Origin of the sequence: Anaerostipes sp. AF04-45 (assembly GCF_003461725.1) — a bacterium.
Taxonomy (GTDB): Bacteria; Bacillota; Clostridia; order Lachnospirales; family Lachnospiraceae; genus Anaerostipes; species Anaerostipes caccae.
The window spans coordinates 170,816-228,486 of sequence record NZ_QTXQ01000003.1 but is presented as its reverse complement, the minus strand read 5'-3'; the positions used below and the strand labels follow the sequence as shown (position 1 = coordinate 228,486).

At 41.5% G+C, this 57,671-nt stretch carries 49 protein-coding genes and 5 pseudogenes (2 of these 54 running past the window's edge); 38 read left to right on the top strand and 16 right to left on the bottom strand.

Annotation, left to right across the window (positions count from 1 at the left end):
• A protein-coding gene (gene fusA, locus DWV34_RS06225; protein ID WP_022261110.1) for an elongation factor G crosses the window boundary here: on the top strand, positions 1-1,448 show its 3' portion. The gene continues 670 nt to the left of window position 1, outside the view; the window shows 1,448 of its 2,118 coding nt (coding positions 671-2,118); its start codon lies beyond the left edge, outside the window; its stop codon occupies positions 1,446-1,448.
• A 153-nt stretch (positions 1,449-1,601) separates the two neighbouring features.
• Positions 1,602-2,795, top strand: coding sequence for an elongation factor Tu (tuf, locus tag DWV34_RS06220; RefSeq protein WP_006568224.1), 1,194 nt, complete (start codon positions 1,602-1,604; stop codon positions 2,793-2,795).
• Between the two features lie 190 nt (positions 2,796-2,985).
• Here the strand turns inward: tuf and DWV34_RS06210 are convergent.
• Positions 2,986-3,322: pseudogene (locus DWV34_RS06210) on the bottom strand (site-specific integrase); the annotation flags it as partial.
• Between the two features lie 86 nt (positions 3,323-3,408).
• A pseudogene (locus tag DWV34_RS06205) lies at positions 3,409-3,976 on the bottom strand (hypothetical protein).
• Positions 3,977-4,462: 486 nt separating this feature from the next.
• On the opposite strand from DWV34_RS06205, the gene DWV34_RS06200 reads away from it, so the two are divergent.
• The 19 genes from DWV34_RS06200 (at position 4,463) to DWV34_RS06105 (ending at position 29,050) form a co-directional block, all read left to right on the top strand.
• On the top strand, positions 4,463-4,993 hold the full coding sequence (locus tag DWV34_RS06200) for a helix-turn-helix domain-containing protein (protein WP_199485881.1): 531 nt from the start codon (positions 4,463-4,465) through the stop codon (positions 4,991-4,993).
• 286 nt (positions 4,994-5,279) lie between these two features.
• Positions 5,280-6,164 carry a hypothetical protein gene (locus DWV34_RS06195; RefSeq protein ID WP_118475723.1) on the top strand — a complete coding sequence of 295 codons (885 nt, stop codon included), beginning with the start codon at positions 5,280-5,282 and terminating at the stop codon, positions 6,162-6,164.
• Between the two features lies 1 nt (position 6,165).
• Positions 6,166-11,913, top strand: coding sequence for an InlB B-repeat-containing protein (locus DWV34_RS06190; protein ID WP_118475720.1), 5,748 nt, complete (start codon positions 6,166-6,168; stop codon positions 11,911-11,913).
• Between the two features lie 896 nt (positions 11,914-12,809).
• Complete coding sequence (locus DWV34_RS06185) at positions 12,810-14,777, top strand: BglG family transcription antiterminator (RefSeq protein ID WP_118475718.1); 1,968 nt, start codon at positions 12,810-12,812, stop codon at positions 14,775-14,777.
• 15 nt (positions 14,778-14,792) lie between these two features.
• A complete protein-coding gene (locus DWV34_RS06180) occupies positions 14,793-15,239 on the top strand; it encodes a PTS sugar transporter subunit IIA (RefSeq protein WP_118475716.1) in 447 nt (148 codons plus the stop codon).
• 256 nt (positions 15,240-15,495) lie between these two features.
• Entirely contained in the window at positions 15,496-15,807 is a 312-nt protein-coding gene (locus DWV34_RS06175) for a PTS fructose transporter subunit IIB (protein ID WP_024729158.1), read from the top strand.
• 18 nt (positions 15,808-15,825) lie between these two features.
• Positions 15,826-16,914 carry a PTS fructose transporter subunit IIC gene (locus tag DWV34_RS06170; protein ID WP_118475714.1) on the top strand — a complete coding sequence of 363 codons (1,089 nt, stop codon included), beginning with the start codon at positions 15,826-15,828 and terminating at the stop codon, positions 16,912-16,914.
• 28 nt (positions 16,915-16,942) lie between these two features.
• Positions 16,943-17,797, top strand: a complete 855-nt coding sequence (locus DWV34_RS06165) for a class II fructose-bisphosphate aldolase (protein ID WP_118475712.1) — start codon at positions 16,943-16,945, stop codon at positions 17,795-17,797.
• Positions 17,798-17,819: 22 nt separating this feature from the next.
• Positions 17,820-18,689, top strand: coding sequence for a ketose-bisphosphate aldolase (locus tag DWV34_RS06160; RefSeq protein ID WP_024729161.1), 870 nt, complete (start codon positions 17,820-17,822; stop codon positions 18,687-18,689).
• Positions 18,690-18,698: 9 nt separating this feature from the next.
• The gene (locus DWV34_RS06155; RefSeq protein WP_118475710.1) at positions 18,699-19,592 is read left to right on the top strand and encodes an ROK family protein; all 894 of its coding nucleotides are present in this window, start codon (positions 18,699-18,701) and stop codon (positions 19,590-19,592) included.
• 440 nt (positions 19,593-20,032) lie between these two features.
• The gene (locus DWV34_RS06150) at positions 20,033-20,620 is read left to right on the top strand and encodes a Pr6Pr family membrane protein (RefSeq protein WP_118475708.1); all 588 of its coding nucleotides are present in this window, start codon (positions 20,033-20,035) and stop codon (positions 20,618-20,620) included.
• 506 nt (positions 20,621-21,126) lie between these two features.
• Positions 21,127-21,579, top strand: a complete 453-nt coding sequence (locus tag DWV34_RS06140; protein ID WP_006568264.1) for a DUF1097 domain-containing protein — start codon at positions 21,127-21,129, stop codon at positions 21,577-21,579.
• 72 nt (positions 21,580-21,651) lie between these two features.
• Positions 21,652-22,860, top strand: a complete 1,209-nt coding sequence (locus DWV34_RS06135) for an FAD-dependent oxidoreductase (protein ID WP_006568265.1) — start codon at positions 21,652-21,654, stop codon at positions 22,858-22,860.
• 16 nt (positions 22,861-22,876) lie between these two features.
• Positions 22,877-24,133: an NAD-dependent dihydropyrimidine dehydrogenase subunit PreA gene (preA, locus tag DWV34_RS06130; protein ID WP_009290125.1), complete on the top strand. Its 1,257-nt coding sequence runs from the start codon at positions 22,877-22,879 to the stop codon at positions 24,131-24,133.
• Positions 24,134-24,161: 28 nt separating this feature from the next.
• Positions 24,162-25,544: a dihydropyrimidinase gene (gene hydA, locus DWV34_RS06125; RefSeq protein WP_006568267.1), complete on the top strand. Its 1,383-nt coding sequence runs from the start codon at positions 24,162-24,164 to the stop codon at positions 25,542-25,544.
• Between the two features lie 15 nt (positions 25,545-25,559).
• Positions 25,560-26,324 carry a threonine/serine ThrE exporter family protein gene (locus tag DWV34_RS06120; protein WP_009290122.1) on the top strand — a complete coding sequence of 255 codons (765 nt, stop codon included), beginning with the start codon at positions 25,560-25,562 and terminating at the stop codon, positions 26,322-26,324.
• 18 nt (positions 26,325-26,342) lie between these two features.
• Positions 26,343-26,783 (top strand): threonine/serine exporter family protein, encoded by a 441-nt coding sequence (locus DWV34_RS06115; RefSeq protein WP_006568269.1) that lies wholly within the window; start codon positions 26,343-26,345, stop codon positions 26,781-26,783.
• A 12-nt stretch (positions 26,784-26,795) separates the two neighbouring features.
• Complete coding sequence (locus tag DWV34_RS06110; protein WP_009290121.1) at positions 26,796-28,055, top strand: Zn-dependent hydrolase; 1,260 nt, start codon at positions 26,796-26,798, stop codon at positions 28,053-28,055.
• A 116-nt stretch (positions 28,056-28,171) separates the two neighbouring features.
• Positions 28,172-29,050, top strand: coding sequence for a MerR family transcriptional regulator (locus DWV34_RS06105; protein WP_009290120.1), 879 nt, complete (start codon positions 28,172-28,174; stop codon positions 29,048-29,050).
• Between the two features lie 3 nt (positions 29,051-29,053).
• On the opposite strand, the gene DWV34_RS06100 is transcribed toward DWV34_RS06105, so the two are convergent.
• The gene (locus DWV34_RS06100) at positions 29,054-29,923 is read right to left on the bottom strand and encodes a MerR family transcriptional regulator (RefSeq protein ID WP_009290119.1); all 870 of its coding nucleotides are present in this window, start codon (positions 29,921-29,923) and stop codon (positions 29,054-29,056) included.
• Positions 29,924-30,233: 310 nt separating this feature from the next.
• On the opposite strand from DWV34_RS06100, the gene DWV34_RS06095 reads away from it, so the two are divergent.
• A complete protein-coding gene (locus DWV34_RS06095) occupies positions 30,234-30,749 on the top strand; it encodes a GNAT family N-acetyltransferase (RefSeq protein WP_118475704.1) in 516 nt (171 codons plus the stop codon).
• Between the two features lie 84 nt (positions 30,750-30,833).
• On the opposite strand, the gene DWV34_RS06090 is transcribed toward DWV34_RS06095, so the two are convergent.
• From DWV34_RS06090 to DWV34_RS06060, 7 genes are read right to left on the bottom strand one after another with little or no spacing between them, the layout of a single operon-like run.
• Positions 30,834-31,973, bottom strand: a complete 1,140-nt coding sequence (locus DWV34_RS06090) for an acyl-CoA dehydrogenase family protein (protein ID WP_006568276.1) — start codon at positions 31,971-31,973, stop codon at positions 30,834-30,836.
• Entirely contained in the window at positions 31,970-33,007 is a 1,038-nt protein-coding gene (locus DWV34_RS06085) for an electron transfer flavoprotein subunit alpha/FixB family protein (protein WP_009290117.1), read from the bottom strand. The genes DWV34_RS06090 and DWV34_RS06085 overlap by 4 nt, the downstream gene beginning before the upstream one ends.
• A gap of 12 nt (positions 33,008-33,019) precedes the next feature.
• Positions 33,020-33,811, bottom strand: a complete 792-nt coding sequence (locus DWV34_RS06080) for an electron transfer flavoprotein subunit beta/FixA family protein (RefSeq protein WP_009290116.1) — start codon at positions 33,809-33,811, stop codon at positions 33,020-33,022.
• A 13-nt stretch (positions 33,812-33,824) separates the two neighbouring features.
• Positions 33,825-34,979, bottom strand: coding sequence for an acryloyl-CoA reductase (gene acrC / locus DWV34_RS06075; protein WP_009290115.1), 1,155 nt, complete (start codon positions 34,977-34,979; stop codon positions 33,825-33,827).
• A 21-nt stretch (positions 34,980-35,000) separates the two neighbouring features.
• The gene (locus tag DWV34_RS06070; protein WP_006568280.1) at positions 35,001-36,179 is read right to left on the bottom strand and encodes a CaiB/BaiF CoA transferase family protein; all 1,179 of its coding nucleotides are present in this window, start codon (positions 36,177-36,179) and stop codon (positions 35,001-35,003) included.
• A 16-nt stretch (positions 36,180-36,195) separates the two neighbouring features.
• Positions 36,196-36,588 (bottom strand): hotdog fold domain-containing protein, encoded by a 393-nt coding sequence (locus DWV34_RS06065; protein ID WP_006568281.1) that lies wholly within the window; start codon positions 36,586-36,588, stop codon positions 36,196-36,198.
• A gap of 45 nt (positions 36,589-36,633) precedes the next feature.
• Positions 36,634-37,080 carry a hypothetical protein gene (locus DWV34_RS06060; protein ID WP_009290114.1) on the bottom strand — a complete coding sequence of 149 codons (447 nt, stop codon included), beginning with the start codon at positions 37,078-37,080 and terminating at the stop codon, positions 36,634-36,636.
• Between the two features lie 94 nt (positions 37,081-37,174).
• Between DWV34_RS06060 and DWV34_RS06055 the strand changes: the two genes are divergently transcribed.
• From DWV34_RS06055 to DWV34_RS05995, 15 genes and pseudogenes are all read left to right on the top strand, one after another.
• Positions 37,175-37,423 (top strand): hypothetical protein, encoded by a 249-nt coding sequence (locus tag DWV34_RS06055; RefSeq protein WP_118475702.1) that lies wholly within the window; start codon positions 37,175-37,177, stop codon positions 37,421-37,423.
• Between the two features lie 16 nt (positions 37,424-37,439).
• The gene (locus tag DWV34_RS06050) at positions 37,440-39,353 is read left to right on the top strand and encodes a DUF2207 family protein (protein ID WP_118475700.1); all 1,914 of its coding nucleotides are present in this window, start codon (positions 37,440-37,442) and stop codon (positions 39,351-39,353) included.
• 264 nt (positions 39,354-39,617) lie between these two features.
• Positions 39,618-40,949, top strand: coding sequence for a hemolysin family protein (locus DWV34_RS06045; RefSeq protein ID WP_022260942.1), 1,332 nt, complete (start codon positions 39,618-39,620; stop codon positions 40,947-40,949).
• Positions 40,950-41,159: 210 nt separating this feature from the next.
• A complete protein-coding gene (locus DWV34_RS06040; RefSeq protein WP_233444287.1) occupies positions 41,160-43,118 on the top strand; it encodes a DUF2207 family protein in 1,959 nt (652 codons plus the stop codon).
• A gap of 94 nt (positions 43,119-43,212) precedes the next feature.
• Positions 43,213-43,815 (top strand): ECF transporter S component, encoded by a 603-nt coding sequence (locus DWV34_RS06035; protein WP_009290109.1) that lies wholly within the window; start codon positions 43,213-43,215, stop codon positions 43,813-43,815.
• Between the two features lie 692 nt (positions 43,816-44,507).
• Entirely contained in the window at positions 44,508-44,648 is a 141-nt protein-coding gene (locus DWV34_RS17175) for a hypothetical protein (RefSeq protein WP_158565674.1), read from the top strand.
• A 78-nt stretch (positions 44,649-44,726) separates the two neighbouring features.
• Positions 44,727-45,269, top strand: a complete 543-nt coding sequence (locus DWV34_RS06030; protein ID WP_006568293.1) for an NADH peroxidase — start codon at positions 44,727-44,729, stop codon at positions 45,267-45,269.
• Positions 45,270-45,549: 280 nt separating this feature from the next.
• A complete protein-coding gene (locus tag DWV34_RS06025; protein ID WP_022260681.1) occupies positions 45,550-45,888 on the top strand; it encodes a hypothetical protein in 339 nt (112 codons plus the stop codon).
• A gap of 78 nt (positions 45,889-45,966) precedes the next feature.
• Positions 45,967-46,521, top strand: coding sequence for a LemA family protein (locus tag DWV34_RS06020; protein ID WP_006568295.1), 555 nt, complete (start codon positions 45,967-45,969; stop codon positions 46,519-46,521).
• 23 nt (positions 46,522-46,544) lie between these two features.
• Positions 46,545-48,512 (top strand): DUF2207 domain-containing protein, encoded by a 1,968-nt coding sequence (locus tag DWV34_RS06015; protein ID WP_118475698.1) that lies wholly within the window; start codon positions 46,545-46,547, stop codon positions 48,510-48,512.
• Between the two features lie 25 nt (positions 48,513-48,537).
• On the top strand, positions 48,538-49,851 hold the full coding sequence (locus tag DWV34_RS06010) for an ATP-binding protein (protein WP_118475696.1): 1,314 nt from the start codon (positions 48,538-48,540) through the stop codon (positions 49,849-49,851).
• A 115-nt stretch (positions 49,852-49,966) separates the two neighbouring features.
• On the top strand, positions 49,967-50,206 hold the full coding sequence (locus tag DWV34_RS06005) for an HTH domain-containing protein (RefSeq protein ID WP_320055078.1): 240 nt from the start codon (positions 49,967-49,969) through the stop codon (positions 50,204-50,206).
• 181 nt (positions 50,207-50,387) lie between these two features.
• A complete protein-coding gene (locus DWV34_RS06000) occupies positions 50,388-50,828 on the top strand; it encodes a hypothetical protein (protein ID WP_118475692.1) in 441 nt (146 codons plus the stop codon).
• A 39-nt stretch (positions 50,829-50,867) separates the two neighbouring features.
• Positions 50,868-51,152: pseudogene (locus DWV34_RS17850) on the top strand (LamG-like jellyroll fold domain-containing protein); the annotation flags it as partial.
• Positions 51,153-51,335: 183 nt separating this feature from the next.
• Complete coding sequence (locus tag DWV34_RS05995; protein WP_255419861.1) at positions 51,336-52,391, top strand: InlB B-repeat-containing protein; 1,056 nt, start codon at positions 51,336-51,338, stop codon at positions 52,389-52,391.
• 382 nt (positions 52,392-52,773) lie between these two features.
• Here the strand turns inward: DWV34_RS05995 and DWV34_RS05990 are convergent, their stop codons facing one another.
• From DWV34_RS05990 to DWV34_RS05965, 6 genes and pseudogenes are all read right to left on the bottom strand, one after another.
• Positions 52,774-53,490: a LytR/AlgR family response regulator transcription factor gene (locus tag DWV34_RS05990; RefSeq protein WP_009290101.1), complete on the bottom strand. Its 717-nt coding sequence runs from the start codon at positions 53,488-53,490 to the stop codon at positions 52,774-52,776.
• Entirely contained in the window at positions 53,471-53,830 is a 360-nt protein-coding gene (locus DWV34_RS05985; protein WP_225103788.1) for an HD-GYP domain-containing protein, read from the bottom strand. The genes DWV34_RS05990 and DWV34_RS05985 overlap by 20 nt, the downstream gene beginning before the upstream one ends.
• A pseudogene (locus DWV34_RS17610) lies at positions 53,825-54,154 on the bottom strand (response regulator); the annotation flags it as partial. The gene DWV34_RS05985 and the pseudogene DWV34_RS17610, both read right to left, overlap by 6 nt.
• 118 nt (positions 54,155-54,272) lie before the next feature.
• On the bottom strand, positions 54,273-56,063 hold the full coding sequence (locus tag DWV34_RS05975; protein WP_118475688.1) for a hybrid sensor histidine kinase/response regulator: 1,791 nt from the start codon (positions 56,061-56,063) through the stop codon (positions 54,273-54,275).
• Positions 56,042-56,833 (bottom strand): sensor histidine kinase, encoded by a 792-nt coding sequence (locus DWV34_RS05970; protein ID WP_009290097.1) that lies wholly within the window; start codon positions 56,831-56,833, stop codon positions 56,042-56,044. Before DWV34_RS05970 ends, DWV34_RS05975 begins: the two co-directional genes overlap by 22 nt.
• A 141-nt stretch (positions 56,834-56,974) precedes the next feature.
• Positions 56,975-57,271, bottom strand: a complete 297-nt coding sequence (locus tag DWV34_RS05965) for a PAS domain-containing protein (RefSeq protein WP_118475685.1) — start codon at positions 57,269-57,271, stop codon at positions 56,975-56,977.
• Positions 57,272-57,445: 174 nt separating this feature from the next.
• Between DWV34_RS05965 and DWV34_RS05960 the strand changes: the two are divergent.
• Positions 57,446-57,671 (top strand): annotated as a pseudogene (locus DWV34_RS05960) (polysaccharide deacetylase family protein) (it continues 899 nt past the right edge of the window).

Genomic DNA, 57,671 nt, shown 5'->3' with positions numbered 1-57,671 from the left:
ACACTCAGTTAGTAGAGCAGATCTGTGAGTTAGACGACGATCTGATGATGGAATACCTGGAAGGGGAAGAGCCATCCGTGGAAGCATTAAAAGCAGCACTGAGAAAAGGAACATGCGAATGTACAGCAGTTCCGATCTGCTGCGGTACTGCTTACCGCAACAAAGGTGTTCAGAAATTACTGGACGCTGTTCTTGAGTTCATGCCGGCACCGACGGACATCGCTGCCATCAAGGGTGTGGATGAAGACGGAAATGAAATCGAAAGACATTCATCTGATGATGAACCTTTCGCAGCACTTGCATTTAAGATCATGACAGACCCATTCGTTGGAAAGCTTGCTTTCTTCCGTGTGTACTCCGGAACAATGAATTCAGGTTCCTATGTATTAAATGCTACAAAACAGAAAAAAGAGCGTGTTGGACGTATCCTTCAGATGCATGCCAACAAGCGTGAAGAGTTAGACAAAGTTTACGCAGGTGATATTGCAGCTGCCGTAGGTTTCAAGATCACAACAACAGGTGATACGATCTGTGACGAGAAGAGTCCGGTAATCCTGGAATCCATGGAATTCCCAGAGCCGGTTATCGACGTAGCGATCGAGCCTAAGACAAAAGCAGGCCAGGGCAAGATGTCAGAAGCACTTGCAAAACTTGCAGAAGAAGATCCGACCTTCAAAGCTCATACTGATGAAGAGACAGGACAGACAATCATTTCCGGAATGGGTGAGCTTCACCTGGAAATCATCGTAGACCGTCTGCTCCGTGAGTTCAAAGTAGAAGCAAACGTAGGTGCTCCTCAGGTTGCTTACAAAGAGTCCTTCACAAAAGAAGTGGATGTGGACAGCAAGTATGCAAAACAGTCTGGTGGACGCGGTCAGTACGGACACTGTAAAGTACACTTTGAGCCAATGGATGCCAATGGTGAAGAACTGTTCAAGTTTGAATCCACTGTTGTCGGCGGTAACATTCCGAAGGAATATATCCCGGCAGTCGGAGCTGGTATCGAAGAAGCTGCTCAGTGCGGTATCCTTGGAGGATTCCCGGTACTTGGTGTAAAAGCTACTGTATACGACGGATCTTACCATGATGTCGATTCCTCAGAGATGGCCTTTAAGATCGCCGGTTCTATGGCATTCAAAGAAGCGATGCAGAAAGCCGGAGCTATCATCTTAGAGCCGATCATGAGAGTCGAAGTTACAACTCCTGAAGATTACATGGGAGATGTTATCGGTGATATCAACTCACGCCGCGGACGTATCGAGGGTATGGACGATGTCGGAGGCGGAAAGATCATCAGAGCTTTCGTTCCTCTTGCAGAAATGTTCGGATACTCAACCGACTTACGTTCCAGAACACAGGGTCGTGGAAACTACTCTATGTTCTTCAACAGCTACGAGCCGGTACCGAAGAGTGTACAGGAAAAAATCATCGCTGATAAAACAAAATAAGCAGGTTTTTTTGATAAAAAAATATGCTTGAATTCTTCAAAGAAATGAAATATAATCAAGGGTAGGACGGCCTTTGGTAAGGTGATTCGTCGACCCGGTAGTAAATAATAATTTATCTATTTGCCCAAAGGGCTAATAAGGAGGACATTTAAAATGGCTAAAGAAAAGTTTGAGAGAACCAAACCTCATTGCAACATTGGTACCATTGGTCACGTCGATCATGGTAAAACTACTTTAACAGCTGCTATCACAAAGACATTAAGTGCCAGAGTAGATGGAAACGCAGCCGTTGATTTCGAAAACATCGATAAAGCTCCGGAAGAAAGAGAACGTGGTATCACTATCTCCACAGCTCACGTAGAATATGAAACAGATAACCGTCACTACGCACACGTTGACTGCCCAGGCCATGCCGATTATGTAAAGAACATGATCACTGGTGCTGCTCAGATGGACGGAGCTATCCTTGTAGTAGCTGCAACTGACGGTGTTATGGCTCAGACAAAAGAGCACATCCTTCTTTCCCGTCAGGTAGGCGTACCTTACATCGTAGTATTCATGAACAAATGTGACATGGTAGACGATGAAGAGTTATTAGAATTAGTAGAAATGGAAATCCGTGAGTTATTAAGCGAGTACGAATTCCCAGGTGATGACACTCCAGTTATCCAGGGATCTGCTTTAAAAGCTCTTGAAGATCCTAACAGCGAGTGGGGAGATAAGATCATGGAACTTATGGCTGCAGTTGACAGCTGGATTCCAGACCCACAGCGCGATACAGACAAACCATTCCTTATGCCTGTAGAGGATGTATTCTCTATCACAGGACGTGGTACTGTTGCAACAGGTAGAGTTGAAAGCGGTGTGCTTCACGTATCTGAAGAAGTTGAAATCGTTGGTATCAAAGAAGAGACAAGAAAAGTTGTCGTAACTGGTATCGAAATGTTCCGTAAACTTCTTGATGAAGCTCAGGCTGGTGACAACATCGGTGCTCTTCTCCGTGGTGTTCAGAGAGAAGAAATCGAAAGAGGACAGGTTCTTTGTAAACCAGGTTCTATCACATGCCACACAAAGTTTACAGCTCAGGTATATGTTTTAACAAAAGATGAAGGTGGACGTCATACTCCTTTCTTCAACAAATACCGTCCTCAGTTCTACTTCAGAACAACTGACGTAACAGGTGTTGTTGAATTACCAGAAGGTGTTGAAATGTGCATGCCTGGTGACAACGTAGAAATGACAATCGAACTGATTCACCCAATCGCTATGGCTCAGGGATTATCTTTCGCTATCCGTGAAGGCGGACGTACAGTTGGATCAGGACGTGTTGCTACAATCATCGAGTAATCTTTGATTGTTGCCATAACTGAAATAACAATTTCCCCAGGGACTTTAGTTTCTGGGGATTTTTTGCTGTCTAAAAATTTATATGTCTTTTTAACTATCTTTTTATATCTTCGCAAATGTCCGCAAAGCATTATTTTATCGGCTCTACGGGCATTTTGCTTTTGTGGTAAACCTTACATATCTAGGTCTATTTTGGGTTCATGTTCCTGCCTGCCAGCCTTGTGCAGAACGTATGGCGCAGCGTATGCGGTGTAATATGTGGAAAAGGATTGTCCTTGAGGCACTTGTCTTGTTCCGCTCTTTGTCTTAGGCGTTTCAGTGTAATAGCCCTGTTCCTTGCTCTTTAATAATTGGTGGTCCATAATCACGACCTCATGGATAAAATCAAGGTCCATGATTGTTAGTCCGCACAGTTCCGAGATACGAAGTCCTGTCTTTAACAGCATCAGCACATCATCATAATACTTGTGATACACGTTGTCCGTCTTGATGGATGACAGTAAGGCTTGTTCCTGTTCCTCTGTCAAGCGTTTTAGTTTGTTTTTCAAATGCGAAATATTTTGACGCTTCTTCAATAGTAAGAGTATATTTTTCCCATACAGGAATATCCTTATTATTCAACAGATACTCCCCCTTTTTTTCCATGTTTCGTGTCATACTGAATATAGGGGATAAGGTCGGGCTTTCTATCCTTTGTAAATGTGTGGTCAGTTTGCTGAAAAGAGAAGTGTTGTATTTTGCATTATCCAGCATTTCCCATCCGTTCCAGTCCGCCTAATGCGTCATGTTCTTCCAAGAAGTAAAAACTCCTTTATTACTTTCATTTTTGTTTGGCACGAAAAAGCGTAGATTGTTTGCCAGCAGTCCGAAAGCCAGTTCCCCAAGTTCCAGAGGTCTGTCCTTGAACGTCATGGCAAAGGCATGAGTCATATCATCACGCAGTTGCATTTCTGTCCGTGTCTTCTCTCACAGCACCCAAATATATCGCCAAAGGTATAATTTCTGCTGTCGAGGATACGGAAAATATCATCATACCCTCTGCCAGTCATAACGAGATAACAGCCTGGCCCTTGTGGGTTATCTTCTGTCTTTCTTGCGTCGCCCGATACATAAATATTTGCAATCTCCCAGCGTGTCTGATAGGTCTTGAATTTTACTATTGCCGGATAGACATTGAAAATATCAGGTGGTAATTCTAAATGTGTGTGATGACATCTTCGGAGGTTGCGGTTTCAAATACAATGCTGATGTAATCAATCTTAAGGGATAAATTTTCGTGTGTTGCGATAATACATTACTCCTTTCGTACTTCCCGATATTTTGCGGTGTATAAATTGAGTTTTGTCCTTTATTTATCAAAGTTTCTAGGTACTATGACATGTATGCACAGTGCGGTGTTGCATATACACCCTCTGCGAACGCCGAAAGGCGTTCTCTTTCCAAACTGATAGTCTATGCGTATTCATGCTGTCAAAGTGAAAAATATATCTTTTATATGCTTGTTTAAGTGTGTGATTAACCATAGAGTGCTTAATCATTCTATCTGATACAATAATAACGATATTAGAATTATTTGTCAAGGAATTTTTATTGACTTTTTAATAGATATTAAGTATGATATGCTTATAAATAACAAAAAGCAGAGAAATAAGAGGTTATAATAAGCTATGGAGCATTATGGAAAGAAAATCAATTTCTTAGGAGAGAATATACAGACCATAAGAAAATACAGGGGAATGACACAACAGGAACTTGCAGACAAAATCGGTATCAATATGCAGAGCCTTTCCAAGATTGAAAGAGGGTTGAATTATCCTGCCTTTGATACGTTGGAAAAGATAATGGAAGTGCTGGACGTAACCCCCAATGAATTGTTGTCGGGAGAATGGAAATATGTCAATCAAGCAGAAAAGGAAGTCTGCCAGTTTTTGAGAGCAGAGGAACGCCTAAATGCAGAATTGAAACATGGACATTATGATAACTTATTTGACAGCGAGAAAGGATGGCTGGAATATGAGTTAGAACAGTTGCGAAAATATATTACCGACTATATTAACAGAAGGGACATAGAAGCATCCGACCTTTACCCAATCAAAGAATTTATCCAGCATTTGAAATTTCAAAAAGTGTTAGAGCGTTATGATGATTTATACAGTATGGATATGTTTGGTGAAAGTACAGAGGGACACAAGTATTAAGGAATAATTATTTTGATGATGAGGACGAGTAATCTTTTTTCTCTTGATATTTTTGATGATAACAAGATACCAAAAGTTCTCATACAGTATAATAATGTTATACAACTTCTTAAAAATATGATAAAATAAAGACGTTTATAGAAAAGAAATTTATTTAATTAATCGCACAAAAAGGAGCTGACAGTCATGTTTAGAAACGTGTACACTCACGACAGACAATAAGTCTTCTCTTTTTTGCGTTCTTATATATATTTTCTTATAGAAATGAGCAGAAGGGGGTAATAATATGCAAGTAAAATTAAAAAGACTGTCAGCCTTTGTCTTGGCGGTTATAATAAGTATTTCATATATGAATTATTCCGTTCATGCGGAAGAAAGACCGTTGAATGAGCAAACAGGCGAAAACAAAACGCAAGAGTTAGATAAATTGACTTTACCTGCGGAAGACAGTACAGAAACAGAAAATACGGAAAAGGGCGAAGCATCGGAAAGTGTAGAATCAATACCGGAGGATGTGGGAGTGTCCATGGAGACATCAGAAGAAGAGGATCTGGATGCATTATCCGAAACATTACCAGTGGCAGATGAAGCCGGAATGATAATTGACAAAGCTGTAATCAGAGATGATGCAGGTGATGAACAGAATTTATTAGAACAAGGAGATGCTCCTTTTACAGTTGATTACGCGAAGCAGGTGACTTTACACATAAAAGTAAAGAGCCAGCTTAACCTGAAGAATAAAAAGATTGAAATCAAAGTTCCGGATGGCCTGGCGGTGGTAGAGTATCCAAAGCCAAATTCAATGACAGGTTTGGTAGAAAGTGTAGCTCCGGAAGACATTAAAGATTTGAAGAGTGATAAAAATTATGGCGGGTACCAACCGAAATCTGGAACGATTACATATTCTCTTCGTGATACGGCAGAGAACAGCAGTTTCAATATTATTTTGACGCCGGATACTACGCTTTGGAATAAGAAGCTTAATAGTGAGATTAAAGAACCGTTGAAGGTCAGACTTTATTCCAAAAGCGAGGATGGGAATCCAGAAAAAGAGTATCAAACGGTTTCCAAAAAGGCTAAAATCATAGGAGAAAATCTAAAATCAGGACCTGTTTTTACTTCGTGGGATTCCAAACGAGTTGTGCCGACAAAAGCACATACCGCCTTTTAAAATGCAGCAGATTCGTTTTCGTTCAGATAGAAATCGCTATGGTATGGGGATGTTCTTTAAGAAACTGGAGATTACTATTGCCCTGCCATATAACAAGAATAAGCAAGAATATGCAACGTATGTCCGCACCGATTTTGATAAAGAGGAATATGGTAATAACTGGATGGATCCTGCAGGACATGAAGCCGAAGAAGGTTTCAGTTTTACGGAAACAACAAATAATGACAGGCATACCGTTACTCTTACTTGGAAAAACCTATATATCCCTCGGGACGACTATTTCACCCCATATTTCAAGTGGCAACAAGAGTGTAATGAAAATGATATAATCGAATGGAGAAACGAAAATATTGAACTATGCGCTGAAAACGGTCAAAACCCAACTACAGCGAATAAAGTAGCTGTCGGAGGCGAGATTCTTTATGCAGATGATTCCTCTGAAAAAATTAAAAATAATAATTTTGCTAATAGTAACTTGGATACTTTCAAGGCTATCAGTAAAAGCGATATGACGATAAAAGGCGCACAGGTAGGAAGCGGCATCTCGGGCGCCCAAGGGCTTCTAAGTCTTTTTGAATCTAATCCTGATATGGTTTATTTTCTTGGGCAGTTCCAAGTTGCAAATAAAGGAACCGATGAAAGCGTTCCGCAGACGGTAACATTTAGCTATCAGGGGGATGGGAAAATAGGTGTGACCGCTCAGCGTATTCCTGCAAGTAGTGGGAATAAAGTCGAGATTTGGTATACTACAACAAATAATAATATAGAGGAAAAATATCAAGGGGACCTTACGAGCAGAAACGGCTTTGTGCAGTTTACGGCGAAGATGGCAGGCCTTGATAAAGACGAGTATTTTACAAATATACGTGCAGAAGTCGGTTCCTATAATGCCAACTATATGGGCTATGTGGAATCTAGAACGGCAGACCCGTCTTCCAGTTGTGCAGCGACTTTTGGTAAGGTACTCAAAAGAATTGAGCCAGAAACGAAGATTAGTAATCTGGCAGAGATGACGATGAAAAACAAGACCGGGACAGAAGAAGACATATCTGGAGCTTTTGATCTTAATATTGCTGATCCTGTGAAAGGCAACAAGTCTGCCTTGGCATTGCTGAATAAGTTGGATGATGACGGAAAGAAGATTCCGATACTGGATATTTATTCTACTATCGCGGGAAATGAAGTGAAATTTAATGGTGTTATCGCAACTTCAGCATATCCTTATACGCTTCATAAGATGGTGGATGATACGGAAGTTTATATTCGACTGCCTCAGTCTGTTGCTGTAGAAGACCTTAAATTGTCCAAAATTGAGGGCAGTACAGCGGACAGAATTTTGCTTGGTGATACTGCGCTGGAAAACGGAACGACAGAAGAGACTTCTCTGACTGAAGGAGAAGATTACACAATAGTGAAATCCAAAGATAATGAGGACGGTTCGTATGTACTGCACAAAATTACTTTTAAAAATAACAGTGGTATGATAGGCTGGTATAACGAGGACTTAGGACAGCTTCAGATTGGCTTATCCTTCACTATGAAGATTGATAATTCTGCAGATGCGATGACGTTGGATATGAGAGATTGCGTACGCGTGAAAAGTGCAAGTCTAACGGCTTATGATTCAGCTACTCTGGGTGAATATTGTAAGGAAGATACTTATGACATGAATGGTAACGGTAATGTGCAAGAAAAATTCACTACATTCAATGTCAATGCTCCGGATACGAAGCTGTCCGTAGTGGCGTCGCGTCTTGGTCTGACTTTTGGATTCGGTGCGAAGCTGTCAGATAACAAAGGGGCAGCCGGCGATGGAGAATACATCAATTATGATACAGATAAGAGAGTTGTTTTTCTGAAGAAAGAAGACCATGGCATCGATTTGCGCTTTACCGCAAAGAATGAAACGGGAAGGGAGTTTGATGAAGAAGATGCCAAAGCATTTTACTATTATATTCCGGTCCCTAAGAAAGGTGATAACTGGGATACCCATATTCAAGATAAGGCGTTTGAATTCAATATGAAGATGACCGGACCTGCAACGATAGGAAAGGGAAATGGAAGCGACCTTCAGGTAACATACAGCACCACAGTCGATTCCAGTAAGAAAGTTGGTGAAGAGGGTCATTACAACAATCCAAATGTGTATAAATCTGCAGAAGAGATAACGAAAGAAGGAGCATGGAGCCAGGTAAAAATGCTTCGCATTAGCGCAAAGGATTCGGTGAATTGTATTTCGATGGATGCCAGCGAAACTATCGACATTCATTACGAAGTAGATCGGGAGGATGAAACTCAGGAAGTGGGAGCGCTTGTAGGCAGTATTATAAACTTTGGTCCTTGTGGCTATTCCCCATACGCGGTAGGTAATGAACTAAACGGTGGTCATATGCCTCTGCCGCATATTCAGGCAGAATTTCAGACAGGTGTGATTGCCGGAAAGATATTCATTGATAAAAATTATAACGGTATATATGATCAGGATACAGATGAACTCTATACCGATAAGGTGACGATAAAAGCGCCTCATCAGAATGCGGTAGGGAGCGATGACCATGAAACTCATGAAACAACTGCTGAAAACGGAACATTCCAATTTACCGGCAGACGAGCAGACACTTATCAAGTAACTGTTATAAATCCGGGAAGTTCTGATGCAAACGGAAAAAAACCATTGAAATTTTCTCTTCAAGAACAGGGAAAATTCCAAGAAGCGGAAGGCGAAAATGCTGTTAGGGCCGAGATTACGGTTTCTAAAGGGAATGCTGAAAATAATAAGAACCTTACAATCGGATTTCAGAAGCCTCATACGGTTAAGTTTGAAGCAATAAATGCGACCGTTAATAAGGAAGCAACAAATGTATGGCATAAAGAGACACTTACTGATATTCCGAAAGTAACAGAGAATGCAGGATATCGTTTTGACGGTAACTGGATAAAGAAGAATAGTGCCAATATGGTATATACTTCCGAGCAGCTTAAAGATTTAAAGATTACAGACAATTGTACATTTATTGCACAGGTAAATGAGTTATATGATGTGACTTATGACGGCAACAGTAATACAGACGGTGATGTGCCTCAAGGAATAAAGAAGATAAAAGGTGATAAGTTCAAGTTGACCTATACCGGTACAGGAAAGTTGAAGAGAAATGGTGAAACTTTCGCCGGCTGGAGTTTGAAAAAGCGAGAAGAGGCATTGCCGGCGGATGCATCTAAGCAGGATATTGATGAGGCCGCAATTATTTCAGGCGATTCTGAATTTACGATGCCGGAACAAAATGTTACATTCTACGCTGTATGGGCGGTTGATAAAAATCAGAATGGAATTCCTGACTGTTCAGAAGATGCTGTTCATGTTCGCTATCACGATAATGCAGAAGATACAGTGGATGTAATTTGTCCAGACCATCATGTGGTTGGCGCAGAGGTTGAGCTTTCTACAATAGAAACGGCAAAGAATGGCATTAGCGGTAGAGTGGTTCAACATGGGAAAGACCCGGAACCAAATTTAGCGATAACATCTCACAAATTCGAAAATGGCGGCAATATTTTAATTGGTTGGAGTGAACAAACTTTTCCGACAATTGTAAAGACCAAAAAGGATTTTGACAGCATTCAGAAAGATATGCGCACCAAAGTGACGATGGGCAATAAGGGCGCAGATGTCTATGCCGTATGGGCTGCTGACAGAAATAATAATGGAACAGCAGATTATCTTGAAGAGCATACATTAACTTACAATGAAAATGCTCAGGAGAATGGCAGCGTGAGCCAAATGCCATCTGAAAGCAACGTATATTTACGGGGCGATAAGGTTACCCTTAGCCAAGATATACCACAGCACACGAAGGTAAATAATAAAGAAGTAGTCTTCCTTGGTTGGACAGAAGAACAGACAACATTTATTTACGAACGTGATAACGAAGAACCAAAAACGATTACGGAAGTCACCTTTGCAGCGAATAATATAGATGTCTATGCTGCATGGGGATACGATGAAGATGGAGATGGAACTGCCGATGTATTGGAAACATATTCTTTGAAATATGATTTGAACGGTGGCAGCGGGAATGCGCCGAAAGAGGAATCCGGTATAGAGAAAGGCACAACGAAATCGCTGACAACAGAAAAGAACTTCACTCGAAAAGACAATGAAGTTTTTGTTGGTTGGAGCAGGACACAACATCAAGAAGCTTTCACAGCAGAGCAGAAGGATGAAGTGAATAAGGTTCTGATTACAGGAAAGCAAATCATCATGAAAGCAGAGGATATAACACTTTATGCTGTTTGGGCTGTGGACCGAAACGGAAATGATAAGCCGGATTATGAGGAAGTACGTTCAAAGTTGATATATGACTCAAATGCACAGCAAGGCGGAACGGTTCAAAATATGCCGTCAGATGATAAGAAATATTTGCCGAAAGAGAAAGTGAATTTGAAAGATGCCTCAGAGCCGATATATAAAGATGCAGATGGTAAGAGAGTTGTGTTCCTCGGCTGGACGACAACGAAAAATGATAAAATCTATCGATGGAATGATGACGAACCAAAAACAACGACAGAGATTACATTTGAAGAAGAAAATATAACTGTCTATGCGGCATGGGGCTATGATGAAGATGGTGATAATCTGGCTGACGTGTGGGAGGAATGGGGCGTTGTTTCCTATGACCTGAACGGCGGAACAACTTCTGACGCGAACGAAAAGTATGATGAAGAAATCATTAAAATCGGCGAAAGATTTACGGTAAAGGCATCCCCGATAAAGAAAGGGTATACATTTATCGGCTGGAAGTATAAAGGTAAGATATATCAGCCGGGAGAACAACTAGTGATGAAAGCTGATTTGACGAAGGCTCAGGCAGCATCCCTAAAGTTGACTGCCCAGTGGGGAGGCGGCGACTTAACGGTATCCAATAAGGTAGAAGGAGACGAGGCAGATGAGAAGAAAGATTTCCATTTCCGAGTGAAACTTAAAGGCGCGAAGATTGACGGTACTTTGGGCGATATGAACTTCAAGAATGGCGTGTCTGATGAATTTACTCTGAAGCACGGTGAAAGTAAGACGGCCGTAAATCTTCCGCTAGAAACAGAGTATGAAGTCGTGGAAACGGATGAAAATCAGGATGGTTACGTCACTACGTCTACAGGTGAAAAAGGTAAAATTACAGCGAATGGAAAAACGGCAGAGTTTGTCAATACGAGAAACAATATGCCGACTGTTCCTGTCGGAGATCTGTCTATCTCTACAGCAGTAACCGGAAATCAGGGGGATAAGAGCAAAGGTTTTACATTTACTGTGACTCTTAATGATAAAACTATTACGGGAACTTTTGGGGATATGAAGTTCAGAAAGGGCGTGGCAAATATTACTTTGAAACACGGAGAAAGCGTTACTGGGAAAGGACTTCTTGCCGGAATTAGTTATGCGGTGGAGGAAACCGGTAACGAAGGTTATCTGGTGACAAAATCCGGGGAAACCGGAGTCATCGAGGATGGGAAAACAGCTTTTGTAAAATTTCTCAACTACAGAAATAGTGGTACTTCCGACGAAGATAAAAGGATGATGAGTCGAAACCTTTATCGGATAAAGCAGGGAGAGGGAAAACCATCCGGTTCAACAGGAGAAATACCGAAAAGCGGAGACGAATCTAATGTATTGCTGTGGCTGCTGCTTGCAGGGGTTTCCAACGTCGGAGCGGGCTTTGCGTTAGCAGTTTCCAGAAGGAAAAAATATAATGGATAAGTTATCAGATTGATTATTACAATAGGCTCTAAAATTGAATGAGGAGGTGGCTAAAATGTTCATTTCAGTCTATAAATCAGTAACTATGCCAATGGACGGAACAAATAAAGTTATCCTGGTATTTAAGATTTAAGGCATTTATAAATTCTAATTTAATCCATACACACAAAGCAGTTAGTCTTAGGATTGACTGCTTTTTTAACAAAAGGGGCTGTAAAAAAACTCCCCTAAAAGAAAAATCGCTGAGGTCGTGAGACTTCAGCGATTTTTTGGTATCATTAGGTATGCAAAAAAAATAAAAATACCAATAATAAATAAAAAATTGAAAATATAAAGAAGTAAAACAGAGTGAAATTTATGGAGAGTCTAAAGGAAGAAAAGTGCTATATTTAGGGCAAGCAACAAAAGAGAGTAGCTGAACGTCCAGTTTTGGATGGGTTTGAGTTCGTCAACCAATATCGATAGGCATCCGTATCAAATGAGACAGCAAGACCTTTATTGTGACAAACGTCATAATAGGGGTCTTTTACTTTTATAAAAGAATCACAAAAAGGCAGAGATGACGGAAGTCATTGCGGGCTGCACAACTGGTATTGATACCGTTTGGGTCAGAAGTTTATTAAAAAAGAAATTACCATATTTGCTGGAAAGTAATGATAGAAAGTTTGACAGGATTTTTTATATACACGGAATTTCTCAAATTTCTTTTATTTAAAAATTACCACATTTTATCTATTGATTTTTGGAGGATTTACTGGAAAAATAAAAAAATGTACCATATTAAAACGCCCGTAATTGATAATCTAAGTAAAAGGAACCGTGCTATAATTTAAACCATCATAAGGGAGGAGGTGCAGACAGAACTTACATAATGACTGAGAGGAGACGAAGGAAGAATGAAACGTTCGAAAGAGAAGTTTTATATGAAACAGATTTTAGGTTGTATCATGGACGGCGAAATCATGGCGACCGGGAAAATTGCAAAAGAAGTCGGACTCTCTGAAAAATCCGTAAGAAATAAACTTGATGAACTGGATGATTTTTTAACTCAAAATAATCTTGGAATTATTCAGAGAAAACCAAGAGTAGGTATTTGGCTGGAGATATCAGAAGAAAAAAAAGAAAAATTGGAAGCCTATCTGGATCGGCCGGGAGAACTTCAGTTAGAATCTTATAATCCGAAAGAACGAGTTACGGAAGCTTTAAAGGTTTTATTTAATTTACGACCGTGGCAGACAATTACTACACAGAAGTTATCAGAGAAACTATATTTAAGTGTTCCAACAATGCTGAAAGTAATGAAAGAATGTGAAGAATGGCTTAGTTACTATAACATCAAACTGGTAAACGAAAGAAGCCGCGGATATCGATTGTTAAGCAGAGAAAATGAATATCGGATTGCATTGAGGAATCTGATGATGGAACGAAGTACCTCGGCTACAATTAATCAGAATCTGGATTATTTTTTTCCGAACATTGATGTATCAACAGTGCGAAAATGTATCATACAGGCAGAAAACGAATGGGATTATCGATTTACAGATGAATCATTTTATGAAATTCTTATTTACTGTTGTATAGCATATCAGAGAAAAGAGTTCGACAATCCATTGATGATGGAGAATCATATGGAAGAACTGGAAATTCTTCAAAAATATAATGAGTATGCGTTTACTGTAGCTATCTTTGAAAAATTGGAAGAAGTATTCCATGTACGCTTTTCCCAGGAAGATATTCTTTTTCTTTCCATACAGATTCTATGTTCAAAATTTATAGGAATTTCAGAGATTGAAATTACACTGGAACAAGTAAAAAAATATGACAATCAGCTGGTGAAATTTGTGGATCGACTGCTGACGGTCATTGGAAACATTATGAATGTAGATTTAGTATCGGACCAGAAAGTAAAAGAAAGCCTTATTGTACATTTGAGACCGACCATTTTCCGACTGCGATACGGAACCCCACAAAGCAATGATTTAATCGATTTTATAAAAAAAGAGTATAAAAACGTATTTCGGGCAAGCTGGGCAATTAGTATTCTGTTTGAAGAGTGTTACAATGTACAGATTACCGAAGATGAAATCGGATACATCGTTTTGTATATTCAGGCGGCAATTGAGCGGAAGATACATCAGTACAAGGCAATCTTACTGACGAATTTCAATATGGGACATGCGCAGTTGATGAAAGAAAGAATTAAAAAGGTTGTTCCGGAAATTAGAAGTCTGGAAATTGTCAGTACCCATGATTTTAAATTGGATGATTATTATGATATTGATATTATCATCTCATCAAAAGAAACAAAAGTGAAAGACAAACGAATTGTAGTAATTCCTAATGTTTTAAGTGAAAATGGTATTCTTGCTTTAAGAAATTATCTGGACACTATTAACTCTAATGTAAGTGAGAATCCTTTTTCTCCAGAATGTTGTCTGCTGTTTTCTCCAGAACTGATTTTCACACACATGAAGGTTCAGTCAAAGGAAGAAATCTTAAAAGTTATGTCAGATGCCATGAAAGAAAAGGGCGTTGTGACAGAAGAATTTTTTGATACGGTAATGGAGAGGGAAAATAAGACAACAACAACGATAGGCAACGGTGTCAGTCTTCCCCATGGTTCACCTGCTGCAGTTAATGAATCCAAGGTTGCAATAGCAATTCTGGATGAGCCGGTGATGTGGGACGATGAGCCAGTGGAAGTAGTATTTTTACTTGGATTCAAGCTAATTACCAAAGATGAAATTAACAGAATTCAGTTATTTTACAAAGAATATGTTTCATTAATTGATACAGATGAAAAAATTCTCATGTTAAAAAGTATGGAAACCAATATTGAAGTTTACAAATATTTAATTCAATGATGAGGAGGAACTATTATGAATGTAAAAGATGTATTAGATGAAAGAGTAATTGACTTGAATATGAAAGCTGCAGATAAGAAAGAAGCTATTACAAATCTGGCAGGAAAGCTGAAAAATGCAGGATATATTGCAGATGTAGAATCCTATGTGAAAGATATTTATCTTCGCGAATCTCAAGGGCAGACAGGAATCGGACATTATGTAGCAATTCCTCATGGAAAAAGTGATTCCGTAACACAGGTTGGAATTGCCATTGGAAAAATGGAAAATGAAATCGAGTGGGAGACACTGGATGGAGAGGGTGTAAAACTGATTTTTTTGTTCGCAGTAGGAAATGACAATGAAAATGCGAAGACACACTTAAAGCTGTTGGCAGAAGTAGCAAGAAATCTTGGAAATGATGAAGCTGTTGAACAGCTGCTTTCTGCAAAAACAGTGGAAGATATAAAAGCAGTATTTTAATCTAGGAAAAATTTAAAATTCAATGCTTAAAACATTCATAAAAAGATCATCGGGTTCCCGGTGGTTTTTCTTTTATGAACTATTTTCAGCTTAAAAATTACCGTATTAAAATGCCCGGAAAAACAAAAAAATAAAAAAAACAGAAAAAAAGTTCCACATTAAAAAGCCCTTAATCAATGAACACAGAAAGAATATCCATGCTACTATTTTAGTGTAAGGATTAACAAATAGGAACTATGAAAGGAGATGTTAAATTATGAAAATTGTTGCAGTTGCAGCATGTACATCAGGTATTGCACATACGTACATTGCGAAAGAAAAATTAATTCGAGCTGCTGAAAGTATGGGACACACCATTAAGGTGGAGACACAGGGTACAATTGGTATCGAAGATGAATTAACAGCAGATGAGGTGAAAGAAGCTGACATTGTAATTCTGGCAGTGGATATTGCAATTACTGGAACAGAGCGCTTTGAAGGAAAACCTACAATTAAAGTACCTACAAATGTGTGTGTGAAGGCACCCAAGCAATTAATTCAGAAAATTGAAAATGAATTGAAAAAGTAACAAAGGAGAAGAGAGATTATGAAAAAAATAGGAGCAGAATTAAAACAACATGCGTTGACTGCTATTTCCTACATGCTGCCATTGGTTGTAGCATCAGGATTATTAATTGCAGTTGGTAACTTAATGGGTGGAGAAAATGTAACAGAATTATCAAAAATGACAATTCCAAATGCATTGACTTCTCTTGGTGTTTTAGGAATGGGATTATTACCATCATTTATTGCAGGGTATATTTCTTATTCTATTGCTGATCGCCCTGGTATTGCACCTGGTTTCTTAATGGGACAAATTGCTTCATTCTTGGGGGCTGGATTCTTAGGTGGTATGATCGGTGGTTACCTGGTTGGATATATTGCATTATTTATTAAAAAGAATTTGAAAGTTCCAAAATGGGCAGAAGCTCTTATGCCAATGATGATTATTCCAACATTATCTGCAATTATTGCCGGATTGATTATGTTCTTTGTTATTGGAAACCCAATTGTATGGGCAACAAACGCATTAACAAACTTTATTACAGGGTTAGACCAGTCTTCTAAAGGAGTATATGGCTTTGTTATCGGAGCATTAGGGTGTATTGACTTTGGTGGACCAATCAGTAAGGTGCCAAACCTGATTTGTGATGGTTTGCTTCTGGAAGGAATTACAGAACCTGAAGCAATCAAAGTGTTAGCAGCTATGGTTCCTCCTCTGGGAGTTACATTCTCATTAGTATTATCTAAATTTATGAAAAAACCTATTTATTCTTCTCAGGAAGTAGAAAATATCAAAATTGCATTTCCGATGGGATTATGTATGATTTCTGAAGGTGTTATTCCAATTGCGATGAACGATTTAATTCGTACAGTGATTTGTACAGCAACAGGTTGTGGAATTACAGGAGCGATTAGTTTTTCATTGGGTGTAGGAAGTAAAGTACCGTCTGGAGGAGTCTTTGTTATTCCAGCAATGTCAAATCCAATCGCTGCACTGATTGCTTTACTGGCAGGTACTGCAGTAACGGGCGTATTGTTAGTTTTAATTAAGAAGAGAAAAACAGAAGTTGACGAGCCGATTGCAGATGAAAAAGAAGAGGAAATGGATTTATCAGGAATCAGTATTTCATAAGGTACCAGATTAGAAAGGAAATTGTAAAATGTACGTATCAATGAAGGGGATGCTTGAAAGAGCAAATGAAGGTAATTATGCAGTTATGGCGATTAATTGTTTCAATATTGAAACGGCCAGAGCGGTGATTCAGGCAGCACAGTCATTAAGAGCACCAATTATTGTAAACATTGTGCAGGAACATATGGTAAATCACTGTGATAGTGATTTGATTGCACCGATTGTAAAAAAACTTGCCGAGAGAGCTAGTATAGAGGTGGCGTTGAACTTTGATCATGGAGAAGAAGTTGGATTATTAAAGAAAGCACTTGCAGATGGATATTCCAGTGTTATGGTAGACGCTTCCAGATATGATCTGGAAGGAAATATTAAAATGACCAGAGAAATCGTGGAGTTCGCAAAACAGTTTGATGCCAGTGTCGAAGGGGAAATCGGATGCATGGGTGCAAGTGAAGGGGATAACTATACAGATGATCATATGAAAACAAATCCAGATGAAGCACTGCGCTTTGCACAGGAAACCGGAATTGACGCATTAGCAATTTCTTTTGGAAGTTCCCATGGAAACTATCCAGAAGGTTATGTACCGGAATTTGATTTTGAAAGATTAAAGGAAATCAAAGAAAAGACACAGATGCCTCTGGTACTTCATGGAGGCAGCGGATCTGGGGATGAGAATATCCAAAAATGCGTCGAATACGGCATTAATAAGATTAACGTAGGCTGTGATTTTATGAATGCCAACGTTGACAGTATTAAAAAGCATTTAAAAAAGGAACCAGATATTAACTATTGGGTCATGATGCACCAGGTGGAGATTGACAGCCAGGAACTGGTAAAAAAATACATCAAATTATCAAAATCAGAAGGAAAATCATTATAAGAGATTAAAGGAGATATTTACTATGTTAATGAACATGAAAGAGCTGTTAAAAGTAGCAGACGAAAAAAGATTTGCAGTACCAGCATTTAATATTGGAAGCGATCAGTTATTGAAAGCTGTGATGCAGAAAGTCAAGGAAATGAAAAGTCCTGTTATTTTGGAAATGTCACCGGATGAATTTAACTTTGTAGAAAACAGCTTAATTCAGGCTATGATTTATGAAGCATCCAAAACAGATGTACCAGTCGTTATCCATCTGGATCATGGAGACAAATTTGAAACAGTTGTAAGAGCAATTCAGGCAGGATTTACTTCTGTAATGATTGACGCATCCAAGCTTCCATATGAAGAAAACGTAGCAGTTACACAGAAAGTTTGTGAAGTTGCCCATTTAGCAAATGTATCTGTGGAAAGTGAATTAGGAACCATCGGAACAACAGGAAACTCCATTGAAGGCGGAACAACAGGAATCATTTATACAGATCCGGATCAGGCAAAAGATTTCGTAGAGAAGACTGGAATTGATACATTAGCTGTTGCAATCGGAACTGCACATGGAATTTATCCAAGCGATATGAAACCAGAATTACGTCTGGACATCTTACAGACATTAAAAGATACTTTGGATATCCCATTAGTATTACATGGCGGCTCCAGCAATAAAGATGAGGAAATTGCAAAAGCAGTAAAAATTGGAATTTCTAAAATTAATATTTCCAGTGATATTAAGGTCGCATTTTATGAAAAATGCAGAGAAGTATTGAATGCTCATCCGGAATACAGAGAACCTCTGGAAATCTATCCAGAACCAATCGAAGCTTGTAAAGCAGTCATTGGAGATAAGATTAATTTATTTGACTCTGCAGATAAAGTAAAATATTACTACCAATAGGAAAAGCGTATGAAATATGCAGTTGGAATTGATGTAGGCGGAACAAATACAAGGGTAGCCTTAATCGATGAAAATTATAAAATCATAGAACGCAGACAATTTCCGACCAATGAGGAGGAACCAGAAACAACTCTGAATGACATAAAAACAGTTATTGACGGATTTGGATATCCAGTGGAGGGAATCGGTATTTCCTGTCCGGGACCGTTGGATTTAATCAATGGGGTTGTACTGACTCCTCCGAATCTTCCAGGATGGCATTCTTTTGAACTGACCAAATGTCTGGAAGTAAAAACAGGACTGTCTGTGCATTTGGAGAATGATGGAAATCTGGCGTGCTTGGCTGAGGCAGCAATCGGAGCAGGAAAAGGAAAAGGTTATGTGCAGTTTCTGACGATTTCCACAGGAATTGGGGCAGGTTTTTGTGTAAATCAAAATATTTTCCGAGGAGCAAAGGGATTTGCACAGGAAGTTGCCAATTCTATTTTGTGGAAAAACGGTCCATTCCAGGGGAATTTAAAGAAAGGTTCCATCGAATCCATTGCCAGCGGAACAGCTATTACCAAGAGGGCAAATGATGCGGGACTTAGGGCAGCTCATGCTGGAGAGGTTTACCAGATGGCACAGGAAGGTAATCAGACAGCAGCGGATATCATGGAAGATGCCTATGAATATCTGTCTAATTTCCTTGGAATTCTATATGGTGTTCTGGACCCGGATATTTTTGTGCTGGGTGGCAGCGTAGCATTAAAAGTTCCTGGATTTGTTGAAGAAATTGAGGAACGAGTGAAAGAGAAAGTATACGATGCCTTAAAAGATAATGTCCATGTAGTACCCGCAGTGTTAGGAGAAGACTGTGGATTGATTGGAGCAGCATGCCTTGTATTTCAGTCAAAGAAATAAAACCAATATAACTGTTAGCTATATTATCATGAAAAGACCTGAGAGATTTTGATGGGACTATCCCAAAGTTTGTATAAACCTTCAAACTGATGTAAGATAACACTATTCAGTTTGGAGGTTTTATTTATGGCAAGGGGCCCAGTATTGGGGAAAAGGCGATATAAAGACGATCGAGAGGATACTCGCCATGGGAACGCTCATGGCAATAGCAGTAACGCTGGTATTTACATTGGCATCCCTCTTTACACTAGAGCGTACCGGTTGTATATGCACTGCTGATGACTGATAAGGAAGGGAAATTTTAAAATCGAAAGAAGGATAGATCAAAACTATTGCCGCAGATTGCTGCCAGAGTTTATTTCCTGGCCCTTTACGGTAATCATCGGGTGCAGGAGCGAATATAGTTTAAAAGCAGAATAAGACTCCAGGGAGGAACAGGTATGAACAGGAGATTCAGGCAGCCAGTGACACTGGGACTGTCCATATTATTTATTTGCACTGCTTTATACTGTTATTGGGGAAGGCTGGGATACATGCATGAACTGACCTTTCTCAGCAACTTTTCCGTTGGTATTTTCTTGTTTGATACTGTTCTCTGCAGACTTTCAGGAAGGAAAGTTCCACAGATCCTGTATCTCGATTGTATGATGTTGTTATTCCTGGTCATGATGGTCTGCACGGCATTCACAAACGAATTTAAATTTAACGGCATGTTTCTTTTTCTGCATATGCTTAACCCTGTTTTCATGATACTTTACTATTTTCTGTTCTGCGACATGAACCGTGTACAAAAAAGCAGTCAGGTCCTAAGCGTCATGATCGTTCCGCTTCTCTATCTCATCTTTGCGGTGGCATATGGAAAAGCTACGGGGGATTATATCTATTTTTTTCTGAATATAAAAGAACACGGTTATGTCTACTGTGTTTCCTTTGTGCTAATCCTTTCTGCCGCCGTGGTGATGATGGGCTGTGCCATGTTTTATCTGAACAGGATAATATTCAAGAATAGGAAGAAATATTGGTTTTGAGAGTTCGGGGATGCTGACATTTCAGTATCCCGCTGATTGGCATGGATTATACAGGGGCGGTGATCCATGTTATTTTTTTAAACGGTCGCTGTTTCCCTCTCTGTTATTTAAAAATCGTACAGACAAAATGTTCGACAGTAGTTTTACTGACGGAGAACGGGTAATCAAAGAAAAACGCAAACTTTCATTTGTACATCTGGGACATACATAATAAATTTAAAAAACCTTCCTGTTGCAGGAAGGTTTTTTTTGTTATTTTATCTATGATATTGGTTGTATTTTTAATATTTTTATGCAATTTTTTTGTTAACGGGTGGCAGTTTGTTAAAAATAAAACTAAAATTTCTTTTTTTTTAAAATACAAACAATTATTTACTGGTAGTTTATAAAAGTTTGCATTAACTAATCTTAAGGAAAACTAAAAAATTATCTCTTTACTCTCCACATCGTGTATCCGATACAATGAACTTAACAAATAACAGAAACGCAATAAGAAAGGAGCAACTATGAGTGTAATAATGGCCAACGCCATCGGTACCGGGATTTTCTGCTGTCTCTGGCAGGGAGTCGGCTCTGCCCTGGGGCTCGCCACATGGATCGGATTCGTCGGATGCACGTCATACTTTTCCGCCGGATGTGGGAAGACAGGGTTCATCAAGTCGATGTGCAGCAACTACACAGGTCTTCTGTGGGGCATGCTGATCATCCTGTCCGGCGGCATCAATAACACGATCATATTCGGAGCAGTCGTAACGGGATTCTTTTCCTGGCTGATCGTATTCCAGTCCCACATTGATGTTTTGTCCCTGGTACCCAATACGTTTATGGGAGGTTTTTCTGCATTCGCCAGCGGCGGAGATTGGAAAATGCTCTTAATCTGTCTTCTGTTAGGCAATATTCTCGGAGTGTCCTGCGACTATTCCGGAAGATTCCTTTTTAAGAAATTCGGAAAAGAATAGTGCCGGCTGAACGTCCCAGGCTCAGATGGAAAACCATGAAATTGATCATATAATAAGGAGTGTGAAACAACCATGAGTAAAATTACAAAAAAAGAGTATGGAGAAGAAATGGAAAAGGGCTTTAATTTAAGAACTGCAATGGAAGAAGCATCCAGATGTCTTCTCTGCCATGATTCACCCTGCAGCAAAGGATGCCCTGCAGGAACAGATCCCGGAAAGTTCATCCGTTCTCTCCGTTTCCGCAATATAAAAGGAGCTGCGGAGACAGTCCGCGAGAATAACCCGCTGGCAGGATGCTGCGCTCAGGTCTGTCCATACGGAAAAATGTGTGAGCAGGCGTGCAGCCGTACCGGCATTGATAAGCCGATCGAGATTGGAAAGATCCAGCGTTTTCTCGTAGAAGAAGAGAAAAACCAGGGAATGGAATTCTTAAAAGCGGCTGAGCCGAAGAAGGAAAAGATTGCCTGTGTAGGTGCTGGACCGGCCTCTCTTTCCTGTGCAAGACAGCTGGCGTTGGAAGGATATTCTGTGACGGTCTATGAAGCTCAGGACAAAGCAGGCGGTGTTCTTACATATGGAATTATTCCAACAAGGCTTCCTCAGGAAGTAGTGGATTTTGATATTCAGACCATTGAAAAACTCGGAGTAGAATTTAAATTTAATGAACCCATAGATGCGTCAAAACTTGAGGAGCTCAAAAATGATTACGATGCAGTATTCGTAGGAGCAGGTCTCTGGAAATCAAAGATGGTGGATATACCGGGCAAAGATCTGGAAGGTGTGGTAACTGCCATTGACTTCTTAAGGGAAGCTAAGACAAATACAGATCAGCTGGTACTTGGAGAAAATGTAATCGTGATCGGAGGCGGAGACGTTGCTATGGACTGTGTCACGACTGCAAAACAGCTGGGAGCGAAAGCAACCATCGTTTACCGCAGAACCATTGAAGAAGCTCCGGCAGATATGGATGAAGTCAGCTTCGTACAGAGTATGGGTATTCCGATCGTTCAGGAATTTGCACCGGCAGAAATCGTTGGAGAAAACGGACATGTTACCGCAATGAGATTTGAAGGACGTGACGGAGAATCCGGACTGACCATGAAGACCGATCAGGTTGTGCTGGCGATCGGCCAGGCAGTCGGAGACGACGTGGCAGACATTGCAGCCGGCGAAAATGTCTTCACAGGCGGAGACATGGTAAACGGCGGAAAAACTGTAGTAGAAGCTGTCGCTGAAGGCAAAGAAGCTGCAGAAAAGATTGCAGACTATTTTAACAAATAGAAAGGAGGCATTGAATATGTCCATAAAGAAAGATTTATCCATCGATTTTTTAGGAGTCAAATGTGAAAACCCATTTTTCCTCTCATCCTCTCCGGTAGGAAGCAACTATGAAATGTGTGCCAAAGCACTGGAGGCAGGATGGGCAGGAGTTTACTATAAGACCATCGGTATATTTATCCCGAACGAATGCTCCCCTCGATTCGATATCACATCAAAGGAAGGGACACCGTGGACTGGATTTAAAAACATGGAAATGATTTCAGATAAACCTCTGGAAGATAACCTGGAATACATGAGAAGACTGAAACAGGACTATCCGACAAAAGTTATCGTTGCCAGCATTATGGGAAGCAATGAAGAAGAATGGGAGATCCTCGCAAAGAAAGTAACAGAGGCCGGTGTCGATATGATCGAGTGTAACTTCTCCTGCCCTCAGATGACATCCTCTGCCATGGGGTCTGATGTAGGACAGAATCCGGATCTTGTGCGCAGATACTGCGAGGTTGTTTCCGGTGCCACTCATCTTCCGGTCATTGCAAAGATGACTCCGAATATCGGAAACATGGAGATTCCTGCAATCGCTGCCATGGAAGGCGGAGCTAAGGGAATCGCTGCCATCAATACAGTAAAAGCCATCACAAATATTGATGTGGAAAATATGACCGCCATGCCGGTAGTCAACGGTAAATCATCCATCTCCGGCTATTCAGGTGCGGCAGTAAAACCGATCGCGCTGCGTTTTATCACACAGATGAAACAGCATCCGGAATTAAAAGATGTCCCGATCACAGGAATCGGCGGTATTGAAACATGGAAAGACGCATTAGACTTTATCCTTGTAGGATCTTCAAACCTTCAGGTAACAACATCCGTTATGCAGTATGGATACCGTATTGTAGAAGATATGATCAGCGGTCTGTCCCATTTCATGGAAGACCATGGAATTGATAAATTATCTGATCTGGTAGGCGTGGCTCTGCCGAACATCGTGCCTGCTGATGACATTGACCGTACGTTCATCCTCTATCCGGATTTCAATAAGGATAAGTGTGTGGGATGCGGAAGATGCTATGTATCCTGCTTTGACGGCGGACATCAGGCCATTACATGGGATGAAAAAGAGCGGAAGCCGGTTCTCAATGAAGATAAATGTGTCGGATGCCATTTGTGCCTGAATGTCTGTCCGGTTATGGACTGTATTACCCCTGGAAAGGTTGAGATGAAGCCGGGAGTTGAAGACCATGAAGTGAAAATGAAAACCAAGTATGAGTAAAGCATAAGTCAGATTGGGGGACAATCATATGAAAAAATTCGACTTAGTGATCAAAAACGGTACTGTTGTGACAGCTTCTGATATGTTTTCTGCGGATTTAGGTGTGAAGGATGGAAAGATCGCAGCCATTGCTGAGAATATAGAAGCAGATGCAGAAGAAGTGTTTGATGCGGCTGGAAAGCTGGTTCTTCCAGGAGCACTGGACGTACATACTCACCTGGCAATGCCGTTCGGCGGTACAATTTCTTCCGACAGTTATCTCTCCGGAACAAGGGCAGCTGCCTGCGGAGGAGTCACAACGGTCTTTGACTATCCGGTTCAGCATACCGGCGAAACCATCCGCGGAGTCATTGCAGAGAAAAAGGCTGTTTTGGAAAAAGAAGCATGTGTTGATTTTGCATCCCACTGCTGTATCACGGATCTTTCTGACGGAGCGATCATTGAGGAGATGGAAGAGGCCGTAAAAGAGGGAATCACAAGCTTTAAATGCTTCCTGGTGTATAAAAAAGAGGGATGGATGGTAAGCGACGGAACTCTTGCGAAGCTGATGCTGCGTGCGAAGGAACTGGGTGCCATGATCAACGTCCACGCCGAAAATCCGGATCTGATTGATATGTATACGGAGCAGTTTTTAAAAGAAGGCAAGACGAGTGCCTGGTATCATTACATGAGCCGGCCGGAATTTGTGGAGGCTGAGGCAGACAAAAGAGCCGTACATTGGTCAAAACATTTAGATGCACCGCTGTATCTTGTACATATGGCAGACAAAGAAGGTTTGGAGGCCTGCATTCAGGCAAAAGAAGAAGGAGCGCCAGTTTTCGTGGAAACCTGCCCGCAGTATCTGGAATTTACCAGCGATGTTTATAAGAGAGAAGACGGACGCAACTTCGTATGCTCACCTCCAATCAAAGGACAGGAGAGCCAGGACGCATTGTGGAAAGCAATCAAGAACGGATCTATTGATACGGTAGCAACTGACCACTGTCCGTTCCAGAGCTATGAGAAAGACTGGGGCAGGGATGATTTCACCAAGATTCCGAACGGATGCTCAGGAATCGAGAACTTATATCCATATATGCTGGATGCGGCAAACTCCGGGAAAATATCTTTTTCAAGGGCAGTAGAGCTGTGTTCCACAAATCCTGCCAAGATTTTCGGATGTGATCAGAAAGGTTCGATTGCAGTCGGTAAGGACGCAGATATTGTTATTTACGACAAAGACAAAGATTTCACGATCAGTGTTGATACAATGCATTCAGACTGTGATCACACGATTTGGGAAGGAAAGAAACTGCACGGATACCCTGTACGTACTTTCCTCCGCGGAAATGTCGTCTATGCAGACGGAGAATTCAAGGGAACTCCTGGCATGGGTCAGTTTGTAAAACGAACCCCAAAAAAATTACGATAAAAAAGAGAGGGTAACATGGGTAAGGCGGTTACTAAAAAGGATGCAGAACAGATGCTTGAAAATGCATTGGAGATCGGAGCCCGTATGCTGATCTCCGGAGCAGAGATCAGGCGCGTGGAAGATTCCATCTTTAGAATCTGTACGGCCTATGGATCTGAACGGACTGAGGTGTTTTCTATTACGTATACAATTGTTGCCACTATTTCCTCCAAGAATTTCGGTATCATAACCCAGTCCAGGAGAATCCATGGTTCGGCATTTAATCTTCAGGAACTGAAATATCTGAATAACCTGTCCCGGAAAATATGCCGGACTCTTCCGGATATGGATGAGGTCAAGAAAGATTTAAAAGAGATTCACAGTCTGCCCACGTACAGCAACCGGCAGGGGATGCTCATCTATGCATTGATTTCATCTGCCTTTACCCTGTTTTTCGGAGGTTCACTGCTGGATGCGGCGATCTCTGCGGTCATAGGAGTCATGATCAAGATCGTGGAGATCCCTTTGAAAAATATGAATATGAATCGGTTTCTCGTCTCCTGCCTTTGTTCCCTGGCAGCAGGGGCACTGGCAGTCATGGCGGCGCGTACAGGTATCGGCTGTTCTTCTGATAAGATCAGCATCGGAAATGTCATGATCCTGATTCCGGGACTTATGTTCACGAACTGTATCCGGGAGATGATATCCGATAATTTTTTATCCGGCCTGACCCGTTTCGGAGAAGCGGTCCTGCTAAGCCTTTCGATTGCCCTGGGCTTTGCAGTGGTCAGCTGGCTGTGAATTTGAGAGGAGATGAGAATGAGCGGATTAAATCAGATCATAGCAGCATTTTTCGGTGCCCTCGGTTTTGCTTTTTTATTCAATCTGCATGGGAAAGAGATATTTTATACTTCATTAGGAGGATGTCTTGCATGGTGCGTGTATCTTTCGGCAGGACTCATCATCCCACAGTATGGGAAACAATATTTTGCAGCGGCATTATTTTTAGGGATCTATGCGGAATTTTTTGCAGTCAGGACAAAGGTTCCCGCGACATTATATCTTGCGGTCGGCATGATCCCCCTGATCCCGGGGGCAGCATTATTTATGATGATGCAGAATGCATTTAAAGCTGACTGGGAACAGTTTGCGCAGTATCGGTTAGAAGCATTTATTACAGGAGCTTCCATAGCTTCCGGAACAATTGTGGCAGCCGTGTGCTGGAACATTTTTAAGAACTATTGGTTTAACAAAAAATAAGGAGGTTCATTTATGTATACATGTGATTTAGGCCGGATGGCGGACAAAATTACAACTATGAGTAAATATGGGGATGCCGGACACGGAGGTATCACAAGATATTCTCTTTCACCGGAAGCTTTACAGGCTCGCGGAGAATTCGTTAAAAGAATGAAAGCGATCGGAGCCGAGATTAAAACAGATGATATGGCAAATATCTATGCAACACTGAAAGGGTCTGAGCCTGATCTTCCAAACATCGTTATGGCTTCTCACTGTGATTCCGTAAAGAACGGCGGAAATTACGATGGTATCCTTGGTGTTATGGGAGCAATGGAAGTGCTGGAAAGCATTGCAGATCAGAAGATTCCTCATAAACATAATATTACGGCTATGATCTGGACAAATGAGGAAGGATCATTATATCCGCCGGCTATGATGTCTTCAGGGGTGATTTGTAATGATTATCTCCCGGATGATATCAAGAAAAACTTTATTCATGAAAATATGCTTGCCTCCAAATCTGTTTTAGATCCGGAAAAGACATTCGGTGAGGCGCTGGAAGCTTCAGGATATAAAGGAGCAAAAGAAAACCGCCTGAACAATAAAGATTATATGGCAATGTTTGAACTTCATATCGAACAGGGACCAATCCTGGAAGCAGCAAAGAAAGATATTGGTGTTGTAACATGTGTCCTTGGAATGATCAACTATAAGATCAAAGTTTACGGACAGTCCGATCATGCGGGAACAACTCCGATGCCTTACCGCCAGGACGCTTTATATGGAGCTGCAAAGGTTCTTCAGTATCTCCATGATGAGCTAGATAAACTGGATTCCGAATTAGTTTATACAACCGGAGAGATCTACTGTCATCCGAATGTACATACCGTTATTCCTGATTATGTAGAATTCTCTATTGATGCAAGACATGAGAAACCAGAAGTCATCGAACAAGTTGTAAATGTCATCAAGAATATGCCAAAAGAAGTTGTGAAATGCAAAGTAGATTATGAAGTGGCATGGACCAGAGACACGGTTTATTATGACAAAGAACTGGTTGGTTATGTACAGGAAGCAGTCGATGAACTTGGCTACTCCAATCAGAAGATCAATTCCGGAGCAGGACATGATGCTCAGTTTGCAGCATACATGATGCCGACTACAATGGTGTTTGTTCCTTCTAAGGACGGACATTCCCACTGTGAACCGGAATATACATCACCGGAACAGTGCACGCAGGGAGCTTCTGTACTCCTGAACGCAGTTCTCAAATGTGATGCCGATAAGTAGGTAACATTGTTTTCCTTTACGTTAAAATAAGCAGAAAGAACGCTGTGAATTTCAGCGTTCTTTTTGCCGCTCTATTCTGGTATAATAGCATTGGCATTTAAAATGTACTGAGGGAGGTGTTTCATATTTTTATCGACAAGCCTTATTACAGCATAGGGGAACTTTCGGCGATCTGCGATATTCCGCAGAAAACACTGAGATATTATGACGAGATCGGCCTGTTTACTCCAGACCGCAGAAACGAGGAGACCCATTACCGCCTTTATTCAAAGGGGCAGATCATTACGGTCGTTATCATTAAGAATTTGAAACAAATGGGGTTTTCACTGAAGGAGATCAAAGAGATCGTCTCTGAAAATGAAGCCAAGGCGTTAGAAAAGAATATGCTGAAAAAGCTGCAGTCTATGAAGCAGGAGATTGAAGACAGTATCAACCGATATACGGAATACTGCTATTTTCTGAAAAAAATACAGAGCGGAATTGATATATTGGAAGAACTGTCTGACAGCTGTTCTGACGAGATGAAGATTTCCGTAGAATTTATTCCGGAGATCAATCTGTTATATGACCGCCGTATCATGAAAGATTATGATTATTCTGAAATTTCCCTTGAACGGTGGCTTGGAATCACGGATAAAGCAAAGACCATGAACTGTAAAATTACAGGGCCGGTATATGTCACTTTTTATGACAGTAATATACTGAATAAATTTCTGTCCCAGGACTCTGAGATCGAATTTGCCGTCCAGGTAGAGGAATCAAAGCCCGCTGAACATATACGGCCTTTTGGAGGAATGCTGGCGGCCACAGTCATTCATATCGGAAACTATGAAGACATTTCAAGTACCTACATACAGCTCATCAAATGGATCAAAAAACATAACTATAAAACGACGGGGCCGGCCACTGAAGAGTTTATCCTTTCACCTCTGGATGTGAATGATGAAACCAGAAGGGTCACCAAGATCATCATACCCGTAGAAAAGGATTCTTAAAAGTTACTTTGAGACAGGGATGATGATTTTAGTAACATGTTCATTTTCATTTCGCAGGTCCACAGGGGAAATGATAAATTCTTCTGAAACCGGACCTGCAACCTTATAGTGATTCTGATTGATCCACTGAATAATTTTGATGTGGGTCCTGATTACATCGCTGTACGGGCCGACATGAAAAGCGGTAGCTGCCAGAAAGCCGCCGAACTTCCGGACATGTTTGGAATCGCTTTCTTCTACCTGGATGCCGAACTCAATATCACAGTCTTTAGAAAGAAACTGGTCCAGCAGATCCGTGTAATAGGTGACTGTTATCGGGCCGCATACCTTAAGGCCGTGTCTTGAGACTTCATCGTTGATCTCTACCCACCGCTCAAGGGAGACCTCGTCATTGTGATAAGACTGCATGATCCTGCGGGAGTGATAAAGATTTACTTCAGGCACTTCTTTGACCGTGATCGCATCCATCTCACCGGCCTGGATCTTTTTCAGATCATCATCATAGAGATGAAGGATCTGGGCACCTTCTTTTAATCTCTGTAAAAACTGCTCCCCCTCAAAGTATTTCTGATTCAGAGTTTCAATTTCCTTTTTTATACATACCAGTTTATCTTCAATTTTCTGTTCCAGGTTTCGGACCTGGTTTGCAGAAACTATTTCTTTGATTTCCTTAATCGAAAAACCGAGCATGCGCAGTTTCCGGATGATAGAAATGGTTACCATTTGGTCTTTGCTGTAATAGCGGTATTTGCTGTTTTCCTTCCGGACCTCCGGAACTACCAGCTTAATCTCGTCATAGTAACGAAGCGTCTTAATAGAAGTGTTACAGGTAGCTGCCACTTCCCCGATAGAATAGTAATGATTCCTGTCCAAAATTTTGTCCCTCCACACATTTTATCCTTTGATAATATTATACCTTATCGCGCAAAGCGCGCCAAGCCCGAAGGGCATAAAATACGGTGTGCCCCGTGGGTATACCTTATCGCGCAAAGCGCGCCAAGCCCGAAGGGCATAAAATACGGTGTGCCCTGTGGGTATACCTTATCGCACGGAGTGCGTCCACCTGAAGGGTTTGAGATATACGAATTATATTACTTCTTGGGTAATAAATACTGTAACAGCAGAAAAATACAATTATAATTAAGAATACATATAGTTATCTTAATGGAAGTGAGCAGGCATTATGAATAATTCTGAATATAAACAAAGCATTGCATTTCACCCGGGAGAGCATATCAGAGATCTTACCGAGAAGATGGAAGTTGCACAAATTAGAGAAATGGATCATCAGAATATTGAACTACGGCATTCAATTTCACCGGAAATGTTTTGCAGATTACGCGAACAGGTGAATTTTCAAAAAGTATCACAGAGGCAGGCTAAAAAGATTTTAGAAAATACAAGTTACATCTGTGCGGCATTTTACAATAACGAACCTGTTGGAGTTATACGTCTGCTTTTTGATTATGGGACAGATGCCTACATTACAGACGTCATTGTAAATCCCGATTATCAGGGATGTGGAATTGGAAGATTATTAATAGAAAATGTCTTAAATTATATTCGGCAGAATGTAACAGATACAAAAGTGGTATGCAGTCTGTATGCAAATCAGGGAAAAGAAGATTTCTATCATCGCTTTGGTTTTGAAAAGTTACCAAATATAAAATATGGCTATGGAATGGTTCTTGATGTATAAAACCTTGATTTTATTAAAATCTTCGGGACAGCAGATATAAAAGACCCGGCAGACAGCCGGGCCTTTGACTTTTATTTCTCAGACTTAACGGAATAAACTTCCGCTGATGACAAGCTTCTGAATTTCATTGGTGCCTTCATAGATCTGTGTGATCTTGGCATCTCTCATCATGCGTTCTACATGATATTCTTTCATGTAACCGTTGCCTCCGAGCATCTGTACAGCTTCCTGTGAAACCTGCATAGCTGCATCGGTGCATACCATTTTTGCTTTGGCAGCAGAGATAGAGTAACTGCGTCCCTCCTGTTTATCCATGGCAGCCTTGTAAAGCATATATTGTGCCTGCTCAATCTGTACAGAGAGTTCTGCCATCTTAAACGCCAGGTACTGGTTTTTGCATAATGGTTTTCCAAATTGCTGGCGGTCTTTTAAGTACTGGAGTGCGATGTCATAAGCACCCTTTGCAATTCCAAGTCCCTGAGCAGCAACACCGATTCTTCCGCCGTCCAAGTCTTTCATGGCAACAGCAAATCCTTTGCCTTCCTCGCCTACCATATTTTCTTTCGGAACTCTTACATTTTCAAAAATAATCTCTGAAACCTGAGCGCTTCTGATACCGCATTTGTTTTCGATTGTACCGACAGAAACTCCCGGCATAGCTTTTTCTACAACAAAGGCAGATAATCCTTTTGTCTTCTTTTCCGGATCTGTCAGGGCAAATACAAGGAAGTAGTCAGCCAGAGGTCCGTTTGTGATAAAACATTTCAGACCGTTCAGCACATAAGCTTCGCCGTCCCAGAGAGCGGTTGTCTTACATCCGGCAGCGTCAGAACCTGCTTCCGGCTCAGTAAGACAGAAAGCGCCCATCTTTTTACCGGACAGAACATCCGGAAGATATTTCTTTTTGAGCTCTTCGCTGGCAGAATTGATCAAACCGCCGGAGAAGAGAGAAGTACATACAGAATAAGCAATTCCTACGGAAGAGTTTACTTTGGAGATTTCTTCTACGGCTAATACATAAGAGAGATAGTCGGCTCCCTGTCCGCCGTATTCTTTTGGAAATGGAAGACCGATCAGGCCCATCTGTCCCATTTTTGCATAAGCCTTTTCAGGGAATTTCCCTTCTTCATCATCTTTTAATACGGTTGGAAGCAGTTCTGTCTGAGCAAGCTGTCTTGTAATATTCTGAATGGATAATTGCTGGTCGGTTAATTGAAAATTCATATTGAAACCTCCTTCTGTGTGAGTTTGGCGATCATTGCCGGAATCACATCATTTAAATCTCCTACAATCCCATAATCACAGATGCCGAAGATCGGCGCTTCTGGGTCTTTATTGATTGCAACAATATATTTTGATTCATTCATTCCTGCCAAATGCTGGATTGCGCCTGAGATACCACAGGCGATATAAATATCCGGACGTACCGTGGTTCCTGTCTGCCCTACCTGATGGGAAGCATCGATCCATCCAGCCTCTACACAAGCTCTGGAAGATCCAACTTCCGCACCGAGGACATCAGCTAACTCTTGGATCAAATGGAAGCCTTCTGCAGATTTTAATCCCCGGCCTCCGGATACGATGATCCGTGCGTCTGTCAGATTTACTTGTTTCTTTTCTTCTTTAATAATTTCTACAAGCTTAGCTCTGATATCATTTTCTGAGAGATCCGGAATAAAGGTTTCCATTGTTCCGGCAGCCGTTTCCTGCTGGATGGCTTTCTCCATGACTCCGGGTCTTACCGTAGACATCTGCGGACGGTTCTTTGGGCAGACGATGGTGGCCATAAGGTTCCCTCCGAATGCAGGCCTTGTCTGAAGAATTTTTCCGTCTTCTGCATCAATCTCAAGTTTGGTACAGTCTGCCGTAAGACCTGTTCCAAGCCGGGCAGCAATTCTCGGTCCGATATCCCGGCCGATGGACGTTGCGCCTACCAGAACAATTTCAGGTTTTTTCTTCTGGATCAGCTGTACAAAAGCGGAAGTATAGCCGTCGGTTGAAAAGCTTGAAAGCAGCGGATGTGACATATAGTAAACGACATCAGCGCCATAGTGAAGAAGCTTTTCAACTTCTGATTCAATTTTGTAACCTGGTATTACAACAGCGAGTTTTTTCTTAAGCTGATCGGCCAGCTTGCGGCCTTCTCCCATAAGTTCGATTGTAACGGGCTGTATTTTTCCTTCCCGTTGTTCTCCAAGGACCCAGACATCTTCATATGCACTCAGGTCGATTCCCTGGTTTACTTTTGCTCGTTCCATTTTCTGTCCTCCTTAAATCAAATTTGCCTGCAGAAGCTTCTCAATAAGGGTTTCCGCTTTTTCAGAATCCGTATTTCCCTCGATGATCTCACTTTGTTTCGATTTAACAGGGACAAAGGAACGGTAAACGTTAGTAGGAGAACCTTTTAGTCCGATCTGAGTCTGATCTACATTAAGATCAGAAAGACCTAACATATTAATTTCCACATCTCCGTCATAAGCTCTGAAAATTCCCTGTACGGTCGGGAATCTTGGCTCGTTCAGTTCCTTGATGGCAGTCAGGAGTACCGGAAGTTTGGTCCGAATCTTATAGTCTCCTGTCTCCGTAAATCTTGTTACATTCAGAGATTCCCCGTCGCATTCGATATGTTTTGCATAGGTGATCTGTGGAATGCCAAGAAATTCAGCAATTTCAGGTCCCACTTGTGCGGTATCCCCGTCAATAGCCTGTCTTCCACATAGGATCAGGTCATAATCTCCGATCTTTTCAATGGCTGCCGCAAGAATTGTGGCAGTAGCCCATGTGTCAGATCCTCCGAATGCCCGGTCGCTCACCAGATATGCATGGTCTGCTCCCATTGCAATCGCTTCTTTTAATGCATCTGCAGCCTGAGGAGGCCCCATACTTACGACGGAAACTTCGGCGCCTGTTTCATCTTTCAGGACAAGGGCAGCCTCCAATGCATTCTTATCATCCGGATTGATAATGCTTGGGACTCCTTCCCGGATCAGTGTCCCGGTCTCCTGGTTGATCCGGACTTCGTTGGTATCCGGAACCTGCTTTACGCATACAATGATCTTCATGCTTTCCCTCCCATTACTTTCCGTTAGAATTTAAAACGGCTCTTGAGATCACGACCTTGTGAATCTCAGAAGTACCTTCGTAGATTTCAGTGATTTTGGCGTCTCTGTACATGCGCTCCAAAGGATAATCTTTCATATAGCCATAGCCGCCATGAATCTGAAGAGCAAGGTTCGTAACAAATCTTGCATTTTCAGAAGCATTTAATTTTGCGATGGCAGCTTCTTTTGTGTGAGGCTGACCAGTGCTTTTTAAATAAGCAGCATAGTAGATCATCCATTTTGCACACTCGGTTTTTGTAGCCATATCTGCAATATACCACTGAAGACCCTGGAGAGCTTTGATCGGTTTTCCGAACTGAACCCTCTCGTTCATATACTTGACACTTTCATCAAGAGCGCCTTCAGCGATCCCCAGTGCCTGTGCGGCAACACCGATTCTGGCACCGTCCAGAGCATTCATAGCCATCTTGAATCCGGCGCCTTCTTTGCCTACAAGATTTTCTTTTGGAACACGGCACTGGTCAAAGATTAATTCTGCAGTCTCTGAACCGTGGATTCCCATTTTGTTCTCGATCTTACCGACAGTGAATCCCGGTGTTCCTTTTTCTACTAAAATACAAGATAATCCTTTGACTCCTTTAGATGGATCGGTCAAAGCGAAAATAAGAAGATACTTTGCCTGACCTCCGCCGGAAATAAAGCATTTTGTACCATTTAAAACATATTCTCCGGTCTCCTCATCAAGGACAGCCGTTGTCCTTACCGCAGCGGCGTCAGAGCCGGCATTGGGTTCTGTCAGCGCAAAAGCTGCAAGATGTCCGCCGGATGTCACTTCCGGTAAATATTTTTTCTTTTGTTCCTCACTGCCGAACTTTAAAAGTACAGAAGCAAAGATGGTGTGAATAGACAGAATACCTGCCGTGGCTGCACATTTTTTTGCAAGTTCTGTGACAGTAATCACCTTATCAATGTCATTGCCTCCGCTTCCGCCGTATTCTTCCGGAGTCCCGATTCCAGTAAGACCGAGTTTTGCCATCTGCTCAAAGGTATCTCTCGGAAAGATTCCTGTCTGATCTACCTCTTCGGCTCTGGGACCTACCACTTTTTCAGCAAATTCACGGACTGTTTTTTTCAGCATTTCCTGTCCGTCTGTCAGTTTAAAATCCATTTTTACCTCCTGCTATCCTAATTACATTACGCCTTCGGCTTTTAGTGATTCCAGTTCCTCATCTGTGAGACCAAACACTTCTTTGTTATGCTGTCCCAACAGAGGAGCAGGAGTGTCTACACTGCCTGGAGTTTCCGTCAATTTGATCGGACAACCCTGGAAATACATTTCTCCGATGGTGGGATGATCCATGTGAACCATCATCTCTCTCGCCTGGAAATGCGGATGGTCAATGGCTTCCTGCATATCCAGCACAGGACCGCATGGGATACCGGCTTTATCAAACAGATCTTCGATCTCTTTCTTTCCTTTGGCAGCGGCCCACTCGCTTATGACCTGCTGCAGACCATCTTTATAGTTTTTGCATCTAAGATCATTTGTCTCATAACGCGGATCATCGAGAAGGTCTTCCCGTCCGATGGTTTCGCAGAAAGTTTTGAACAGACGGTCGTTGCCGACACCGATCGCAATATATCCGTCTTTGGCTTCATAGATATCAAAAGGAGCGATAGAAGGGTCGATATTTCCCTGACGCTGAGGGATCACACCATCCATAGTCGTTGTAACAATACCGTTTTCCAAAAGACTGAAGATCGTGTCTGCCATAGCAACATCTACCTGTTGTCCCTGTCCAGTGCGTTCTCTGTTAAACAGTGCCATCAGGACACCTACACACAGATAGATTCCAGTCACATTGTCAGCGATAGAAGGCCCTACTTTGGTAGGAGGAGAGTCCGGAAATCCCGTCATGTTTACCATTCCTCCCATAGACTGGGCAACAATATCGTAACAAGGACGGTTGGACAGCGGTCCGTATTGTCCGAAGCCGGAACCAGAAGCATAAATGATGCTCGGATTGATCTTCTTTAATGTTTCATAATCCACTTTTAATTTCTTAGACACACCGACTCGGAAGTTTTCAACAACCACATCGGCATCCTTTACTAAGTCATAAAAGATTTCTCTCGCTTTCTCATTTTTAAGATTCAGGGTAACCCCTTTTTTATTTCGGTTTAAGAACGCATAAAATCCGCTCTCGCCGCTTTTTTCGTCGATCGGTCCCCAGCTTCTGCACTGGTCTCCCTGAACCGGCTCGAATTTAATGACATCTGCACCATTGTCCGCCAGCAGGGTCGTACAGAATGGTCCGTTATATGCATGGGTCAGATCCAGAACCTTAACGCCTTCTAATGCTTTCATGTGAACCTCCTCTTATCTAAGCTTTTACTTTGTGTTCCGGTATTTCGTATACAAAAAATGCTTCTGTTGAAATTTCCGGATCCTCTAACATATCAATAGAACTTTCAAATTCCGGCTCCTCAGGAATCTGAGCCACTTTGAAAGAACGGCACTGAATGTAGACTTTATTTCCTTCAGTTTTTGTGACTCTTGCGATAAATTCCATATAATCCCCGGCAAAGACAGGGTTATATAAACGGATTTTTTCTACGAGGCAGCATCTTCCGACATTGCCGCACACTTTTGCCATTAAGCGGTCTGCAGTATCTCCCATATATGTAATGGAACGTGCGCCGTTTACTACACCACCACCGTAAAATTCATCTCTGCTTGACATCCTGTATCTCATTGTTACTGTCTGTTCACTCATATCAAAACCTCCTTGATTTGTCTGTACCTATCCTAATATGTAATATTAATCGATTGCTTTCCATGGATCTTTGACTGTTCCGTCCGGCTGTACTCCTCGCTGAAGTTCTTTTTTAACTACGAGGGTAACGTTTCCTTCTGTGATCAGCTTAGGTTCATCGAAATAGTACATATCTCCATCCTCAGCGCCTTCGATTCCGAGTCTTTTTGCAGGAGTAGCCACTTTAAAAGTCTGGATCAGGCAGGTTCTTGATGTGTTGCCTACTTTGACCATAGTTGCCTTAAAGTCCAGCTGGTCTCCCACGTAAGCATCTTCCATGAATTTCACATCGTTATAACCGAGGCAGAGGGATTCGTCCCCATCATTTAAAATCATCAGTTCTGTCTCTACATCGCCGATGAAATCAAACTGTCTGCCAACCGGGATGACACCTTCCGGATTATTGGCATCTGCTGTAGTCATTTTGTAGCTTAAAAATGCTTCTGTTCTCATAATTTCTTACCTCCTGTGGCTGTTTGATTTTTGATCTTAGCTTTACTTTAATGCATCCGGCAAATGCACAGTCAATGGCTGTTTTGGAGATGGTTTGAGATTTTTTAAGAGAAAAGAAACCAACTGTCCTGCGGGGGGAGGGTTGAATTTAATAATAAATATCAGAAATCTTTTAAACGGTGAGATGATTTCGCTTATATGGTTCCGGTTTGCGTGTAGTTTGACATTCAGGAGATATAAAAATGGGGAAGAGTTTTATTTGAAGAAAATGATTAGATATAGGAAAAATCAACTTGGAAATGCTATAATGACAATAGCTGTAAAAGAGATACACAAAGTTTGAGAGAGGGGGAAAGAAAATGAAAAAGTATATTATCAGTATTGGCTTGCTTCTTATTTTTTTTCTGTACGGAGAAACAGTGGATGAACCTTCAAATTTTTATAAAAAGGTCCAGCCCGATCTAAACATGCGGACAGAACAATATAAGACGGATGTTACATTAAAAACAGACGGGAGTTATTTGATAACCGAAAGAATTAAGGTGAATTTTTTGAAACCCAGGCATGGCATCTATCGGAATATACCAGTTCGTGGAAGGCAGTCCTATAAAGATAAAGAGAATAAGGAGCATAAATTTTTATATTATGCGGATGTAAAATTAAATTTGGATGATGTTAATACAAGTGCGTCATATGATAATAAAGATGGAAACTTTATATTAAAGCTGGGTGATGAAGAGGCAAAAGTAAACAGTGGAAATTATCAATTCAGCTATCAGCTGACACCGTATCATCAGGAAAAAGAATATCATTATGTATATTACAATGTATTTCCTGGACAGTGGAAAGATTCTATTCCGAAAGGAAGTCGGTTTACGATACATTTTCCGAAGAAGATAAGCCTCTCACAGGTTAAGTTTTATACTGGAGAACAGGGAAATACTGTGGATGCCAGCAGTGTGGCTGATATCAGGATAGATTCCGCAGGACGCAGGATCACGGGGACACTGACGAAAGATCTGCCGGTCGGATGGGGCATTACCTGTTTCGGAGATTTAGATAAGGGGTATTTTACTTCAGTAAAACGTCCAACACTGGGAAGAGAAATCTTGACGGCGGCAGGACTGATTTCCCTTGTCCTCATTATATTATTTTTGAAGTTTAAGAAGAAAGATGAAATTATTCCATCAATTCAATACCAGCCTCCAGAAGATATTGACAGTGCGGCAATAGGCTGTATCATTGACGGAAGTGCAGATACCAAAGATGTAATATCGCTGCTGCTTTACTGGGCGGATCAGGGTTATGTATTTCTGCAGCACAAAAAGAATGAAATGATTGCCTATATACTAAAAGATCTTCCAGCATATGCACCTGAGTACCAGACATATTTGTTTGAAAAAATGTTTACGCAGGAGGAACCATTTCTTTCGACGATGGATGTTCCGGAGCGAATGACAGGAGCAGTAGAAGCAACAAAAGAAAAACTCAAGAATTATTATCAGGATATGATTTATACAGAAGGGTCCAGAACGGCAAGATTTATCAGCAGTATTTTAACGATGATACCAATAGCACTATTTATGATATTGAGTACACAGTATGGGATTTTAAGTGAAAAGGAACAGCACTATGAAATGTATATGTTTGCTGCAGTATGCATTGGCTTTTTCATTATATTGTATGCTGCAGATCACTGGTATTCTTTGTCTCTGGAAGACAGAAAGAGAGGTCTGATCATTGCCGGCACATTATGCATTGGTGCGTTGGGGATATACAGTATTTTTTATATGGAAATGGTAAAAAAGCAAAAGATTTTTAATTTTGCAGGCGTAATGGTTTTGGTATGCATAATGACAGCCGCCGGCATCCTGCTGACTGCATGTATGAAAAAAAGAACAAAGCAGTGTGTTGAGTGGATGGGATATCTGGTCGGCCTTAGAGATTTCATAGAAAATGCGGAACTGGATCGAATGAAAGTTTTGGGTGAACAGTATCCAAATCTATTCTATCATATATTCCCCTATGCTTATGTATTCGGTCTGTCAGAAATCTACGCAGATAAGCTGGAGAAGCTGAATGTGGAAATGCCGGTTTGGTTTGGAAACGCCGAAGGAGATTATATATTCAGAGCACAGTATATGAAAGACTTTCACCAGGACTTTAATACATCAATCAGCATAGACAGTTCTTCAGGTTCCGGAGGCGGAAGCGGTTCTTCAGGAGGCTTCTCAGGAGGCGGTTTCGGAGGCGGCGGAGGCGGAAGCTGGTGAGGGTGAAGTTTATATTGACTTTTCTCCTTTGCATTCGTATAATAATCTTACTTAATTCAGAAAGAGGTAGCAAACAATTATGGACGATGCTGATGACAGTGATTCGGCAAACAATTTAATTCAGATCATTTACAGGCGTAGTCTGCTGTTTCACACAATGGCGGACTGCGCCTTTTCGTATGTGCATATTCATATGAGAAGGTGACGGCAGATATTTGCAGATGAACCGGAAGTAAAGACGAGAATATAAAGGAGTATATTGAAATGAATAAAATAGGTGCGCAGTTATTATTACAGATCATTCTGATTTTTTTGAACGCTTTTTTCGCTATGACAGAAATCGCAGTCATTTCCCTGAATGGAGCAAAGCTTAAAAAGATGTATGAGAACGGGGACAGGAAGGCGGGAAAGCTTTTAAAGCTTGTGGAAGAACCGGCAGGTTTTCTTTCTACAATCCAGATCGGGATCACGCTGGCCGGATTTTTGGGCAGTGCTTTTGCAGCAGATAATTTTTCCGGGTATCTTGTAACCTGGATTTATGATGATATAGGTTTTACAGCCATATCTGCGGCAGCTCTGGATACGATAGCAGTTATATTGATTACACTGATCTTATCTTATTTTACTTTGATCTTCGGAGAACTTGTTCCAAAACGGATCGCCATGCAAAAGCCTTTTGCCGTTGCAAAAATATCCTGCGGCGTTGTCTCTGGGGCGGCCCTCATTATGAAGCCCGTGGTATGGTTTTTGTCGGCATCTACCAACATTGTGCTGAAAATCCTGCATATGAAAACAGAAGCAGAAGAACAGACTGTGACAGAGGAAGAAATTCGTCTGATGATGGAACTGGGTGAGGAAAAAGGAACCATCGACAGTGAAGAAAAGGAATGGATCGAAAACGTTTTTGAATTCGGTGACACCACGGCAGGGGACCATATGACACACAGTTCTGAAGTGACGGCAGTTTCTCTTGCACAGTCCAGGGAAGAAATCCTGAACATCATCCGGGAAACCGGACTGTCCAGATTCCCTGTTTATGCAAAAGGGTTCAATGATATCCGGGGAATCCTAAATGCCAGAGACTTTCTGATGAATCTGAATGAGAACAGGGAAAAGACTTTAGAAGAAATGCTGAGACCTGCTTATTTTGTTCCGGAGACCATACCTTCCTCTGTGCTGTTCCAGGATATGCAGAAGAAAAAAATTCATCTTGCAGTTGTGATAGATGAGTACGGGGAGGTCAGTGGTATTGTAACGATGGAGGATCTTCTGGAGGAAATTGTGGGAAACATCTATGATGAATTTGATCCGTCTGAACCTCCTGAGATCAGCAAGACTGCCGAGAATTTGTGGAAATGCTCAGGGGCAGTGAAGCTGAATACGATTGCGGAAGAGCTGGGTGTGGAGATTCCGGACCATCCGGACTATGATACTCTTGGAGGATTGGTTTTCAGCCGGCTTCATTCCATTCCAAAGGACGGCACAACCTTTGAGTTGGAGATTTGTGGCCTGCATATCCATGTGAAGAAGATGATGGGAAGAAAAATAGTGGAGGCAGAGATTCAGAAGGGAAAAAACTCCCGGGAAATGCTATGACATTTTCCACATGATTTCCGTTCGGCTCTTAGAATGCCTCACTCCAATCATGTGGAAAATGGACGTAATGTCTGTTGGAGAAGGGCCTCTGTCAAAAAAAGGTGCCACTTTTCGAAAGTTATTTACCACTATATTGGGGAGCGCATTTCAAAAGCGCGACGGAAATAGGGGTGAAAAACTCATAATAATTTATAAAGGGAGGGGATATTTATGAAGAACTTTAGCCTGAAGAATTTGGTTCCATTGCTGCTGCTGTTGGCTTTTTTTCTTATAACAGGCGGGTATTTCGACCGTTTTACGGAAGAACTTGATTCCGGGGTAAAAAAAGATTTATATATGAAGACGGAGACTTATGACGTAGATGTCACAGTGGATGGGGAAGGCTATTATCTGGTGACGGAGCAGATCAAAGTAAAGTTTTTAGAAGACAGGCATGGCATCTACCGGTACATTCCCAATAAAGGATTTGTGGCATATCAAAAGGATGGAGATATAAAAAAATTTCCATATCTCGCGAGAGTAGAGCTTGAACTTCCAAACAGCGATATAAAGGAATCTAAGCAGAACGGTGCGAAAGTATTTCGTTTTGGTTACAGTGATGAAACAGTCCGCAAAGGGGATTATGAATTTACTTACCGGCTGACACCTGAGCGGCAGGGCCAGCCTTTCCCGTATATCTATTATAATATCTATCCCTCAAAGTGGAAGAATGATATTCCAAAGGGAAGCCGTTTTACGATGCGCTTACCGGAAGGCACGGATTTAGAAAAACTCGAATTTTACTATGGAGCCTATGGATCGGCAGAAAGTGCATCCGACATCATAGATCTGAGAAAGAATCAAAAAGAGAATACAATAACCGGAATTCTTAAGGAAGATCTTCCTATGGGCAGTGGTATTACTTGTTTCTCAGGACAGGTACAGAAGGGATTTGCGGGGGTAAAAGGGAAACCCGGAATCTCATTATTTCTTTGGGTTCCGCCTGTGATTTTGCTGGCAGTACTGGCTGTCCTGTATCTGTGTTTTGGAAGGGATGAAAAAATCATTCCTTCTATAGAATTTGAACCTCCGCAGAATATGGACAGTGCAGCTGTGGGATATGTTATTGACGGAATCGCGGAGGACAAAGATATTCTCTCTTTGATACTGTACTGGGCCGATAAGGGTAATCTGTGGATAGAGGAGGAAGAGGAATACCTGATGACGCTGCATAAGCTGAAGGAACTGCCCAAAGAGGCACCAAGCTATCAGCACACCGTATTCCGGCGGTTGTTTGAAAATGGAGACTCTGTCTATTTAAACGGCCTGAAAAATGACTTTGGTCTGACAATGAGCAGCGCAAAAACGCAGCTGATACAAGAGTTTGACGGGGAAAGCAAAGCGGGAATCTATACCAAACCATCGTGGAGACTGCAGAGGCTGGCGTTTCTATGTACGCTGCTGTCAGTTATCTGGGTTACAGTCCTCACAGGGCATTATTCTTACATGACTGCAGTCGGCGTTGTGATACAGGTGCTGCTGTGTACCGGCATGGGGCTGGGAATGTATTTTTGCTGCAGGGGAATCGACGGCTGGTATTCTTTTTCCAGGGCAAAGAGGATTCTGATGACTGCAGGCGGTGCAAGTCTTTTTTACTTATCAGAAATACTGTACTTTGTTTTTTATACATATAAGGCATCCGGGAACGAAATTTTCGATTATACAATGGAAATAGGAATCGTCCTGGCTGCAGCGGCAGTTATGATGCCGCTGACCTGTTTCATGAAAAAAAGAACTCCAAAATGTATCCGATGGATGGGGCAGCTGTCAGGACTGCGCTCCTTTATCGAGACTGCCGAGCTGGATCGTATGAGAGTGCTGGCAAAAAATCGGCCTGAGATTTTTTGTCATATTATGCCTTATGCTTATGTGTTCGGTCTTTATGATAAGTTTGCAGAGAAACTGGAGGTGCTGGAAATTCCTGCTCCGGGCTGGTATCATGCCGGATATGAAATAAAAAGCTGGAATGCAGGAGTTATGCTGAATTGTATGGCAGGGAATCTTACATTTGCCGCAGTCTCTCTGAGTCAGCCGTCATCTGTGAATGCTTCCGGAGGATCATCGGGCGGCGGAAACAAAGGAGGTTTCTCAGGCGGAGGCTTCGGAGGAGGCGGAGGAGGCAGCTGGTGAGACCCAGTGCGCCAAAAGGAGTGTTTTTCCAAAAGAACTTGTAGAATCCTTAAACAGCGTGGTAATATAAAGGGAAATACAGGAGGATGAAAAAGTGGGAAACAAAAAAGTTCTTAGAATGGTGCAGATTGCTCTGTTCATAGCCATCATTTTTATTATGACATTTACACCGCTTGGATATTTACGGCTTGGGTTATTGGAAATATCGCTTCTTACGATCCCGGTAGGGGTGGGAGCCATGATCTTTTCACCGGCAGCCGGGGCAGTTCTTGGGCTGTCATTCGGACTCATCAGTTTTGCAAGATTTTTTGGGATGAATCCGTTTGGGGCAGTCCTGGTGGGGATCAATCCTTTTTATGCCTTTTTGGTGGCAGTGCCTACAAGGACGCTTATGGGATTTCTGACAGGGGTGATCTTCAGGGCACTGAGCAAGGGAGGAAGCGCGAAAACTGCCCGTTATTATATCGGAGGTTTCTGTGCACCATTCTTAAACACCGTATTTTTCATGGGAGTTATGGTGCTGTGCTACTGGAACACGGAATATTTTCAGAACCTCAATTCTACCATGGGCAATCTGAATCCATTGATGTTTATCTGTGCATTTGTGGGTGTCAATGCAGTGGTCGAGATTCTGGCGGGTTCTGTTGTCGGAGGTACAGTTGCGAAGATTCTTCATAAGGCACTGAAAAATACGTAGGAAGCATGCAGAGTAAGAAGCAAGAACAGAAAAACAAAAAACAGGTTCCGCTGGTTGGACGGAACCTGTTTTTATATTTAATGAAAAGAGAGGATTAAAATATATGAAAAACTATATTTAAAGTATATCAGAATCCCTGCCAGATACAATGTATAGAAAATAAACAATTATAAACGAAGTATAAACAAATCTTAGAAAAACCTTACGAGTGATCAAATTGTGACGCTTTATCATGGTTCAAAGTCTGGAGTTCGTGGAACGATTGCTTCGCTATTGGCACTATTACACAGGGGAGAGCAGATGTGAAATTTATAAAACTGATGATGAGGAAACAATGAAAGAAGAAAAACTAACATCTCTTCGAATGCAAGGCCTCCAATAATGGTAAATAACTTTCGAAAAGTGGCACCTTTTTTGACATAGGCCCTTCTTCAGCAGACATATCAGAACAAGGGTGTTTAAAACAGCTGGTCTTGGTCAGTTGTCTTAAAACACCCTTGTCCTATGTTTAATGAAAAGAGAGGATTAAAAATATATATGAAAAACTATTATACCAGGCAGGGAATACATCCGGTAGTTATGTACCCTGCACGATTAAGGCATGTTTAAAGTATATCAGAATTCATCCTTGATTCAATGTATAGAAGATAAACATTTCTAAATGAAGTATAAACAAACCTTAGAGAAATCTTATGAAACGAAAGAAAAAAAGACTTACCTCTGCCGCTCCCGCAGCTTTATTACGATATAAAGTAAAGGTATTAAAAAATTTAAAAAAACCATTGACAGGGAAGAACACAGATGCTATTATAATCTCAACAAGAAAACAATAACAATTACTGTTATTAAAAATCTTGGATAGAAAATAAAGAAAACAAAACATAGAATCAAAAGCAAAGGAGATCATTATTATGAAGAAATGGGTTTGTACAGTATGCGGTTACGTTCACGAGGGAGATACAGCACCGGAGAAATGTCCGACATGTGGAGTTCCGGCAGAGAAGTTCAAAGAGCAGACAGGAGACAGAGAGTGGGCTGCTGAGCATGTAGTCGGAGTGGCACAGGGAGCCAGCGAAGACATCATGGCAGATTTAAGAGCAAACTTTGAAGGAGAATGCTCCGAAGTAGGTATGTATCTTGCAATGAGCCGTGTGGCACACAGAGAAGGATATCCGGAGATCGGATTATATTGGGAGAAAGCTGCACTGGAAGAAGCAGAGCATGCATCAAAATTTGCTGAACTGCTCGGAGAAGTCGTGACAGACAGCACAAAGAAAAACCTTGAGATGAGAGTAGAAGCAGAAAACGGGGCGACAGCAGGTAAGTTTGATCTTGCAAAGAGAGCGAAGGCAGCAAACTTAGACGCAATCCATGACACTGTACATGAGATGGCAAGGGATGAAGCCCGCCATGGGAAAGCTTTTGAAGGATTACTGAAGAGATACTTCGGATAAACCTTAAGTATTTCCCACAGCCAGACCAAAGGCTGTAAAAAAAGAAATTCATACACTTTTCTTGATCATACACCTCTATTTAATACGAGAAGCCGGGAGCGATCCCGGCTTCTTTTTGCACATAAATGAATCCCACTGCATAACTTATGAATATGCTGCGTTGTTTGCGCTGAAAGATGCGCGCTACACGCCGGGATGTTTCCCGGTTATTTAAGATGGGTATACTAAAGATAAAAATCAGAAACAGCTAAGTAAAACGAATTTCGAGGTGAAGATTGAGATGTTAAATGAAGAAAAGATTAGTTCAAGAATGGTAGAAATGGCAAACCGCTCAGACGGAAGGAAAGGGCTTTACTGTATTTGCAGTCATATGGGCTGGGCAGGCTTCCTTTCAGACGGCGGCAAAGTTGAAATTCCATTGGAAGGAATACCGGGACATATTAAAACAGACAGCATTAGAATTGATCGGAGAGTACCCGGGGAATGGCTGCAAAACTACCGGGTTTCATCTGAAAAAATCTGCTTTTCCAACTATATTCCAGGGGAGGTCATACTGAAAACAGACGACCGGATGGGAAGAGAAAAGAATATTGTACTGCATGTGAAGATCCGCGGATAAAACCGATGAAAATGTCACAGTTTCCTGCAAGGATATTTAGTGGTATACTGGTATCAAACATAAAAGGAGGAAAAGAGAATGATAGCATTAATAGTTATAATAGCAATAATTGCAGTACTGGCCATCTGGCTGATCAGTTCGTATAACGGGTTTATTACCCTGAGAAATAAGACAGAAGAGGCATACTCTGCGATGGATGTGTCCCTGAAAAAGCGGTACGATTTAATCCCGAATTATGTGGAAACCGTTAAAGGGTATGCAAAACATGAGGCCGGGACACTGGAAAAGGTAGTGTCAGCCAGAAATATGGCCATGGGAGCTTCTGATCCGGAAGAAAGACTTGCCAATGAAAATGTACTTACCGGCGCGCTGCGTTCTTTATTTGCGGTGGCGGAAGCCTATCCGGATTTGAAAGCAAATCAGAACTTCATACAGCTTCAGGATCAGCTCCAGAGGATCGAAGAAGAGATCGCAGGTTCCAGAAGATATTACAACGGAGTTGTCAACAAATACAATACCAAAGCAGAAATGTTCCCTGGAAATATTGTAGCAGGCATTTTTAAATTCACAAGAAAACCATTGTATGAGATCAGCGATGAGGCTGAGCGTGAGAATGTAAAAGTATCGTTCTAGTGCTCTGACGCAGGGAGGTCATTATGAAAAAATTATGGGCATCCGGTTTCATTGCGGTTACCCTGTTTCTCTTATGTATAGGGATGGGGGCTGCCGCAGAAAGCATATCAGGCCCTTCTCCGTCTCAGGTACAGCAAGATCCCTATATGTATACGAAGCAGTTTCAGACAAAAGTTGTGGTGGGAAACGACGGTTCCTATGATATTACAGAAAAGATAAATGTGAGATTCCTGGAAGAACGTCATGGGATTTACCGCTATATTCCGAGCAAAGGGACCATAGCTTCCTATGATAAAAAAGGGGAGATTCAGAAAACACCTTTCTATGCTTCTGTAAAACTGGTCCGTGCCAATGAAACTGTGGATGAGAGCAGTGAAAACGGCAGCACTGTCTTTCGGTTTGGAGACGAAGACAAGACGGTGAGAGAAGGGATTTATAAGTTTGAATATCTTCTCTCACCGAAATTCCAGCAGAAAAGTTATGATAACATCTACTATAACATTTTCCCGACACAGTGGCAGAACCAGATTCCGGCAGGGAGCAGGTTTACCATCCAGTTTCCGAAAAAGTTTGATATGGACCGGCTGAAGTTCTACTGCGGGGAATATGGTTCAACAAAAGATGCCGGGGATATTCTCTCGCTGGAAAAAGACGAAAAAAACCTTACCGTGACAGGGACTTTAAAGAAAAGTCTTCCTCTTGGTTCCGGTCTTACCTGCTTTGCAAAAATGGACGCCGGGTATTTCAGTGGAAACCAGCAGATCACTGCAGTACCATGGATGATCTTGATTCCATCGGTAATCATATTCGCAGTTGTCCTTGGTATGTTTCTTATGTTCGGCAGAGATGAGAAGATCATTCCGTCGATCCAGTATCAGCCGCCGGAGGGGCTAGACAGTGCCGGAGTGGGGTACATCATCGATGGAAAAGTACAGGACAAGGAACTGCTTTCTTTGATTCTTTACTGGGCAGATAAGGGATACCTTACCATCGAAGAAAAGAAAGGGAAGCTTACCTTCCATAAAAAGTCAGACCTTGAAGCTTCGGCGCCGTCATACCAGAGGATTATGTTTGACGACTTATTCAACGGAAAGGATAAGGTAAAGATTGACGAGCTGAAATATAAATATGCGGATACTCTCAGTGTGGCAAAAAATAAACTCATCCGGTATTTCGGAAGAGAAAAGAAATTTAGTATTTATACAACGAGTTCAACAGCAGCAAGAGGGATCTCAATGGTATTTGCAGCGCTTCCGCTTGGATTTTTTATGGCCGTTACAAGCTTTTATTCTTATACGGGCATCGCAAGAATGATCGTTCAGGTTATTTTATGGATGCTGCTGTTCGGCGGGATGATCTTGTTTACAGCCGCGGTGGACAGCTGGTATGCCAGAAGCAGGGACAGCAGAAGGCTGTGGGTATTCTGGGGTCTTGCTTTGAGCTTTCTGTCAGCGGCAGCTTACACAGGAAGTTATATTGTTAGAGTCATAAATGGAGAGATTTTTAGCTACATCTGGGTTCTGGCCGCAGTGCTTGTTATGACCGGCGGAATGATTCTTATGACAGGATTCATGAAAAAAAGAACCCATCAGTGCATTGAGTGGATGGGATATCTGGCCGGACTCCGTGATTTCATTGAGACTGCGGAGCTGGACAGGATGAAGGTGCTGGCAGAGGATCAGCCTCAGATGTTTTATCACATCATGCCGTATGCCTACGTATTCGGCCTCTCCGATGTATTTGCGGAGAAATTAAAAGATCTTGGTCTGTCTGCGCCTGACTGGTATGAAACAGACCGCCAGTTTACATTTTTTGATTATTATATCTTTAACCGGTGTTTAATGGGAAGTATGGCCCAAGTGACGAGTACACTTTCCGTGCCCGAACCGCCCAAAACATCGTCCGGCAGCGGCGGCTTCGGAGGAGGCTCCTTTGGCGGAGGGGGATTCTCAGGAGGCGGTTTCGGCGGCGGAGGCGGCGGAAGCTGGTAGAAGATGATGAAAGGTGGAGGAACAAGTGTATAAAAACGTATCAAAGTTATTGATCTATGGTGATATGGAACCGGATTCTATTTTGATGCAGCTCAGTGATATATTCCGCTGCATGGATGAGGAAAGCCAGACGAAGGAAGTTCTGACGACCAGGGTTTTCAGGCAGATCAAACGCATCCTTCAGGTGGCGACAGACTATGGATTCGATGAGAATCTCTGGCATAACTACCTGACATTTCTGCTGATTACCAATGAGAATCCATTCAGCATCACCTGTGAAAAGGTAGGGGCCAGAGAAGGAAGCGTCAATTATTTTGCGGAAAATGATTTTCGGGCATTTAAGGAGCTGTTTGACTACGACTTTTCAAAGATTGAAGAATACCTGGGAGTGGACTGTTTCAGCCGTCTTTCAGACTATAAAGCGATCGGAAAGCCAGAGCTTATGTATAATAAAAATGTCAGCGAGAAGGTTCGGGCATTGAGCCGGAAACTGGAGCAGACACGGGATGAGCATGAGTTTTTCCAGGTGGTCACAGACTTCTATAAAGCTTACGGCGTGGGAATGTTCGGACTCAATAAGGCTTTTAGGATCGAGGAAAAAACCGGAGGGGACATTACATTCCGTGCGATCAACAACATGGATAAGGTTGCTCTGTCCGACCTGGTAGGATATGAGATCCAGAAGAAGAAGCTGGTTGACAACACGGAAGCCTTTGTCCATGGGCGGAAAGCCAATAATGTCCTGCTGTTCGGAGACAGCGGTACCGGCAAATCTACCAGTATTAAGGCTATTGTCAACCAGTACTATGATCAGGGCCTGCGGATGATTGAGATCTACAAGCACCAGTTTAAAGATTTGTCCAACGTGATCGCACAGATCAAAAACCGGAATTACCGATTTATTATTTATATGGACGATTTGTCTTTTGAAGAGTTCGAGGTAGAGTATAAGTTTTTAAAGGCAGTCATCGAAGGGGGCGTTGAGACAAAGCCGGAAAATATTCTGATCTATGCCACATCCAACAGGAGGCACTTGATCAAGGAGACCTGGAGTGACCGGGACGACGTAAAGAATGAAAATGGTATGCACAAATCCGATACGATGGAAGAAAAGTTATCTCTGGTAAATAGGTTTGGTGTAACGATCAATTACTCTAAGCCGACCCAGAAGGAGTATTTTAACATTGTGATCCAGCTGGCAAGGAAAGAAGGTATTACCTTATCAGATGAAGTACTGCAAAAAGAGGCCAACAAATGGGAACTGTCCCATGGAGGTATTTCCGGAAGGACGGCACAGCAGTTTGTAAATTATTTGATGGGGATGCAAGGTTTGAATTAAACACAGTTGTTTGCGTTGTTTTATTTGTTATTTATGTAGGGTTCTGCCTGAAACTGCCCGCATCGCATATAGTAATATTTAAAAATAATACTATATACAAAGGGTGTGAGCAGAACTGAAGAAAAAGTATTTTACCGAAGAAGAAAAAGTGGTGCTGAGCAGAAACAGAAATGTTAAATGCGTTTATGACTCAAGTCTGGCATACGAAGATGATTTTAAAAAATTTTTCTGTCAATGCTATCATCAAGGGAAAAAACCAACGGAGATATTCAGGCTGTGCGGATTCGATACAAAAGTTCTTGGAAGTAAAAGAATTGAGAGAGCAGAAGCCAGATGGAAAAAGTTAAAAGAATAAAAAGAGCAGGAAATTCAGTGTGATTTCTTGCTCTTTTTATATGGAAAACTAAAAAAATTATTCTAAAATGCTGTTTGCGTTGTTAGTGCAGCAGGATACGCTAAAAATTACAAATAAACGAAGGGGGGATATATAATGCATACATAAACAAAGACAACAAAACACAGAGGAGATAATTACGATGATTAAGAAAACATTCAAAAGAGGTATGGTAATAGCGTTGACAGCAGCAATGATGACGACATCTGTGTCAGGAGTTTTTACAGGAATGACAGCTAAGGTTTTTGCGAGTGAGAGTGCAAGGCAAATAGCAGCTTCCGTGAAAACAAAGGCAGAGACAGAGATTCCAAAAGCAGATATGTTGGATATTATATTTAATGGAGGAAAAGTAGAAGATAGATTAAATGGGAAGAATGAGTTAAAGACTTATGGAGCACCGGTAATTACACAGGATGAACAGCTGGGAAAAGAAGTTGCAGTTTTTGATGGACAAGATGACGGTTTTGGATATCTGCTCACTTCAGAAGACTGGAAAGCCATGGGTAGTCACTATAGTTTTGAATGCATGGTAAAAGAGAGTAATGAAGATGTACAGAACAAGTTTGGCACTTCTTTGCTGTGAGGAAGTTCAAATAGGGATGGCGGACTATTTTACTTTAAAGCAGGCGGACCTACGTTTACAGGATTAAAAGCAGGCAAGTATACTAGAGATTTGACATATAAATGTGAGAAAGAAAAGTGGTTGCATCTTGTAGGTACCTATGATGGAAAAGCATTAAAATTTTATGTGAATGGTGAAAAACAGGGGGAATTTTCCGCTGCTGAATTTACAATGGGAGCAGTAACAACAGAGCAGTACTTGAATATTGCCCATCAGGTAGGTGGAATGGGTAATTCAGCGGCCTGTAAAATAGCCTCAGCCCGGGCTTACAGTAAGACATTAAGTCCGGAAGCGATAAAGAGTCTTTATCAACAGGAAGATAAAACAAACATCACTGTACCTGCAGATGCAAGTTTTATAGTTGCAAAAGGAGATAATTATGTAGTGCCGAAGACAGAGGTGACAACGGCAACCGGAACGGTACCTGAGATCACGACGGCAGTAAAGGATCCAAATGGAAATGATGTGATGCTAGATGAGAACCGACAGTTTACAGCCACAGAACAGGGAGAATACAAGGTCTTTTATACTGCAAATGGAATCACGCTGGAAAAGTCACTAAGAGTAACAGGAGAACCAAGCATAGCGGCACAAATAGAGCTTGCAGTAGGAGATCAGGAGACCTTACAGATTCAAAACCTTGACCAGGATGCAAAAGTGATGTATACAAGCGCGGATCCTGAGACAGCAGCTATTGATGAGAAGGGAATCATCCAAGCGAAAAAAACAGGAGAGACAACCATTGATGTTACGGTAGAGCAGGCGGGACATACATATCTGTTGAAGAATAAGGTTGTAGTAACAAATCAGGCAGAACAAATATTTACAGTTACCTTCAAAGACTATGACGGAAAAGTACTGGATACTCAGGAAGTGAAGTATGAAGAAGGGGCGAAAGCGCCAGAAGCACTGATAAGGATAGGGTATACATTTACAGGCTGGGATAAGACTTTTGGAAAGATTACATCAGATATAACAATAACAGCGCAATATCAAAAGAATCCGGATCCGGTAAGACCGACCGATCCAGCCAAGAAACCGAACAGCCAACAGACGGCGGTACGCCCAAGCATCAGTGTGACAAAGAAACAGATCCTGTCAGGAAAGAAATTCCGCCTGAGTGTAAGGAGGTTGATCAAAGGAGCAAAAGTCAGCTATAAGACAAGTAACAGAAAGATCGCATCTGTAGATAAAAACGGAAGTATAAAAGGGTTGAAAGCCGGAAGAGCGACGATAGTTACAACGGTAAGAGAGGGAGGAAAAACCTACAACTTTAAAACCAGTGTTACGATCAAAGGCTATATGAAGCTGATTAAAGTGAAAAAGACGATCAAAAAAGGAAAGACCTATAAGTTTAAGGCGAAAGCTTATGGAATCAAAGGAAAACTTACATGGTCTGTCTCCAGCAAGAAGATCGGAAAGATCGCAAAGAGTGGAAAGTTTAAGGCAAAGAAAAAAGGAAAAGTATACGTGACAGTGAAATGCGGAAAGTATAAAGCAAAAGTACGTGTGAGCGTGAAATAAAAGAAGAAAAATAGGAAAAGGGACATATTTTCGGCTTTGGGACTTTTTAGGATAGCCTATTTGTTTGAATTGCAAGTTTACTGTTTGCGTCGAAAGAACTATTGTATACGCACCTACTTTTAGACATGAAAGATCACAAACTGGTATCCCAAAATCTTGAAAAACAGCAGTTTAAATTTTTAGACTTAGGTGATTATGAGTTGCCGAAATGAATATTATTAGTGGAACAGTAAATTGCAAAAAGTAAGTGAAAGAACTGGATGTCTTAATAATTCCGTAAAAAAAGAGAAACAAGATACCATCAAATGAGGGTTCTTGTTTCTCTTTTTTTGTCTGTATGAAATGTGTTTTACACGAACAAACTTGAAACAGTCTCCGTTTTTTATAATGCTTCCACACTCCATATTTTGAAGGCTTCTTTTGCAGATTTAGAGTAGATTCTGCCCACGGGCAGGAGCACTCCGCTGCGCAAAAGGCAGGAAGTAGGTGAAAGTTTCGCAATCTTGCTTAAAGAAACCATATATGATTTATGTATTCTTATAAAACCATGTTTATAAAAACGAGCTTCCAGATTACTCAATGTATCATAGATTTCAAAGCTTTCCTGCTTATAATAAATAAAGACCTTGTGGTTTTGTACTTCAAGATAGGAAATATCTTTCAATGGAACGATGCAGTTTTTATTACGGTATGTAAAAATTAACTGTTCTCCGGATTCTTCTTCAGATTGCTTTACAGCTTTGAGAATAATCTCTTCAAATTTTTCCTTGGAAACAGAATCTTTGATGATATAGTGATATGCCAGAACATCAAAAGCTTCCAGCATTTTATCGGCCAGACTCGTAAGAAAAATGATCTTGCAGTCTATGCCGTTTTCCCTCAGCTGTTTTGCTGCTGCAATCCCATCCATACCCGGCATCATGATATCCAAGAGGATAATATCAGAAGACAGCAGATCTTCTGAGAGAAATAGAAGCTGTTTGCCGTTGTTGCATATTTCAATGGTAAAATCTAAAGAGTATTCTTCTTTTATTTTCCGGAGAAGCCACGTGTACTTTTTACAGCAAGTGTGGTCATCGTCACATAATACGATCCTCATTTTTATGTACCCCCAAACTGTCAGCGATTTTTAAAAATTTATTTACGATTTCGGGGTCAAACTGTCTGCCGCTTTGTTTTTTTAATTCGGCCATAGCTGTCTCAGGACTAAGTCCTTTCCGGTAACACCGGGTACTGGTCATGGCGTCATAAGTATCGGCAACGCTGATGATTCGGGCGATCAGGGGAATCTCGTCGCCTTTTAGACCGTTCGGATAACCGGAACCGTCAAAACGTTCATGATGGTATAAAGTACCGTCTGATAAGCCGTCCAGCTTTTTCTGAAGGTTTTTCCGGTAGTCGGTCAGCTCCAGTGTTTTTGCAACACGGCTTAAAAGCACTTCTTTGACGATAGGTTTCCCGATGAAGTCGTAGGCTCCTAGATTAAGGCACTGGGCTTCTGTCTGGTCTTCCGTATCAGAAGTCAGAAAGATGACAGGGATATCAGACCATTTTTTCTCTTTCTGAAGTTCCAGAAAAAATTCTTTTCCATCCATTTAGGGCATCATTAAATCAAGCAAAATCAAATCGGGTGTCTGATGTTCCATGATTTTTAATGCCAAACTGCCTGAGAGGGAGGGAAATACATGATAAGATTCTTTGAGTAGTATCATAGCCTGGTTTAAGACTGTTTTACTGTCATCAACAATTAAGATTTTATGCATCTTATAGTCCTTTCGTCAGCAAAATAACGGAATGCGTTATTTATATTATATTACATTATCCGTAAAAGAAAAGCGTAACAACGGCGCAAAAGGCGATTATTGCGGCGGGAACTTCCGGTTACAGACAGTTATACATCAAAACAGAACACCGATTTAAATCCCCGTATTCAAAATTATCATAGGCGGTTTTGAGCCGGTCCAGGAGATTTTGCAGTTCCCCCGGATAAGTGTATCGGTCCAATTTTGCAATAGCATCGGAGACCTCTTGATAATCCATTTCATTGACGGCAATGCAGAGACTTTTGATGATATCTTCGGGATAACCGGAAAGAGATTCTTTCGTTTCGTCTGCCGCCGGTACGGCTTTGATACAACAATCCAGTTCTTCTAATATAAGGTCTGTATAGTCCAGCAGTTCCTGATACTTCTGTGTGATGGATTTCCAGTTGTTTTGGTGGCCAAAATCCTCCATCGTTTTCGCCAAGTCCGAAAATTCTAGGGCGCCTACGGATTTTGAGGCAGATTTAATAGCATGGACGTGGATGGTAAACAATTTGATATCCTGGTTTTCATAGATTTTATCCAATTCATTTCGGCGTTCAAAGAGACCCTGCCGGAAGGTTTTCAGCATCTCCAAATAAAAATCAGCCGAGTGATCAAAATATTCCAGGGATGCATCAACGTCGAAATGTTTCAAAGATGTAAAACAGGCTTTGACTTCTTCTGAGATAAAAGCTTCGTCCAGCTTTTTTTCCACAATCTTTAAGACGGCTTTGTCCTGTAAATACTGAAGGAGGGTGTTGTGCAGTTCTTTGACATTGATCGGCTTTGCGAGGAAGTCAGAAAATCCCTGTTCTGTGAAATAGGTCTTCGCATCGGAGAAGACATTGGCTGTCAGGGAAACGACAGGAAGATCTTTTCTGATGCAGTCCATTTTTCTCAGCTTCTGTACCGTCTCGATTCCGTCCATTCCGGGCATCATATGGTCCAGGAAAATCAGATCATAGTCTTTTGCGGAAGCCATTGTGAGTGTATCAAAACCGTTGGACGCCACATCAATATCCATTTCATAAGGTTCCATCAATCGTTTTGCAACGGAAGAATTGACATCATTGTCATCTACGATCAATATGTGGGCAGAAGGAAACGTTGTATCCTCGTAAACGTTTGTCTTTTTGGACGCGGTCTTGACCGGATGGCCGCTTAAGATATTTGCAGTCTGCATCATCAGGTTGTACGGATACAGCTGCTGATAGTTATAGTATTTGGATTCCGTAGTATCACTGTTTTTCATAAGAAGCAGCACATGATCCTGCAAAAATAAGGAATCGATCATTTCCTGGCAGGATGGGAAATCCGCCTGCTGCATGATCAGATAAGAATTCTTGTTTGATCTGTCCAGACTGATGGAGGAGACGGACGAAATCAAAGAAGGATGGATGCTAAGCTTGTGCAGTTCACGTATGACATATTTTGTCAGTTCTTTATCCGATTCTAGAAGATAGACATAGACCTCGGCCTGTTCCATTTTGTCAGACGGCGGAATCATAGGAGCGGCTAAACAGATTTCCTGTGGAATGGTAACGATAAATGTACTGCCTTTTTCATATTCACTTTCCACGGTAATACTGCTGCCCATCAGTTCCGTCAGTTTTTTTGAGATAGAGAGGCCCAGACCGGTTCCCATAATCGTTTGATTTTTCTTGGGATCGACTCTGCTGAATTGCCGAAACAGGTATTTTTGATCTTCTTCTTCTTTGATTCCCGATCCGGTATCGGAAATAAAGAAAGAGAGTTCCGTTTTTGTCTCGGACAGATGCTTGGCACGAAGCTTCAATTCGATTTTCCCGGAAACTGTAAATTTTACGGCATTTGCAAGCAGATTGGTCAGGATTTCCCGAATTCGCATCTCATCTCCGACGAGCTGTCTTGGAAGGGAGGGATCCAAATCAGTGAAAAATGCAGACTTTTTTTACTTAGCCGGGCGGATATTATGCTGCATATATCAGAACACATGGTTGCAGGAGAATATGTTCCTGTGGTCAGCTGTATATTTCCCGTGTCCAGTTTGGAAAAGGACAGCAGGCTGTTGATGATTCCTAAGAGTCCATTGCCGATTTCATAGATTGTGGAAATGTCCTGTTCCACATCCAGGGGGAGATCTTTTCGCAGCAGCAGTTCACTTAAATTAAGGATAGCGTTCATCGGAGTCCTGATCTCATGGCTCATATTTGCGAAAAATGCCATCTTTTCCTGGTGGATCTGCCGTTCCTTTTCCGCAAGTCTTGCCAGATGCTCCTCTTCCATTTTTTTACTGTGGATGTCCTGTGTGCAGAAAATGATATTTGTTTTGTCATCTTTTAAGTAGCTGTATTCCGCTCTTTTCCAGCGGTAAGATTCATGGGTCCTGCCCCGGTATGTAAAACTGTAGGAGGTATCAGGCCGTTGGCTGAAATAACCGGTAATGCCGGAGAGTGTTGCATTCATCAAAAGTTCTTTCGCCTCTTCATCATAGGCCAGTTCATTTGCTGCATGAAACGTCAGCTCGTCAAAATCTCCTTCAAGTTTCTTTTGGGAAAACCAGTCTCTGTTCTGTGCGGCATAAATCTGATATTTGCCGTTTTCTGTGTTGATCAGTCCGAGGGTCTCATAGCTCCGGCTGACGATTAAAGTGCACATTTCATTTAAGATCTGGATTTCTTTTTCTTTGGCATAATCGGAATGCAGCTGTTTTTCTACGTTGGCCGTGTCATCAGAAAATACACAAAGATAGGTCTGCGTGAGATCGGAAGAAGAAAGAAGTGATGCTGTCCCGCTCAGTCAGGATTTCTTTTCTCCCACATAGATTGGACGGGTAAAAGGAAAGTGATCACCAACATCTTTCAGACAGATCAACGCATCAATAAATTCATCGTATGCATTTCCCGGAAGTTTGTCGATGAAAGAATGAAAATCAAACGGGTAGTCTGATGCAGTCTTATAGCCTAAGATCCTGCAGCCAAAGTCATTGATATGGAGAAGAGTCAGGCGGTCTCCGTCTCTCTGAAACTGCATAACTCCGGTGGGCAGATTTTGATAGGTTGATTTTAAAAATTGGTATTCCTGTTTCTGGTCCAACAAATCATCTCCTGTCTGTTTTCTTTTTATTATAATATATTGAAATCAAAGAGGAAAGAGCGGCGGAGCATAAACTTTTGTTGTTTAAGGCGCTGATTGCGGTGAATACGAAGTATGGAAGGAAAATGACATATTTAAGATAAAATAAACAAAAACAGACAGAAAGGAAGACCTATGAAGAAGATTATTTTTGCTGCGGTGGCTGTGATTTTTATGGCGGCAGCGGTGGTAAGTGTGAAGGAAATTGTTCATGGAAAAAAGAATACTGGAATCAGTTACTATGCAAAAATCATAGCAGGATCCGAGAATAAGGAAGGCTGGCAACATTTTTACCATATAAAAGGATTTGATGAAAATGGGAATGACAGGATGCTGACTGTATATGCGGATCGGGATCAGC

Excerpts from the sequence above, each read along its gene's own strand:
- DWV34_RS06065 (WP_006568281.1), bottom strand. The coding sequence starts at position 36,588 with ATGAGTGAACAGACAGTAACAATGAGATACAGGATGTCAAGCAGAGAT.
- DWV34_RS06080 (WP_009290116.1), bottom strand. The coding sequence starts at position 33,811 with ATGAAGATCATTGTATGCGTAAAGCAGGTTCCGGATACCAACGAAGTC.
- DWV34_RS06135 (WP_006568265.1), top strand. The coding sequence starts at position 21,652 with ATGAGTAAAATTACAAAAAAAGAGTATGGAGAAGAAATGGAAAAGGGC.
- DWV34_RS06200 (WP_199485881.1), top strand. The coding sequence starts at position 4,463 with ATGGAGCATTATGGAAAGAAAATCAATTTCTTAGGAGAGAATATACAG.
- DWV34_RS06175 (WP_024729158.1), top strand. The coding sequence starts at position 15,496 with ATGAAAATTGTTGCAGTTGCAGCATGTACATCAGGTATTGCACATACG.
- DWV34_RS06170 (WP_118475714.1), top strand. The coding sequence starts at position 15,826 with ATGAAAAAAATAGGAGCAGAATTAAAACAACATGCGTTGACTGCTATT.
- DWV34_RS06040 (WP_233444287.1), top strand. The coding sequence starts at position 41,160 with ATGAAGAACTTTAGCCTGAAGAATTTGGTTCCATTGCTGCTGCTGTTG.
- DWV34_RS06085 (WP_009290117.1), bottom strand. The coding sequence starts at position 33,007 with ATGGAACGAGCAAAAGTAAACCAGGGAATCGACCTGAGTGCATATGAA.
- DWV34_RS06050 (WP_118475700.1), top strand. The coding sequence starts at position 37,440 with ATGAAAAAGTATATTATCAGTATTGGCTTGCTTCTTATTTTTTTTCTG.
- DWV34_RS06015 (WP_118475698.1), top strand. The coding sequence starts at position 46,545 with ATGAAAAAATTATGGGCATCCGGTTTCATTGCGGTTACCCTGTTTCTC.
- DWV34_RS06060 (WP_009290114.1), bottom strand. The coding sequence starts at position 37,080 with ATGAGAACAGAAGCATTTTTAAGCTACAAAATGACTACAGCAGATGCC.
- DWV34_RS06180 (WP_118475716.1), top strand. The coding sequence starts at position 14,793 with ATGAATGTAAAAGATGTATTAGATGAAAGAGTAATTGACTTGAATATG.
- DWV34_RS06165 (WP_118475712.1), top strand. The coding sequence starts at position 16,943 with ATGTACGTATCAATGAAGGGGATGCTTGAAAGAGCAAATGAAGGTAAT.
- DWV34_RS05970 (WP_009290097.1), bottom strand. The coding sequence starts at position 56,833 with ATGTGCACTTTAATCGTCAGCCGGAGCTATGAGACCCTCGGACTGATC.
- DWV34_RS06025 (WP_022260681.1), top strand. The coding sequence starts at position 45,550 with ATGTTAAATGAAGAAAAGATTAGTTCAAGAATGGTAGAAATGGCAAAC.
- DWV34_RS06155 (WP_118475710.1), top strand. The coding sequence starts at position 18,699 with ATGAAATATGCAGTTGGAATTGATGTAGGCGGAACAAATACAAGGGTA.
- DWV34_RS06095 (WP_118475704.1), top strand. The coding sequence starts at position 30,234 with ATGAATAATTCTGAATATAAACAAAGCATTGCATTTCACCCGGGAGAG.
- DWV34_RS06000 (WP_118475692.1), top strand. The coding sequence starts at position 50,388 with ATGATTAAGAAAACATTCAAAAGAGGTATGGTAATAGCGTTGACAGCA.
- preA (WP_009290125.1), top strand. The coding sequence starts at position 22,877 with ATGTCCATAAAGAAAGATTTATCCATCGATTTTTTAGGAGTCAAATGT.
- DWV34_RS06160 (WP_024729161.1), top strand. The coding sequence starts at position 17,820 with ATGTTAATGAACATGAAAGAGCTGTTAAAAGTAGCAGACGAAAAAAGA.
- DWV34_RS06150 (WP_118475708.1), top strand. The coding sequence starts at position 20,033 with ATGAACAGGAGATTCAGGCAGCCAGTGACACTGGGACTGTCCATATTA.
- DWV34_RS06030 (WP_006568293.1), top strand. The coding sequence starts at position 44,727 with ATGAAGAAATGGGTTTGTACAGTATGCGGTTACGTTCACGAGGGAGAT.
- DWV34_RS06185 (WP_118475718.1), top strand. The coding sequence starts at position 12,810 with ATGAAACGTTCGAAAGAGAAGTTTTATATGAAACAGATTTTAGGTTGT.
- DWV34_RS06115 (WP_006568269.1), top strand. The coding sequence starts at position 26,343 with ATGAGCGGATTAAATCAGATCATAGCAGCATTTTTCGGTGCCCTCGGT.
- DWV34_RS06090 (WP_006568276.1), bottom strand. The coding sequence starts at position 31,973 with ATGAATTTTCAATTAACCGACCAGCAATTATCCATTCAGAATATTACA.
- tuf (WP_006568224.1), top strand. The coding sequence starts at position 1,602 with ATGGCTAAAGAAAAGTTTGAGAGAACCAAACCTCATTGCAACATTGGT.
- DWV34_RS06045 (WP_022260942.1), top strand. The coding sequence starts at position 39,618 with ATGAATAAAATAGGTGCGCAGTTATTATTACAGATCATTCTGATTTTT.
- DWV34_RS06110 (WP_009290121.1), top strand. The coding sequence starts at position 26,796 with ATGTATACATGTGATTTAGGCCGGATGGCGGACAAAATTACAACTATG.
- DWV34_RS06190 (WP_118475720.1), top strand. The coding sequence starts at position 6,166 with ATGCAGCAGATTCGTTTTCGTTCAGATAGAAATCGCTATGGTATGGGG.
- DWV34_RS06070 (WP_006568280.1), bottom strand. The coding sequence starts at position 36,179 with ATGAAAGCATTAGAAGGCGTTAAGGTTCTGGATCTGACCCATGCATAT.
- DWV34_RS06140 (WP_006568264.1), top strand. The coding sequence starts at position 21,127 with ATGAGTGTAATAATGGCCAACGCCATCGGTACCGGGATTTTCTGCTGT.
- DWV34_RS17175 (WP_158565674.1), top strand. The coding sequence starts at position 44,508 with ATGAAACGAAAGAAAAAAAGACTTACCTCTGCCGCTCCCGCAGCTTTA.
- DWV34_RS05975 (WP_118475688.1), bottom strand. The coding sequence starts at position 56,063 with ATGCGAATTCGGGAAATCCTGACCAATCTGCTTGCAAATGCCGTAAAA.
- DWV34_RS06120 (WP_009290122.1), top strand. The coding sequence starts at position 25,560 with ATGGGTAAGGCGGTTACTAAAAAGGATGCAGAACAGATGCTTGAAAAT.
- hydA (WP_006568267.1), top strand. The coding sequence starts at position 24,162 with ATGAAAAAATTCGACTTAGTGATCAAAAACGGTACTGTTGTGACAGCT.
- DWV34_RS06195 (WP_118475723.1), top strand. The coding sequence starts at position 5,280 with ATGCAAGTAAAATTAAAAAGACTGTCAGCCTTTGTCTTGGCGGTTATA.
- DWV34_RS06020 (WP_006568295.1), top strand. The coding sequence starts at position 45,967 with ATGATAGCATTAATAGTTATAATAGCAATAATTGCAGTACTGGCCATC.
- DWV34_RS05990 (WP_009290101.1), bottom strand. The coding sequence starts at position 53,490 with ATGAGGATCGTATTATGTGACGATGACCACACTTGCTGTAAAAAGTAC.
- DWV34_RS05995 (WP_255419861.1), top strand. The coding sequence starts at position 51,336 with ATGCTAGATGAGAACCGACAGTTTACAGCCACAGAACAGGGAGAATAC.
- acrC (WP_009290115.1), bottom strand. The coding sequence starts at position 34,979 with ATGGATTTTAAACTGACAGACGGACAGGAAATGCTGAAAAAAACAGTC.